The organism is Micromonospora sp. WMMA1947 (genome assembly GCF_027497355.1).
Lineage (GTDB): Bacteria > Actinomycetota > Actinomycetes > Mycobacteriales > Micromonosporaceae > Micromonospora.
In genome coordinates, this window is record NZ_CP114909.1 from 399,117 (window position 1) to 456,079 (window position 56,963).

Sequence of the window (56,963 nt, forward strand, 5' to 3'; positions counted from 1 at the left end):
TGGCGTGCCGCAGCCAGCCGTCCACGGTGGCCACCCAGTCCCGCTGGTCGGCCCCGGCGTGCCACACGCGGAACCGGCTGATGCTCTGGTGGGTGATCCCGGCCAGGGAGAGCCGCCGGTCCACCCAGAGCAGCACCTCCATGCCGGCCGAGTCGGTCAGCATGATCACTTCGAGTTCGGTCATCGGGCCGGCGTAGAGCGGCGCGGCCCAGAACCCGTACCACTGCTGGAACGGCAACGTCTGCTCCACCCCCGGCAGCCGTCCCTCGCGCAGCCCGGCCTGCCGGATCGCGAAGCCGAGCGTGTCCAGCGCGGCGAGCACGTGCTCCTGGGTGGGCAGCGGGTGAATCAGCACCGGCACCATCGCGCCCTGGTCCACCTCCGGGTCCACCGACACCTCGGTGCGCAGCCCGGTACGCAGGCTCAGCAGCGGCACCCCGCCGTACGTGGTCACCGGTGACTCCCAGGGCAGCGGCACGGCGAAGTCGACGGCCCGCCGCCGTCCGGCCGGCACCACGAACCGTCCCGCGATCGTCCACGTCCGGAACTGCACCAGGCGGCGCGGCGCCTCCGGGTCCTCCGGCTCGACCTGGGTGACCAGCCCGAGCCGGATGTGCCGGACCGGGACGTCCGAGCCGCCGGCGGCGAGCGTCACCCGGCCCGGCAGACGCAGCCCCGGCCGGGTGCTCGGGTTGGGCACCGTGGTGCTCACCGACAGCCCGGTCCAGGCCGAGTCCCTGGACACGCCGGTCAACCGCATGCCGGGGCTTTCCCGCTGCCGGACCGGCCATGCCCGCCCGCACCGGTGGCCGGCCCACCGGACCGGACACCGGCACCGGCCCGCCGGAACGACGCCGGCCCGGCGAGGTGGGGACTCCACCTCGCCGGGCCGGCCGGGATCACGACGGTCAGCGCATCCGGCGGCCTCGCGGCACCGGGTCGGTCTCGTCGTCGAACTCGCCGATGACCTCCTCCAGGAGGTCCTCCAGCGCGACGAACCCGATCGGCCGGGTCGGCCCGCCACCGTTGCTCACCAGCGCCAGCTGCGCCTGCTGCGCCCGCATGGCGGCCACCGCCTCGGTCACCGACGCCTCGGCCGGCAGCGTGAAGGCGTTGGTCATCAGCTCCTCCGCGGTCGCCGGGCGGCCGGTGGTGACGGCACGCACCGCCTCGCGTACGTGCACCAGGCCGCACACCTCGCCGCCGGTGTCGACGACGGCGAGCCGGGACCGGCCGCTGTCGCGGGAGACGTACTCGATCCGCTCGGCGGTCTCGCCCCGGCCCACCGTGACGATCCGGTCGAACGGCTCCATCACCTGCGCGACGGTGGTGCCCTGCAGCTCCAGCATGCTGGTCAGCAGCTGGTGCTGCTCGGCACCGAGCAGCCCGTGTTCCCGGGACTGCTCCAGCAGGATGCGCAGCTCGTCCGGGCCGTGCACCTGGGCGAGCTGGTCCTGCTGCTGCACCCCGAACAGGCGCAGCATCGCGTTCGCCAGCCCGTTGAGCAGGGACAGCACCGGCCGGGCGATCCGGGCGAACGCCCGGAACGGCAGCGCCAGCAGCACCGCCGAACGCTCCGCGTCGGTGATCGCCCACGACTTCGGGGCCATCTCGCCGACCACCAGGTGCAGGAACGTCACCAGCGACAGCGCGAACACCAGCGCGATCACGTGACTGACCGCCGCCGGCAGGCCGACCGCGTGCAGCAGCGGGCTGAGCAGGTGCTCGATGGCCGGTTCGGCCAGCGCGCCCAGACCCAGGGTGCACAGCGTGATGCCGAGCTGTGCGCCGGCCAGCATCAGGCTCAGCTCGCGGACGCCGTCCAGCGCCGCGCGGGCCGCCCGGCCGCCACCGGCAGCCGCCTGTTCGAGGCGGTACCGCTTGGACGCGACGAGCGCGAACTCGGCGGCCACGAAGAACCCGTTGAGCGCCAGCAGCACCACGGAGAAGAACAACGCGAACCCGGGGCTCATGCGGAACCCTCCCCGGTCACGTCGGCGGTGGGCCGCAGCCGCACCGAGTCGGCCACGTGCCGGTCCACCGCCAGCACCTCGACCAGCACCCGCGGGCCGCCGGCCGGCTCGTCGCCGTCCGTGGCGACCGGGATCTCCAGCCGGTCACCGACCTCGGGCACCCGGCCCAGCTCCCGCATCACCAGACCGGAGAGCGTGTCGTACTCGGGCGCCTCGGGCAGCTCGATGCCGGTGCTGTCGGCGACCTCGTCGATGCGCCAGCGCGCCGGGACCACCCAGGAGCCGTCCTCCTGCCGGGCCGCGGCCCGGTCCGGTGGGTCGTCCTCGTCGCGGATCGGCCCGACCAGCTCCTCGGCGAGGTCCTCCAGCGTGATCACGCCGGCGAAGCCGCCGTACTCGTCGACCACGCAGGCGAGCTGCCGGTGCCCGGACCGCAGGCGGTCCAGCACCGTCGGCAGCGGCAACGTCTCGGGCACCAGCAACGGGGGTACGGCCACCGCGCCGACACGGGTCGTCGCGCGCTCCGCCGGGGGCACCCCGAGCACGTCGGCGATGCCGACCACACCGACCAGGTCGTCGACGCCCTCGGCGCCGCTCACCGGGAACCGGGAGTGGCCGGTGTCGAGCAGCTCGACGATCCGGCTGACCGGCTCGTCGGCCCGGATGGTGTGCACGTCGACGCGCGGCACCATCGCCTCCCCGGCGGTCAGCTCCCGGAAGTCCAGACCCCGGTCCAGCAGGTCGGACATCTCGGCGTCGAGGTGCCCCTCCTCCCTGGACTCGGCGATGATCTGTTCCAGGTCCTGCGGGGTGGCGCCGCTGGGCAGCTCCTCGATCGGCTCGATGCCGATGCGGCGGAGCAGCCGTACGGCAGCCCGGTCGAAGAGCGTGATCAGCGGACCGGCGATCTTCAGGTACATCAGGGTGGACCGGGCCAGCGCCCGGGCGAGCGGTTCGGCCCGCGCGATGGCCAGGTTCTTCGGGGCCAGCTCACCCAGGACCATCTGCACGACGGTGGCGATGACCAGGGCGAGCGCCACCGACAGCGGCAGCGTGACCCCGCTGGACAGCCCGGCCAGGCCGAGCAGGTCGGCCAGCCCGGCGCCGAGGAACGGCTCGGCGACGTAACCGACGAGCAGGGCGGTCACGGTGATGCCGAGCTGGGCGCCGGACAGCATGAAGGAGAGCCGCCCGGTCACCTCCAGGGCCCGGGCCGCGGCACGGTCGCCACCGTCGGCGAGCTGCTTGAGCTTGCCACGGTCCACGGCGACGTAGCCGAACTCCTGGGCCACGAAGTAACCGGTGGCGGCGGTGAGGACGGTGATGAGAAGGAGACCGACGAGGATCAACACGGGAGGTTCAGTGCTCCCGGGGTCGTCGGGGAGGGAATTCGCCGGGTATTACCCGGCCGGCTACTGCTGCCCTCCGGGGCAGGAGAGTCGATCATGCGACCCATTTTATCGGTACCCGCTGGACGTTCGCTGAGGGTGCCGGGAAGCCTCCCGCACGTCCGGTTCAGCGTCCGGCCAGCTCGTCGACGTCCAGCAGCGTCCGGTCGACCCGCCCGGAACGGTACGCGGCCCGGCCGATCATCTGCGCGGCCACCGGCGCGGTGGAGAGCTGGAAGATCGCCACCAGAACCAGCATGCCCAGATCCGAGGGGGTACGCAGACGCAGCGCCAGCCCGGCCAGCAGCAGCAGGACGCCCAGCACCTGCGGCTTGGTGGCCGCGTGCATCCGGTCCAGCACGTCCGGGAAGCGCACCAGCCCGATGCCGGCCACCAGGGCCAGCACCGCACCGGCCAGCAGAAGAAATCCGCCCACCCAGTCCGCCAGGGTGGCCGCACTCATGACTCGGCCCGGACCGCGAAGCGCACCAGCGACACCGAACCGATGAAGCCGAGCAGGGAGAGCACCACCAGGACGGGCAGCGTGGTGGCGTGCCGGTTGACGGCGGCCTCCGCCCCCACCGCGGCGAGCATCGCCGACAGCAGCAGGTCGGCGCCGACGACCCGGTCGAGCAGGGACGGGCCGCGGTAGATCCGGGCCAGGGCGAGCAGCGCGGTGGCCGAGAGCAGCACGGTCAACGCGACGGCGAGCAGGACTGTCACGGGTGGTTCCTCCGTTCCACGGGGTCGAGGTCGAGCCGGCGTACCTCGTCGGGAGATCCGATGGCGCGCACGATGCGCCGTTCGACGGCGAGCACGCGCTCGCGGCTGTCGCTGATGTCCTCGGGACCGCGCACGTCGAGCAGGTGCACGTAAAGCACGCCCTCGGCCCGGTCGACGTCGAGGATCAGCGTGCCCGGCACCAGCGAGATCACCTCGGCGGTGAGCGCCAGGTTGAGGTCGGTACGCACGCGCAGCGGCACCGCGATGATCGCGCCGCGCGGGCGATAGCCGAAGCGCAGCGCCACCGCTGCCACGTGCACGCTGGCGCTGACCAGCTCCGCGACGAACGTGGCAGCGAAGACCAGCAGCGCGCGGGGGCGGACCCGGCCACCGAACGTGACCGGCGGCAGCGGGAAGAACAGCAGCACCGCCACGCCGACCAGCAGGCCGGCGAGCAGGTTGCCCCAGGACACGTCGCCCCACAGCAGCATCCAGGCCACGACGAGCCAGCCGAGCGCGACCGCCTGGTCCCGCCGCCGCCCACCACGGCCGACGCTCGGCGCGGGCGCATCGGGGGCGGGCGCCGCCCGGGGTACGCCCACGGGCTCCCCGGTCGCGCCCCCGCCCGGGGGCAGGTCGTCGGTCACGGCACGTCCCGGGGCAGGACCGCCCGCACGTACGGGGTGCGCTCCCGCAGGTCGGTCGCCGCGTCCGCGGTGACCTGGAACAGCGGCCCGGCCAGCAGCGTGAACAGCACGCCCAGCGCCACCAGGGCGGTGGTCGCGCCGACCATCATCCCCGGCAGCCGGGCCGGCGGGGTGGCGGTGGCCAGCCGGGGCTCCCGCCAGAATGCGATGTTCCACACCCGGGAGGCCGCGTAGAGGGTGAGCAGGCTGGTGAGCGTGCCGGCCGCGACCAGCACGGCGGGCAGCGTGCCACCGGCCGCCACGCCGGCCTGGAGCAGGCCGAGCTTGCCGAGGAAGCCGGAGAACGGCGGGATGCCGGCGAGGTTCATCGCCGGGACGAAGAACAGCACGCCCAGCATCGGGGCGATCCGCGCCAGCCCGCCGATGCGGCGCAGGTCGGTGCTGCCCGCGCGTTCCTCGACCAGGCCGGCGACCAGGAACAGCGTGGTCTGGATGGTGATGTGGTGCACCACGTAGAAGATCGCCCCGGACAGGCCGGCGACGCTGCTCAGCGCCACCCCGAAGATCATGTAGCCGATGTGGCTGACCAGCGTGAACGACAGCAGCCGCTTCAGGTCCGACTGGGCGACCGCGCCGAGGATGCCGACCAGCATGGTCAGCCCGGCCACCACCATGAGCAGCGTGGCGACCTGACCGCCGGGGAACAGCAGCGTCTCGGTGCGGATGATCGCGTACACGCCGACCTTGGTGAGCAGGCCGGCGAAGACCGCCGTCACCGGTGCGGGCGCGGTCGGGTAGCTGTCCGGCAGCCACGCCGACAGCGGGAACACCGCCGCCTTGATCCCGAACGCGAGCAGCAGCGTCAGTTGCAGGGTCAGGCGTACGCCCGACGGCAGCGCGTCCAGCCGGCCGGCGAGCTGCGCCATGTTCAGCGTGCCGGTGGCCGCGTACACCAGCCCGACGGCGGACAGGAACAGCAGCGACGACAGGATGCTGACCACCACGTACGTCGAGCCGGTGCGCAACCGCACCTCGGTCCCGCCCAGCGTGATCAGCACGAAGCTCGCGGCCAGCAGGATCTCGAAGCCGACGAAGAGGTTGAACAGGTCCCCGGCCAGGAAGGCGTTCGTGACGCCGGCGGTCAGCACCAGGTACGTGGGGTGGAAGATGCTCACCGGCGCGGTCTCCCCGGTCTCCCCCCGGCCCTGGCCGATCGAGTAGAGCAGCACGCACAGCGTCACCGCCGAGGAGACGAGCACCATCAGCGCCGCCAGCTGGTCCGCCACCAGCACGATGCCCACCGGCGCCGGCCAGCCGCCCACCTGCACCACCACCGGCCCGGTCCGGTACGCCTCGATCAGCAGCACCGCCGCCACCACCAGGACGCTGGACAGGCACAGCACGCTCGTCGACCGCTGCAGACGGGGGCGGCCGGACAGGAGAAGGGTGAGCGCCGCGCCGAGCAGCGGCACCACCACCGGCAGCGGCACGAGCGCGCTCATTGGGCCCCACCGTCCCGGTGCAGCCGCCGACGAGCCGGCCCCGGATCCACCTGCTCCGGGTCGTCGTCCGGGCCCTCGCCGCCGAGGTCCGCCGTGGACACCTCGTTGCTCTCGGCGAGCCGGACGATCTGCCGGTCCTCCAGGTCGTCCTGCACCTCGTCGTCGCCGCTGGTGTACCAGCTGCGGTAGGCGACGGCGAGCAGGAACGCGGTCAGCCCGAACGTGATCACCACGGCGGTGAGCACCATGGCCTGCGGCAACGCGTCGCTCATCTCGCCCTGCGACGTGGAGCCCACGAGCGGGGCGGCGCCGGACCGCCCGCCCAGCAGGATGAGCAGGTTCACGCCGTTGCCGAGCAGGATGACGCCGAGCAGGATCCGGGTCAGGCTGCGTTCCAGCAGCAGCGTGACACCGGCGGCGACGAGCACCCCGACCGCCAGCACCAGCACCATCGTCGGCGCCGCCGCGCCCCTTGTCATGAAGGACTCTCCCGCTGGACCACCAGACCACGTCCCGCCTCGCCCGCGGCCTCCACGTGCCGGTCCACCTCGGCGCCCAGGCTGCGCAGGATGTCCAGCACCAGCCCGACCACCACCAGGTAGACGCCGATGTCGAAGAACAGCGACGTGACCAGGTAGAAGTCGCCGACCGCCGGCAGCCACAGGTTGACCTTCATGCTCTGGAGCACCTCGCCGGTGAACGCCAGGCCGACCACGCCGCTGCCCACCGAGATGCCCAGACCCGCGCCGAGCACCGTGCCGGCCCCGACCGGCGCCGCCTCGGCCAGCTCGTACCGGCCGCCGGCCAGGTACCGCAGGGCCAGCGCGAGGCCGGCGACCAGCCCGCCGGCGAAGCCGCCGCCGGGGGCGTTGTGCCCGGAGAAGAGGAGGAACAGCGAGAAGATCAGGACGGTGTGGAAGATCAGCCGGGTGACCACCTCGAACACGATCGAGCGCCGCCGCTCCGGCAGCGTCTGCCCGCCGCGCAGCCACACCGTGCGCCGGTCGCCGGCGCGCAGCGCGGCCGGTGGGGGACGGCGGGGACGCGGCCCGGTGCGGGAACGCTCGTAGATCAGGCTGGCCACGCCGGTCGCGGTGACCACGAGCACCGAGAGCTCCCCCATCGTGTCCCAGGCCCGGATGTCGACGAGCGTCACGTTCACGACGTTGCGGCCGTACCCCTCGATCACGGCCAGGTCCGGGAAGTCGGCGGAGATCGACGGCGCCCGCCGCGCCCCGGCCGCGACCAGTGCCAGACCGGCCATCACCACCCCGGCGGCGATCCCGATGCCGCGCCGCACCCAGCGGCTGCGGCGCAGCGGCCGCGCCGAGAAGCGCTCCGGCAGCCGCCGCAGCACCAGCACGAACACGGCGATCGTCGCGGTCTCCACCAGGAACTGGGTGAGCGCCACGTCCGGCGCGCCGTAGAGGACGAACATCATCGCGGTGCCGTAGCCGGTCACGCCGACCAGCAGCATCGCGGTGAGCCGCCGCCGTGCGCCGACCGCGAGCAGCGCGGCGACCGCGATCACCACGCAGACCACGAGCTGGGCCGGGTTGTCCCAGGGCGCCAGGTCGACCCGCCACGGCGCGGTCGCGATCATCGCCCCGCCGGGTACGAACACCAGCGCGAGCAGCACGGTGCCGAGGTACTGCGGCAGCGACCCGCGCTGGGTGGCGCCGGTGACCTCGATGGCGAGCCGGTCGAAGCCGTGCGTCACCCACTCGTACCCCTGGTTGCCGCTCACCGGCGAGCGCAGCCGGGCCAGCGCGGGGGCCAGCGGACCGCGGACCAGGTGCAGCACCACACCGCCGGCCAGCACGAGGGCGGACAGGCCGAGCGCCGCCGTCGGTCCGTGCCAGAGCGCCAGGTGCTCCTCGACCGGCCCGAACAGCTCCGCGTACGGCTCGACCAGACCGCTCAGCCACCCGGCGGCCGGACCGGCGGCGAGCCCGGCCACGGCGAGCAGCGCCGGGGGTACGAGCATCGCGGCGGGCGGCCGGGCCATCTCCGTGTCCGGCACTCCGGGCCGGGTGACGAACGCGCCCCAGAGGAACCGGATGCTGTACGCGACGGTGAGCGCGCTGCCGGCCACCAGCACGACGAGGACCAGCGGATCGCCGGTGAACGCGGCGAGCGCCGCCTCCTTCCCGACGAATCCGAGCAGCGGCGGCACCCCGGCCATCGAGGCGGCGGCCAGCGTGGCGACGGTGGCCAGCACCGGCGCGGCCCGTCCCACCCCGGACAGTTCCCGCAGGTCACGGGTGCCGGCCTCGTGGTCGAGGATGCCGACGACCAGGAACAGCGCCGCCTTGAACAGGGCGTGCGCCGCCAGCATCGCCACACCGGCCAGCGCCGCCTTCGGTGTGCCCGCGCCGAACACCACGGTGAGCAGGCCGAGCTGGCTGACCGTCCCGTACGCCAGCAGCAGCTTCAGGTCGGTCTGGCGCAGCGCCGCCCACCCGCCGATCACCAGCGTGATCAGTCCGGCGACGACGGTGACCGGCCGCCATCCGCCGACCGGGGCGAGCACCGGGCCGAGCAGTCCGATGAGGAAGATGCCGGCCTTCACCATCGCCGCCGCGTGCAGGTACGCGCTCACCGGCGTCGGTGCGGCCATCGCCACCGGCAGCCAGGCGTTGAACGGGAACACCGCCGACTTCGCCAGGGCCCCGGCGAGGATGAGCAGCACCGCCACGGTCAGGTACCCGCCGCCGGGCAGCGGCGCCGCCGCCACCGCCGACCACCGGTAGCCCCCGGCGTGGTGGCCGAGCAGCAGGAACCCGACGAGCATGGCCAGCCCGCCCAGCGTGGTGACCGTCAGCGCCTGCGCGGCGGCCCACCGGCTGGACCGGCGCTCGGTGCTGTGCCCGATGAGCAGGTAGGAGAAGACGGTGGTCAGTTCCCAGAAGACGTAGAGCAGCAGCAGGTCGTCGGAGACGACGAGGCCGAGCATGGCTCCGGCGAAGGCGACCATGACAGCGGCGAACCGGGCCAGCCCGGCCGACCCGGGCGGGAAGTAGCGGGCGGAGTAGACGAGCACCAGCGCGCCGACGCCGCCGACGAGCAGCAGCATCAGCCAGGACAGCGTGGTGAGCCGCAGCGCCACGTCGAACTGGAGCTGCGGGATCCAGGGGTACGTCTCGACCACCGCGCCGCCGTCGCGTACCGCCCCGGTCTGCGCCGCCGCCCAGACCGCCGTGGCGGCCGGGGCGAGCGCGAGCAGCAGGCAGGCACGCGGGCCCCACCGGCGGACCAGCAGCGGGGCGAGCAGCGCCGCCACCAGGTGCACGATCAGCAGGACGAGCACGCGTACTCCCGGTCGAGGTGACAGCGCGCGAACACGCTGGTGTCACAACCGATCACACGCCACAGAGGCACCGAACCGGGCCGTTTTCCCCAAAACCCACCCTTACCTCCCCCCGCCCACCGACCCCGTCCCCGGTGATCAAGGAGTTCGCGTCCGGGAGCGCGCCGGATTCCGCCGCGAACCCCTTGATCACCGGGGTGGCGGGAGAGGGCGGAGCGGGTGGGAGGGGACGGTCAGGGGGCCGGGTTGGGGGTGGCCAGCTGGCGGGCGGCGCGGTCGACGGCACGCTGGGCGGCGGCCAGGGAGCGCAGCGGCAGCCGGGCGTCGCGGCTCTCGCGGCGCTGGACGAAGTAGTGCACAGCGGCCCGGACCCGGGCGCGGTCGGCGGCGCTGGACCGGGCGGTCGCCAGGATCATCTCGCGCAGCCGTGCGGCCAGTTCCTCGGCCAGCTCAAGGTCGGGACCGTGCAGCCCGGCGCGGAGCGCGGCCAGGCGACTGTCGACCTTGCGGATGAGCACGTCGGTTCCGGAGCCCAGACCTCGGTCCTCGACGGTCATCCACGCCTCCACCCCACGCCGCATCGCGAGTGAAGTTACTTTATGTTGCAGCCCACAAGCAAGCAGTTAAGTAAGACTTAACGGAATAATCGCCCATTCCATTCTTGGACTGCTGCGGGCGGGACGGAACGGTCCGGCGACGGGCCCGGATGTCACACCCGCGCGGCAGGATGGGTGCGTGGCGGACGAGGTGACCCCGTCCGTCCGGCCAGACGGGTCGGGCGGGTCGGGCAGGTCAGGCGGTGTCCTGGCGGAGTTCGGCGCGGCGACCCGGGAGTGGTTCACCGCGGCGTTCGCCGCACCCACCCCGGCCCAGGAGGGCGCCTGGCGCACGGTGGCCGCCGCCCGCAACGCGCTCGTCGTCGCGCCGACCGGCTCCGGCAAGACCCTCGCCGCGTTCCTCTGGTCGCTCGACCGGCTCGCCAAGGAGCCGCCGCCGGCCGATCCCCGGCGCCGCTGCCGGGTGCTCTACGTGAGCCCGCTCAAGGCGCTCGCCGTCGACGTGGAACGCAACCTGCGCGCCCCGCTCACCGGCATCCGGCAGGCCGCCGCCCGGCTCGGCCTGGTCCCACCGGACATCACCGTCGGGATGCGGACCGGCGACACCCCGGCCGACGAGCGCCGGGCCTTCGCCCGCACCCCGCCGGACATCCTCATCACCACACCCGAGTCGCTGTTCCTGCTGCTCACCTCCGCCGCCCGCGACTCGTTGCGCGGCGTCGACACGGTGATCGTGGACGAGGTGCACGCGGTTGCCGGCACCAAGCGCGGCGCCCACCTGGCGCTGTCCCTGGAACGGCTGGACGCGCTGCTGGAGCGGCCCGCCCAGAGGATCGGGCTGTCCGCCACCGTCCGGCCGATCGACGTGTGCGCCCGCTTCCTCGGCGGCGCCCGCCCGGTCGACGTGGTGCAGCCACCGTCGAACAAGACCATCGAGGTCAGCGTCCAGGTTCCGGTGGAGGACATGACGCGCCTCGACGAGCAGGAGCCACCCGAGGACGACCTGGGCGGCCTCGCACCCCGTCGCCCCTCGATCTGGCCGGCGGTCGAGGAACGCGTGTTGGCGCTGATCCGGGCGCACCGGTCCACGATCGTGTTCACCAACTCCCGGCGCAGCGCCGAACGGCTCTGCGCCCGCCTCAACGAGCTGGCCGCCGAGGAGAGCGAGGCGGCGTCCACCGCGGAGGGCGGTCGCGTGGCCCGGGGCGGGGAGCCGGTGCGCGTATCCGATCTGCTGCCCGGCGCCGACGGCCTGCCGGCCGGCGACGAGGCCGGGCTCGACGACGCCGACGGGCTCGGCCCGGTGGCCGGCGGCGGGCCGGCCGACGGCAGCCGGGCCCGGCGCGGGGCGGAGGCGTTCGGCGGGCCGGTGGGGCCGGTGCGCGCGCCTCGGCAGCCCGCCGAGGTGATGGCGCAGTCCGGCTCGGCGGCCGGGGCGCCGGCGGTGATCGCGCGGGCGCACCACGGCAGCGTCTCCCGGGAGGAGCGCAAGCAGATCGAGGAGGCGCTCAAGTCCGGCCGGCTGCCCGCCGTGGTCGCCACGTCCAGCCTGGAGCTGGGCATCGACATGGGCGCCGTCGACCTGGTGGTGCAGATCGAGGCGCCGCCGAGCGTGGCGGCCGGGCTGCAGCGGGTGGGTCGCGCCGGGCACCAGGTCGGCGCGGTCTCGCGCGGCGTCGTCTTTCCCAAGCACCGGGGCGACCTGCTCTCCTGCACGGTGGTGGCCGAGCGGATGGGCGCCGGGGCGATCGAGGAGCTGCACTACCCGCGCAACCCGCTCGACGTGCTGGCCCAGCAGATCGTCGCGATGGTGGCGCTGGAGCCGTGGCGGCTCGGCGACCTCGCCGTGCTGGTCCGCCGCGCGGCGCCGTTCGCGGAGCTGCCCGACTCGGCGCTGCACGCGGTGCTCGACATGCTCTCCGGCCGTTACCCGTCCACCGCGTTCGCCGAGCTGCGGCCCCGGCTGGTCTGGGATCGCGCCACCGACGTCCTGACCGGCCGGCCCGGCGCCCAGCGGCTCGCCGTGACCAGCGGCGGCACCATCCCCGACCGGGGCCTGTTCGGTGTGTTCCTGGCCGGTGCCGAGCGGGCCGCGCGGGTCGGTGAGCTGGACGAGGAGATGGTCTACGAGTCCCGGGTGGGTGACGTGTTCCTGCTCGGCTCGTCGTCCTGGCGGATCGAGGAGATCACCCCCGACCGGGTGCTGGTCTCCCCCGCACCCGGGCAGGCGGCCCGGATGCCGTTCTGGAAGGGCGACCAGCTCGGCCGCCCGGTCGAGCTGGGCCGGGCGATCGGCGCTCGGGTCCGGGCGCTGCTGCGGCAGTCCGACACCGACGCGGTGGCGGCGCTGCGAGCCGGCGGACTCGACGACTGGGCTGCCGGCAATCTGATGACCTACCTGCGCGAGCAGAAGGCGGCCACCCGGTCGCTGCCGGACGACCGGACGGTGGTGGTCGAACGCTTCCGCGACGAGCTGGGTGACTGGCGGCTCGCCGTGCACTCGGTGCTCGGCGCCCGGGTCAACGGGCCGTGGGCGCTGGCCATCGGCCGCCGGCTGGCCGAGCGGTACGGCGTGGACGCGCAGGTCATGCCCTCCGACGACGGCATCGTCGTGCGCCTGCCGGACACCGCCGACACGCCGCCCGGCGCCGACGTGGTGGTCTTCGAGCCGGACGAGATCGCCCAGCTCGTCGAGGAGTCGGTGGGCACGTCCGCGCTGTTCGCGTCCCGGTTCCGGGAGTGCGCGGCCCGGTCGCTGCTGCTGCCCCGGCGTGACCCCAGGCGGCGGCAGCCGCTGTGGCAGCAACGCCAGCGCGCCGCGCAGCTGCTCGACGTGGCCCGCGAGTACGCCGACTTCCCGGTCACGCTGGAGGCCGCCCGCGAGTGCCTCCAGGACGTCTTCGACCAGCCCGCGCTGGCCGGGTTGATGCGCGACCTGGCCGCCCGCAAGGTACGCCTGGTCGAGGTGGAGTCCGAGCGCCCGTCGCCGTTCGCCAGGTCGCTGCTGTTCGGGTACGTCGGCGCGTTCCTCTACGAGGGCGACGCCCCACTGGCCGAGCGGCGGGCCGCCGCGCTGGCGCTCGACTCCGGCCTGCTCGGCGAACTGCTCGGCCGGGTCGACCTGCGGGAACTGCTCGACCCGGAGGTGCTCGCCGAAACCGCACGCCAACTGCGCTGGCTCACCGATCAGCGGCGGCCCCGCGACCCGGAGGACGTGGTCGAGCTGCTGCGCGTGGTCGGTGACCTGAGCGGCGCCGAGCTGGCCGAGCGGGGCGTGCCGGAATCCTGGGCCGGCGAGCTGGCGGCGGCCCGGCGGGTCCTGCGGGTCCGCATCGCCAGCGAGGACCGCTGGGTGGTCGTCGAGGACGCCGCCCGGCTGCGCGACGCGCTCGGCGTGGCGCTGCCCGTCGGGGTCGCGGAGGCGTACCTCGCGCCGGTGGCCGATCCGCTCACCGACCTGGTCGCCCGGTACGCCCGCACGCACGGCCCGTTCGCGGCGGCCACCTGCGCGGCCCGGTTCGGGCTGGGCGTGTTCGTGGTCGAGCAGGCGCTGCGGCGGCTCGCCGCCACCGGGCGTGTGGTCTCCGGCGAGTTCGCGCCGGACAGCGTGGGCACCCAGTGGTGCGACGCCGAGGTGCTGCGCCTGCTGCGCCGCCGCTCCCTGGCGGCCCTGCGGCGCGAGATCGAGCCGGTGCCGCCGCGCGCGCTCGCCACGTTCCTGCCCCGCTGGCAGCACGTCGGCTCGTCGGCCCGGGGCGTCGAGGCCGTCGCCGCCGCCGTCGAGCAGTTGCAGGGCACCAGCGTGCCGGCGTCCGCGCTGGAACGTCTGGTGCTGCCCGCCCGGGTCGCCGACTACTCCCCCGCCCAGCTCGACGAGCTGTGCGCCAGCGGCGAGGTGGTGTGGGCCGGCGCGGGCGCGATCTCCGGCGGCGACGGGTGGGTGACCCTCGCGTACGCCGACGTCGCGCCGCTGCTGCTTCCGCCGCCGGACGAGGCACTGACGCTGACCCCGCTGCACGAGTCGGTGCTCGACGCGCTCGCGGACGGGCAGGCGCTGTTCTTCCGCTCGCTCTCCGACCGGGTCGGCGCCACCGACGACGCCGCGCTGGGGGGCGCGGTGTGGGATCTGGTGTGGGCCGGTCACCTCACCAACGACACGCTCGCCCCGCTGCGGGCCGCGCTCGGCGCGGGCGGGGCGCACCGGTCCCGGCCGTCGGCGCCGCGCACCCGCTACCGCCGTCCGGGCCGGGTGGCGCTGCCCAGCCGGGGTGGTCCGCCCACCATGGCCGGTCGCTGGTCGCGGTTGCCCGAACGCGACATCGACCCCACCCGCCGGGCCACCACCCTGGCCGACCTGCTGCTGGAACGGCACGGCGTGGTGACCCGGGGCGCGGTCGTGGCCGAGCAGGTCACCGGCGGTTTCGCCGGGGTCTACCCGGTGCTGTCCGCGATGGAGGAACGCGGGGCGGCCCGGCGCGGCTACTTCGTCGAAGGGCTCGGCGCGGCGCAGTTCGCGGTGCCGGGCGCGGTGGACCGCATCCGCGCGCTCGCTGACGAGTCCCAGAGCCGGGGCGGGCCGACGGTGGTGCTCGCGGCCACCGATCCGGCGAACCCGTACGGCGCCGCGCTGCCCTGGCCGGAACGCGTGGTCGACTCGGGCGACGGCGCGGCACCGGCCACCGGGCACCGGGCCGGGCGCAAGGCGGGCGCCCTGGTCGTGCTCGTCGGCGGCGACCTCGTGCTCTACGTCGAGCGGGGCGGCCGGACGATCCTGTCCTTCACCGACGACACCGACACGCTCGGCGCGGCCGGCAAGGCACTCGCCGACGCGGTGCACTCCGGTGCGCTCGGCGCGATCTCGGTGGAACGCGCCGACGGCGAGGCCGTGCACGCGTCCCCGCTGCGTGACGCGCTCACCGCCGCCGGGTTCCGCGCCACCCCGCGTGGCCTGCGCCTGCGCGGCTGACCGCCCGGAGTGCCGGGGAGCGGGAACGTAGGGTGTGCCGGTGGCCTCGATCCGGGTACGGCAGGCGCGCGACGACGACCGCGACGCGCTGACGGCGCTGCACGAACGGGAGTGGGGCGGCCCGATCGTGGTGGTCCACGACACCCGCTACGACCTGCGTGACCTGCCCGCGCTGGTGGCGGTCGACGACAGCGGCGGGTTCGCCGGGGCGCTGGCGTACCGGGTCGACGCCGACGGGCTGGAGGTGGTGAGCCTGGCCGCGTCGGCACCGGGCAACGGCGCCGGCACCGCCCTGCTGGCCGCCGCCGACGAGGCGGCCCGGGCGGCCGGGGCGGACCGGATCTGGCTGGTCACCACCAACGACAACCTGGGCGCGCTGCGCTTCTACCAGCGCCGAGGGCTGCGCATCGTCGCGGTGGACGCGGGCGCCGTGGACCGGGCCCGCGCGGTCAAGCCGACCATCCCGCAGATCGGTGCGGACGGGATCCCGCTGCACGACGAGCTGCGCCTGGCCCGGCACCTGAGGGTGGCGGACCAGCGATGAGCGGCCCGGACGAACGCGCCCCGGCCGCCGCCGACCGGGGCCGCACGACACCGGACGGCACGCGGCCGGCGGCCGGCGGTCCGCCCTGTGTCTCGCTGACCACCGACTACGGGCTCTCCGACGGGTTCGTGGCGGCGTGCCACGGAGTGCTGGCCCGGCTCGCCCCGGCCGTCCGGGTGATCGACGTGACGCACCTGATCCCACCGGCCGACGTCCGCCGGGGCGCGGCGGTGCTCGCGCAGACAGTGCCGTGCCTGCCGTGGGGCGTGCACGTGGCGGTGGTCGACCCGGGTGTCGGCACGACGCGGCGCGGGATCGCGCTCGCCGCGCCCGGCGGACTGCTCGTGGGGCCGGACAACGGGCTGCTGATCCCGGCCGCTGAGGCGCTCGGCGGGGTGACCGACGCGGTGGAGCTGACCAACCCGGACTGGCTCGGCCCGGTCGTCTCCCGCACGTTCCACGGGCGGGACGTGTTCGCGCCGGTGGCCGCCCGGCTGGCACTCGGCGCACCACTGGCCGAGGCGGGACCGGCGGTGGACCCGGGCATGCTGGTCCGGCTGCCGGAGCCGGTGGTACGCGCCGAGCCCGGCGGCCTCACCGCCGAGGTGCTGACCGTCGACCACTTCGGCAACGTCCAGCTCGCCGCGCCGGGCGCGCTGCTCGACGGCCTGCCGTCCCGGGTCCTGGTGAACGGGCACGAAGCGGTCCACGGCCGCACGTTCGGCGACGCCGAACCCGGCACCCTGGTGGTCTACGTCGACTCGGCCGGCCTGGTCGCCATAGCGGTGAACACCGGCCGAGCCGCCGACACCCTACGCACCACCCCAGGCACCCTCATCACCCTCACCACCCCCTAACCCGCACCCCACCCCCACCCCCGCCCGCCCCGCCCCGCCCCGCCCCGCCCCGCCCCGCCCCGCCCCCGCGATCTTGCAGTTTCTGCCCCGACACAAGGGATAAATGCCTCACGGGAAGGGCCGAAACTGCAAGATCAACGGGGGCAGGGTCGGGGGTCGGCGCGGGAGGGCGAGGGGTCAGCAGCGGGGGACGGTGCCGCCGTAGATCGACGACAGGTACGCGTGGCTGACGTAGTTGCCGCCGACCAGGCGGTACCACCTCGTCGTGGTGCGGTACGTGCCGGCGATCCGCTGCCCGGTCACGTAGCACTGCACCGGCACGTGGGCGTACGTGGCGGCCAGCCCCCGGCTCGCGTACGAGGTGCCCGCCCCGGCGCGCAGGTTCAACGGCCCGGAGCCGACCACGGCCCGCGCCCCGCCACCGGTCCACAACAGTGTCACGTCCACCCACGCGTTGTCGGTGAGCCGCAGCCCGTCCCAGAACGTCCCGTCGGCCAGGTCCAGCCCGGCCGGGTTGCGCACGGTACGGCCGAACTGGTCGCGCCCGCCGTTGTAGCCGTTCTGGTACGCCGCCTGCGCCTCCGGCAAGCCGCGCGGCAGGTCCTTCCAGTTCTCCCTGACCGACGCCGGGTTCCACCAGTCGTCGCGGGTGTTCCACGGGCCGACGTCCCAGACCGGGGCGTACTCGCAGCGGCTGCCGCTCGTCGTGCAGACCTTGACCGTGTAGTCGCCGGTGTTGCGCGGCGACAGGCCGCGCCGGGTGGGCAGCGCCGCGAAGTGGTCCCGGGTGCGCACCGTGTGCCCGTTGGCGGTGGTGCCGCCGACCAGGCCGATCCGTGTCGCGTACACCCGGTACGTGAGGGCGGCGGCCGGCTGGACCGCTGTGGTGGCGACCCGGTCGGCGGCCAGGGTCAGGCCGGTGACGGTGGCCTCCGAGGCGGCGCCGCTGGTGGTCAGCACGACGCGTGCCTGCACCCGGCTGACCGGTGCGTCGAAGACCGCCTCGGTGGCGTCACGCCACTCGGTCCAGCCGCGGCCACGCCAGCCGCGTACCTGGGCCACCGCCGTACCCCCGTCGCCCGTGCGAGCGGCGAACTGTGCGCGTACCCGGGTCGCGGGTCGGTCGAGGGTGCGCGGCGCGGAGAGCAGGATGCCCTCGGCGACGGGTCCGCCGACGGCGGCCGGGCGGGTGCGGGCGGTGGGACGGGGGTCGGCCAGGCGCAGGCGGCCGGACCGCCAGGCGACGTTGACGTCGTCGCCGCCGGCGACGGCGAGGTCGACGGACCAGCGTTCGGGGCCGGGCGCGGTGGCGCGGGACGGTACGGCGGGTGGGGGCGCGGCCGGCGCGGGCGTGCCGGGCAGTCCGGCGGCCACGGTGAGCAGGGCGGTCAGGGCGACGACGGTACGACGTCGTGTATGTGCCATTGGCATCTCCTCAGAACCCCCTGATCGTGGCGTTTCCGCAGATCAAGTGGAACCTCAGTACAAATAGCGACACATGCGAATTCTGCTCGGCCGGGGGACAATGGCCGGGTGCCCGAAGGCGACACCGTCTGGAACACCGCGCGCGTCCTGCAACGCGCGCTGGCCGGGGCCCGGCTCACCGGGTCCGACTTCCGCGTGCCGCAGCTCGCCACCACCGACCTGACCGGCTGGACCGTGCGCGAGTCGGCGAGCCGCGGCAAGCACCTGCTGCTGCGCCTGACCGGCACCGACGCCGGCCGGTGGACGCTGCACTCGCACCTGCGGATGGACGGCGCCTGGCGGGCGTACGCCCCGGGTGAGCGCTGGAGCGGACGGCCGGCGCACCTGATCCGGGTGGTGCTGCGCTCCCCTGCCGCGGTCGCTGTCGGCTACCACCTGCACGAGCTGGCGCTGGTGCCGACCGCCGAGGAGGAGTCGCTCGTCGGCCACCTCGGCCCCGACCTGCTCGGCCCGGACTGGGACGCGGACGAGGCGGTCCGCCGGCTCGCCGCCGACCCGGAGCGCACCATCGGCGAGGCGTTGCTCGACCAGCGCAACCTGGCCGGGGTGGGCAACCTCTACAAGTGCGAGGTGCTGTTCCTGCGCGGCGTGTCGCCGTGGACGCCGGTCGGTGCGGTGCCGGACCTACCAGGCACCGTCGCGCTGGCCCAGCGGCTGCTCGCGGCCAACCGGGGCCGCTGGACGCAGAGCACCACGGGGGTGCTGCACCGGGGCGGGACGACCTACGTCTACGGCCGCCGGGCCCAGCCGTGCCGCCGCTGCGGGACCGCCATCCGCAAGGAGGAACTGGGTGAACGGGTCACCTACTGGTGCCCCGCCTGCCAGCCCGGCGTGGAACTTCCACGAAACGCCCAAGATCGGCCGAGATAGGGACGATTGGGTACTTCCGCCTCACCCCTGTGACGTCGCATGCTGCGGTGGACCGCTCACGGATCGTCAGCAGCGCGTACGCCCGCCACGCCGGGGTGTCGGCCGGCGCGCCCCGACCCCGGGGAGAGCCATGGTGCTGTTCCGCCGCAGCCGGCCCGGACGCCCGGACCGCGCCGCCGTCGTCGCCGTCGAGACCGCGCCCACCGGCGACCCGACGCCGGCCGGTTCCGTCGCGCCCGCCGTTCCGGCCGCCCGGGACGGCGACGACGAGCAAGGTCCGGCGCCTGCGAGCCTGGACCCGACCGCCGTCCCGCGCCTGTTCGGCCCGGTGCCGAACACCGCCGCCAGCCCGCTGCCCACGCTCGACCCGGACGGCCACCCGGTACCCGGCACCGGCATCCGCAAGTTCGTCGACCCGCTGCCGCTGCCCGGGCAGCCGGCCAGCGCCGGGCTCGGCGCCCGCCTGCCGGTCGCAGTCCCGGACACCATCACCTGGCCGGGCTGCGACTACTACGAGATCGGCCTCCAGGAGTACGCGCAGCGCCTGCACCGCGACCTGCCCGCCACCCGGCTACGCGGCTACCGGCAGCTCAACCTGGGCACCGACGCCTCCGGCCACAACACGGTCAGCCCACCCGACCGCCCCTGGCACCTCGGCCCGATGATCGTGGCCCGGCGGGGCCGCCCGGTCCGGATCAAGTTCATCAACCAGCTCCCCACCGGGCGAGCGGGCGAGCTGTTCCTACCTGTCGACGAGACGGTCGACGGCGCGGGTGCCGGGCCGCTCGACGGCCCCGCGCCGTACCCGCAGAACCGGGCCGTGCCGCACCTGTCCGGCGCGCAGACCGGGTGGATCAGCGCCGGCAACCCGTGGCAGTGGATCACCCCGGCCGGGGAGATCACGCCGTACCCGGCGGGTGCCTGTGTGACGCCGGTACCGGACATGCCGCCGCCCGGCGCGGGCGCCACCACGCTGTACTTCCCGAACGACCAGAGCGGCCGCCTCATGTGGCTGCACGACAACACGCTCGGCCTGTCCCGGCTCACCGTCTACTCCGGCCAGATCGCGCTCTACCTGCTCACCGACCCGGCCGAGGAACGGCTCGTCGACGACGGCGTGCTGCCCGCCGACCAGTTCCCGCTGGTGATCGAGGACAAGACGTTCGTGCCCGACGACGCGCAGCTCGCCGCCCAGGACCCCACCTGGGACCGGGACCGCTGGGGCGCCAAGGGCAGCCTCTGGCACCCGCACGTCTACCAGCCCCGGCAGAACCCGTACCGGCTCACCGGCACCAACCCGACCGGCCGCTGGGACTACGGGCCGTGGACCCACGACCCGGACGGCGGCGCCAGCCCGTGGGTCGCCCCGGTGCCGAACCCGCACCACGACCCCGACACCGACCCGGACGAGCCGCCGCTGGTGCCGGGCGTGCCGCACCCGTCGGCGGTCCCCGACGCGTACGGCGACACCCCGCTCGTCAACGGCGTGGCCTACCCGTACCTGGAGGTCGCGCCGCGGGCGTACCGGTTCCGGATCCTCAACGCCTGCGCGGACCGCGCGCTCAACCTCCAGCTCTACCGGGCCGCCTCGGACGCGCCGATGTGGGCCGAGGACGGCAGTCCCGCCGACCCGGACGCCGGTGAGGTGCCGATGGTCGAGGCGGTCCGCGCGCCGGGACGGCCCGCGTACTGGCCGGCGGACGGACGCGACGGAGGCGTACCCGACCCGGCCGCCGCCGGGCCCGAGATGATCCAGATCGGCAACGAGGGCGGCCTGCTCCCCGCCCCCGTGGTGCTGACGAACCGGCCGGTCGACTACCGGTACGACAGGCAGGACCCGACCGTGCTCAACGTGGACGGGCACGCGCTGCTGCTCGCCCCCGGCGAACGGGCCGACGTGGTGGTGGACTTCTCCACGGTGCCGCCGGGCAGCACGCTCATCCTCTACAACGACTGCCCCGCGCCGCTGCCCCGGTTCGATCCGCGCCACGACCACCACACCGGCGCGCCCGACCGGACCGCCGCCGGTGGCCTGCCGCCGACCTGCCCCGGGTACGGCCCGAACACGCGCACGCTGCTCCAGATCCGGGTGACCGGCACCCCGGCCCAGCCGTACGACACGCGACGGCTCGCCGAGCGGCTACCCGGGGCGTACGCCCGCAGCCAGCCGCCGCCGATCGTGCCGCACCCGGCGTACGACGCCGCGATCGGCACCTCCACCCCGCACCCGACGCTCGTTCCCGCGCGGGCCACCTCGGTCACGTTCACCCCGGCGGGCGCGACCGCCCCGGTCACCTTGCCGCTGGCGGTCAAGTCCGTCGGGCAGGTGTTCGAGCCGCGGCACGGCCGCGCGGTGGGACGGCTCGGCGTCGGCCACCCGGTCAGCGCGCCGCTCACCCCGGCCACGCTGCCGCTGGGGCCGGCCGACCCGGCCACCGAGGTGCTGCACGCCACCGATCCGGCCCTGGCGGTCGGCGCCCCCGGCGACGGCACGCAGCTCTGGCGGATCGTCGGCGACGCCCCCCGTACCCACCCGGTGCACATCGAGGGCTGCGACGTGCAGTTGGTCAACCGGGTCGGCTGGGACGGCACGGTCCGCCCGCCGGACCCGGGCGAGTTGGGCTGGAAGGACACCGTCCGGGTCAACCCCCGGGAGGACGTCGTGGTGGCGCTGCGTCCCGTACCGCCCGCCCTGCCGTTCAAGATCGGCGACAGCGTACGGCTGCTCGACCCGACCCGCCCGCCCGGCGCGCGCCTGGACGCCGGCCCGGTCAGCCCCGTCGACGGCCGCCCCGCGATCGTGGTGAACCAGCTGGTCAACCTCGGCTGGGAGTACCGCTGGCAGACCCGCTCGGCCGGACTGCGCGACCAGGGCATGAGCCGCCCGCTGGTGGTGCGCGTGGCACCCAAGGCGCCGACCGGGCTCACCGCCACCCCGGCGCCCGGCAGCGCCACCGCGCTCCCCGCCATCGCGCTGACCTGGACCGGCAACGGCAGCCGGCCCGTACCCACCAGCCACCGGCTGCAACGCGCCACCGACAGCACCTTCACCACCGGGCTGACCGAGATCACGGTGGCCGCCACCGCCACCCGGTACACCGACGCCACCGTCACCCCCGGCGTCACCTACCACTACCGGATCCGCGCCGAGAACGCGGTGAGCTGCTCGTCCTGGTCCAACGCCGTACCGGCGGCGGTGCACCTGGCCGCGCCGACCCGGGTGACAGCGGTGCTGCCGCCGACCGGGCCGCTGCGGGTGGCGCTGCGCTGGGCCAACCACTCCTTCGCCACCGGAGTGGACGTGCAGCGGGCCACCAACCCGACGTTCACCAGCGGGCCGGGCACCACGGCCATCGCCGTGGGCGAGTCCCACGTGGACCCGGCGGTCGCGCCGGACACCACGTACTACTACCGGGTACGCACGACGTACCTGGGCGCCGCCTCACCCTGGTCGACTGTGGCCACCGTGACCACCCCGGCCCGCCCGGTCGCACCGACCGGATTGAGCGTCACCGCCGGCGTGTCCGGGCCGGACACCGCCACCGTGACGGTGAGCTGGTCGGCGCCGACCCCGGCCGGGCCGGGTGCCGGGTTCGTCGTGCAGCGCGCCACCGACGCCGCCTTCACGCGCGAGCCGGCGACGTTCCACGTGACCGGCCGCGGCTTCACCAACACGGGTCTGGCCCGCGGTGTGACCTACCACTACCGGGTCAGAGCCACAAACGTCGTAGGCACCTCCCCCTGGACTCCCCCAGCCCAGAAAACCACCCCCACCTGACCGCCCTCGTCCGGGTCGATCATGAAGTTGACGGCAGATTCGAAGATCAACACCCCCGCCAACTTCATGATCACCGGGGCGAGGGCCGCTCGCCCTCGCCCTGGCCCGACCCTCGCCCTGGCCCCGGCCCCGGTGATCAAGGAGTTTGTGTCCAGATCGGGCTCACCGGAGGACACAAACCCCTTGATCACCGCGCGGCAGAGAGCGCACAGGGCGCAGATAGCGGAGAGACCGCGCGGGTGCGGGGCCCAGGGGCGCGCGAGGGCAGGACGCCGGGCGCCAGCGCCACCGCCCCGTGCGGGGAACCCCGTTGATCATGAGGTTGGCGGCAGAAATGGGGATCCAAAATGCCGTCAACCTCATGATCGTGCGTGTCAGGGGCCGGTCCGGGGCGCCCGGGGCGGTGATCAAGGGGTTCGTGTCCGGATTTGGTCGGCGGGAGGACACTAACTCCTTGATCAACGGGGAAGGCGCAGCCGCAGCCGGGCGGGGAGCCGCCGAGGGGACTGTCAGGGGGCTCGGAGGGGGGTGCGGAGTTCGGCCAGGGCGGAGGCCACGCCGTGCAGCAGGTCGGTGGCCTCGGTCAGGCGCGCGGCGGACGGGTGCTCGGTGTTGGGGCGCGCGTCCTCGGCCACGTAGCCGGCGGCGGCCACCACCAACCGCTCGTACGCGGCCACCCCGTCCTCCAACTGCGCCACCAGCGTCGCGTGCACCTCGTTCAGGGTGCTCTGCGGGGTCAGCTTCGCCGCACGTTCCACGCTCGCCACCCGGGTCGCCAGCTCCCGCAGGGACCGGTCGGCCTCGGCCGCCTCCCGGACCGCCGGCTCGGCCAGCCCGGTCAGCCGTCCGGCCAACCCGGCCAGGGTGAGCGCGGCCCGGTCCAGCCGGGCCCACGGCTCGGCCGCGGCGGTGCCGCGCAGCGCGAGGCGGGAACGGACCCGGCGTACCTCGGCCACGACGCCCGGCCCGACGGGCAGCCGCTCGACGGCGGCGACCAGCCGGGCGCGGGAGCGGGCGGCGGCTTCGGCCGGGTCCAGCGCGGGCGGTGGCGGCACGGCGGCCAGCGCCCGGTGGTCGACCCAGCGCCAGGCGGCCACCGCGATCGCGCTGCCCGCGGCGCCGGCCCAGGCCGCGTCCGCCAGACCCAGTCCGGCGTACGGGGTGAGCACCGCGGCGGCGCCGCCGAGCCCTCCGGCCAGGACGCTCCAGCGCCGCGCCGAGTTACGCAGCCTGCGCAGCCTCCGGAAGTGCCGGGCCCGTTCGTCCGCCATCGTGTCCGCCCCTCCGTCAGCCGGTAGTGGTCTCCCCGGTGCCGCGCTCCCGGCTCATGCTGGCCCGGATCTCGTCGAGCCGGGCGGCGGCGGCCGGGTCGGCCGGCTGCCCCACGGCGGGGGTCTCGGACCGGCTGCCGAGCTGCTCGCCGGCCATGCTCGACCGGATCTGTTCCAGTCTCGCCGATCCGGCCGAGTCGAGCGTGGCCTTCTGGATCTCCAGCATCCGGCCCTCGACCGAGTTGCCGGCCAGCTCGGCCCGGCCCATGGCGGTGGCGTAGCGGCGTTCGATCCGGTCGCGTACCTCGTCCAGCGAGGGGGTGTTGGCGGGCGCGGTGAGCGACGACATCGACTCCAGCGAGCGGGCCACGCTCTCCTGCATCTTGGCCTGCTCCAGCTGGCTGAGCAGCTTGGTGCGCTCGGCCAGCTTCTGCTGGAGGATCATCGAGTTGTTCTCGACCGCCTTGCGGGCCTGTGCGGCCGCGCCGAGCGCCTGGTCGTGCAGTGTCTTGAGGTCTTCCAGCGCCTGCTCGGCGGAGACCAGCTGGGTGGCCAGCATCTGGGCGGTCTGCTCGTAGCGCCCGGCCTCGGCCTCGTCGCCCTTGCCCCGGGCCTGGTCGGCCACCGCGAGCGCCTGCCGCGCGTTGCCCTGGAGCTGTTCCACCTCGGTCATCTGCCGGGACAGCTTCATCTCCAGCTGGCGCTGATTGCCGATCACCGCGGCCGCCTGCTGCACCAACGCCTGGTGCTGGCGCTGTGCCTCCTCGACGGCCTGCTGGATCTGCACCTTCGGATCGGCGTGCTCGTCGATCTTCGCCCCGAAGAGCGCCATCAGGTACTTCCAACCCTTGACGAACGGGTTCGCCATCTCCGCCTCGTCCCCTCAGTAGCGTCGCGTCTACATCGTCCCAGCCGGACGCCACTCCGGCACCCGTACGCTCCTGATCAACAGTACGACGCGAACGCCAGCACCGCCCACGCCGCGACGGGCCGGGTCAGGCGGCGCAGACCACGTCCCGCTCGGCGGGGCGTACCCGGGTGCTGCGCAGCGTGGCCTTGAGCGGCGAGTCCTGCCGGACCTGGACGGCGACACCGCCGTCGGAGGTGACCTGCCGGACACCGCGGTTGGTGGCCTTGCGCACGGCGGCGGGGGCCACCGCGGCCGGCTCGACCCGCTCGTCGGCCACCGGAACCAGCACGCCGGGCATCTGCTCGGCCAGGGCGACGGTGTCGCTCACCTCGCGGAGCAGCTCGGACAGGCGGGCGCCGAGCGCGTCGCAGATCGCTGCCAGCAGTTCGCTCGAGGGTTCCTTCTGGCCGCGTTCGATCTCGGAGAGGTAGCCCAGGCTGACGTTGGCGGCGGAGGAGACCTCGCGGAGGGTGCGGTGCTGCCCTTGCCTGCGTGCTCGCAGCGCGTCACCGATCACCCGGCGTAGCAGGACCATCGCACCTCCCCCTGAACGGGAACACCATCCCCGGCCGATATCGCGTCGCGCCGGACGCGGCGGACCGCTCCCGGCGCCGACGGCGACCGCCGGAGCCTTCCCGCAACCGTACCCGTTGGCCGCCACGACGACATCCCACCCCGCCTTTCGAAAATCCGGACGGAGCGACCGTCCGCCGGGCGCGTCGACGCCGGACCGGCTCACCGGCGGCCGGTCCCGGCCGCCTCGGCGGCGTCGGCGTCCTCGGGGAGCTGGATGCGGTCGGCGAGCAGGCGCAGCGCCTCGATCACCGCGGCCGCGCGGATGTGGTCGCGTCCGCCGCCGAGGTCGAGCCGGCGTACCTGTGTGCCGTCCGGTCCGGCGACCGCCACGTAGACCAGGCCGACAGGCTTGTCGTCCTGCGGCTCCGGCCCGGCCACGCCGGTGGTGGCGAGGCCCCAGTCGGCGCCGCAGCGCTCCCGTCCGCCCTCGGCCAGCGCGGCCGCCACGTCCGGATCGACCGGGCCGCGGTCGGCCAGCAGATCCTCCGGTACGCCGGCGAGCGTCGCCTTGAGTTCGGTGGCGTAGACCACCATGCCGCCCCGGTAGATGGAGCTGACCCCGGCGATCTCCACGATCGCGGCGGCGAGCAGTCCGCCGGTCAGCGACTCGACGGTGGCCAGCGTCTCGCCGCATTCGTGCAGCCGGTGCACCACGGCGGCCGCCGGGCTGCCGGCGGGCCGCTGGTTTCTCGCGTCGGTGTCCATGCCCGCCCCCATTTCCCGCACCACGCCGGCTTACTCGTCGGCCGCCCGGATCGCCGGATCCGCCGACCGGCTCAACGGGCCGGGCGCCGCAGCCGCAACGCCTGGGCGATGTAGTCGAACCCGGTGACCACGGTGACCACCACGGCCGCCCCCATGATCCACGGCCCGACCGCGGCGAGCGCCGCCGGCATCGGCCAGAGGTACCAGGTGATCGCCAGGATCTGCAGCGCCGTCTTGACCTTGCCGCCCCGGCTGGCCGCGATCACGCCGTGCCGGATCACCCAGAAGCGCAGCGCGGTGATGCCCAGCTCACGGGCCAGGATGACCACCGTCACCCACCAGGGCAGCCGGTCGTAGACGGAGAGCAGCACCAGGGCGGCGCCGGTGAGCGCCTTGTCGGCGATCGGGTCGGCGACCTTGCCCAGCGAGGTGACCAGTTCGTACCGGCGGGCGATCCAGCCGTCGACCAGGTCGGTCGCGGAGGCCACCGCGAAGATCAGGCAGGCCGCCATCTGCCAGCCCGCGTGGCTCATGCCGGAGGCGATCACGGTGGCCGCGAAGACCGGCACCAGCATCAGGCGCGCGCCGGTGAGCACGTTCGCCGCGTTGAGCAGGGGTACGGGGGCAGCGGCCGTCGACTCCGCTCCCGTCATGTCCCGCATCGCCCCACGTGGCTTCCCCGCTCCATCAGGGCCCGCCGTCACCGTACCGCGCCGGGCGCCGCCGAGATCATCTCATCCGGTACGGCGACCAGGTCCACGCCCTCGGTCGCCGTCACCGTGGCCCGGACCAGGTCACCGGGGCGCAGCGCGGCCAGATCGACCCCGCCGCCGACGGGCGCGACGAGGGTGGTCGAGCCGTCGACCTCGGGCGCCTGGTGGGCGGCCCGCCCCTCCACCACGCCGTCGGCGGTCGAGTCCACGAGCACCTCCACCGTCGCGCCGAGGCGCTCCTCGGCGCGTTGCGAGCAGAGTTCGTCGGCCAGCGCGCTGAGCTTGTCGTACCGCCGCTTGATCGTGGCGGCGGAGACCTTGCCGGTCAGGCCGGCGGCCTCGGTGCCGTCCTCGTCGCTGTAGTCGAACATGCCGATCGCGTCCAGCCGCGCCTCGGTCAGGAACCGGACCAGCTCGGCCACGTCCTGCTTCGTCTCGCCGGGGAATCCGACGATGAAGTTGCTGCGCGCGCCCGCCTCCGGCGCCAGCGCGCGGGCGGAGGCGAGCAGCTCCAGGAACCGGTCGGTGGAGCCGAAGCGGCGCATCCGGCGCAGCACCGGCTCGCTGGAGTGCTGGAACGACAGGTCGAAGTACGCGGCCACGCCCGGCGTGGTGGCGATCACCTCAACCAGGCCGGGCCGGGTCTCGGCGGGCTGGAGGTAGCTGGCGCGGACCCGCACGATCCCGTCGATCGCGGCGAGCTGCGGCAGCAGCTTCTCCAGCGCGCGCGGGTCGCCCAGGTCCTTGCCGTACGAGGTGGAGTTCTCGCTGACCAGCACCAGCTCCCGGACGCCGGTCTTGGCCAGCCACTCGGCCTCGGCGAGCAGCTCGTCGGGGGTACGCGAGACGAACGCGCCGCGGAAGGCCGGGATGGCGCAGAACGCGCACCGCCGGTCGCAGCCGCTGGCGAGCTTCAGCGAGGCCACCGGGCCGGTGTCGAGCCGGTGCCGCAGCACCTGCCGCAGGTGGGCCGGAGTGTGCGCGTCGGTCTCCGGTGTGACCCGGGCCGGGGTGCCGTGCCCGGGTAGCGACACCGCCGCGTCGCGGCGTTTCACCGGGGTCAGCGGCAGCAGCTCCCGCCGGTCGCGCGGGGTGTGCGCGCCGATCGCCTCGCCGGCCAGCACCGAGTCGAGGCGGGCGGCGATGTCCGGGTAGTCGTCGAAGCTCAGCACCGCCTGCGCCTCGGGGAGACTGTCGGCCAGCTCACGGCCGTACCGCTCGGCCATGCACCCGGCGGCGACGACCTTCGCGCCGGTGTCGGCGGCGGCGAGCAGCGTCTGGATCGAGTCCTGCTTGGCCTTCTCGACGAACCCGCAGGTGTTCACCACCACCACGTCGGCGCCCTCGCCGTCGGTGGTGACCTGCCATCCGTCGGCGTGCAGCCGGGCGGCCAGTTCCTCCGAGTCGACCTCGTTACGGGCGCAGCCGAGGGTCAGCAGGGCGACGCGGCGCCCGTCGGTTCGCGGGGTGGAGGAGGAGGCAGACACCATCCGAGGGTACCGGGCCGGTTCCGGAGTGCCGCGCACCCGTCCGGCCGGTTCAGCGGGCGGGAACGGCCACCCGGGCCAGCCGGTCGAGGAGGAACACCTCCGTGCCGGCCAGGCCGGTGGAGCAGAAGACCGAGATCTGGTCCGCGGTGGTCCGGCCGGGAACCGCGCCGGCCAGCACCGCGCCCAGGTCGCGCAACCGCCCGGCGTACGGCTCGACGGCGGCCAGCATCGGCGGGACGTACGCGGTGGCCTGCCCGGGTGAGTCGGTGACCATCAGATCGGCGGCGTCGAGCAGGTCGGGGCCGAACTCGTGCCGGTCGACCTGCTTGAAGCCGACCGTGTTGACGTGGGTGCCGGGGGCAAGATCGGCGGCGTCGAGCACCGGGGTGGTGCTGGTGGTGGCGAGCACCACGACGTCGCGGTCGCGTACCGCGGCGGCGGCCGAGCCGACGGCGCGGGCCGGCACGTCCAGCTCGGCGCGGACCCGCGCGGCGAACGCCTCCCGCCGGGCCGGCGAGCGGCTGTACACGGTCACCTCGCGCAGCGGGCGGACCGCCGCGGCGGCCCAGACCTGGGTCCACGCCTGCCGGCCGGACCCCACCACGCCGACCGTGGCGGCGTCCGCGCGGGCCAGCGCGTCGACCGCCACGCCACCGAGTCCTCCGGTACGCCGGGAGCCGAGTTCCTCGCCCACGGCGATGGCGCGTACCGCGCCGGTGTTCGCGTCGTGCAGCACGACCAGTTGACCGCTCTCCGGGTGGCCGAACGTGTCGTACGAGCGGAAGCCGTACCACTGCCCGGTGAGGTGCCCGGCGGTGAGCACCATCCGGCCCCCGTCCAGCGGCGCGGAAGCCCGGGGCGGGGCGATGAGCCGCCCCGCGTACGCGGCCAGCAGCGCGTCGCGCATGGCAGCGACGGTGAGCGGGGCGTCCACGGCGGCCGCGACGTCGTCGTCGGAGAAGAGCAGGGTCATGCCTTCCATCGTGCAACCTGAAGTTGACGTCAACTCCACCCGAGGTGGGCTTTCTCACCTCGCCGACGGTCCGCCCCGCCCGGTGCTACCGTCGGCCACGACGGCCCGCGGGCCGTCCCGGACGAGTGGTGGGCGTACCCGGTCAGGCCAAGACGCCCCGCGTGACCCAACCGCCGCCCGGCCCGCTCCGCGCCGGGCCCGCCCGTCAGAGGTGATGTCCCATGGCCTGGATCGTGCTGGTGATCTCCGGACTCCTGGAGACCGCGTGGGCGATCGCGCTGGACCGCAGCGCCGGCTTCACCCGTCCGCTCCCCTCCGCCGTCTTCGCCGTCACCCTGGTGGCGAGCATGGCCGGCCTGGCGTACGCGCTGCGCGACATCCCGGTCGGCACCGGTTACGCGGTGTGGGTCGGCATCGGCGCGGTGGGCACCGCGCTGGTCGGGATGCTCGCGCTGGGCGAACCGGTCAATCTGCCGCGCGTGGCCTGCCTGCTGCTGGTGGTGGCCGGTGTGATCGGACTGAAGCTGTTCGCCTGATCGCCCGCATCCGGTTTGGACGATGCGCCGCCCGGGGTACCCGGTCTCCCGTTGACCGACAGAGCGATCATCACGGAGGACCCCATGGCCGACATGCACGCCAGCGCCCGTCCGCGCAGCAACGCCGCCCGGATCTGCACGATCGTCGCGTTCGTCTTCGCGGCTCTCGCGATCTTCCTGTCCCCGCTGATCTTCGGCGTCCTCGGCCTGATCCTCGGCATCGTCGGCGCCGTCCTCGGTGACAAGCCGCTGGGCTGGTACGCCGCCGCCGCGAGCGTGGTCGGCGCGATCATCGGCGCCGTGCTCGTCGCCGCCCTGCTCAACTGACCCGGACCGCCGACGGCGGCTCCCACCTGACGGTGGGGGCCGCCGTCGTCCGTTGCGGGGCCGTCAGTCCTCGCCGCCGCGCAGGCCGGCCAGGACCTCCTCCAGCTCGTCCGGCTTGACCAGCACGTCGCGGGCCTTCGAGCCCTCGGACGGGCCGACCACGCCCCGGGTCTCCATCAGGTCCATCAGGCGGCCCGCCTTGGCGAAGCCGACCCGCAGCTTGCGCTGCAGCATCGAGGTCGACCCGAACTGCGAGGTGACCACCAGCTCGACCGCCTGCACGAGCAGGTCCAGGTCGTCGCCGATGTCCTCGTCGATCTTCTTCTTGCTGTCCTGCGCCGGGGCGAGCACGTCCGGACGGAACTCCGGCTCGCGCTGGTCCTTGCAGAACTTCACCACGTCGGCGATCTCGCGCTCGGTGACCCAGGCGCCCTGGATGCGCTGCGGCTTCGACGCGCCCATCGGCAGGAACAGGCCGTCGCCGCGGCCGAGCAGCTTCTCCGCGCCGGGCTGGTCCAGGATGACCCGGGAGTCGGCGAGCGAGGAGGTGGCGAACGCGAGCCGGGACGGCACGTTCGCCTTGATCAGGCCGGTGACCACGTCCACCGAGGGCCGCTGGGTGGCGAGCACCAGGTGGATGCCGGCGGCCCGGGCGAGCTGGGTGATCCGGACGATGGAGTCCTCCACGTCGCGCGGCGCGACCATCATGAGGTCGGCCAGCTCGTCCACGATCACCAGCAGGTACGGGTACGGCCGCATCTCCCGCTCGCTGCCCGGCGGCGCCTTGATCTCGCCGTTGCGGACCTTGCGGTTGAAGTCGTCGATGTGCCGGACCCCGTTGGCGGCGAGGTCGTCGTAGCGCATGTCCATCTCGCGGACGACCCACTCCAGCGAGTCGGCCGCCTTCTTCGGGTTGGTCACGATCGGCGTGACCAGGTGCGGGATGCCCTCGTAGCCGGTCATCTCGACGCGCTTCGGGTCGATCAGCAGCAGCCGCACCTCGTCCGGCGTGGCCCGGGTCAGGATGGACACCAGCAGCGAGTTGAGGCAGGACGACTTGCCCGCGCCGGTGGCGCCCGCGATCAGGATGTGCGGCATCTTCGCGAGGTTCGCGACCACGTAGCCGCCCTCGATGTCCTTGCCGAGCGCCACCACCATCGGGTGGTGGTCGCTGGTCGCCTCGCGTGAGCGCAGCACGTCGCCGAGCGACACGTTCTCCGGGTCGGTGTTCGGGATCTCCACGCCCACAGCGCTCTTGCCCGGGATCGGGCTGAGGATGCGGACGTCCGGCGACTTCACCGCGTACGCGATGTTGCGGGACAGCTGGGTGATCCGCTCGACCTTGACGCCCGGGCCCAGCTCCACCTCGTACCGGGTGACTGTCGGGCCGCGGGTGAAGCCGGTGACGGCGGCGTCCACGTCGAACTGCTCGAAGACGCCGGTGAGCGCGGCGATCACCTCGTCGTTGGCCTTGCTGCGGCTCTTCGGCTTGGCGCCGCTGCCGAGCAGGTTCGCCGGCGGCAGCGTGTAGTCGCCGGCCAGCCCGGTCAGCGCGAGCTGCTCGGCGCGGGTGGGCAGCGGCGAGTGCTCCGGCGGCTCGACCGGCTTGCGGTTCGCCGGCACCTTCGGCGGCTTGCGCGGCAGCACCAGGGTTTCCTGCAGATCGACGCCGGCCAGCTCGTCGTCCGGGTCCAGCGGCTCCAGCGGCGGCGGCATCCGCTTCGCCGGCCGCTTGCGGGCGGGCTTCGCCGGCGCCTCGTCCTCGGCGAACTCCTCGTCGGCGTCCGGCCCGGCCGGGTCGGCGCGCAGGCCGAGCCGCTCCGGGATCTTGTTGATCGGCGTCGCGGTGACCACGAGCAGGCCGAACACCAGCAGCAGGAGCAGCAGCGGCATGGCCACCCAGGCGGTCACCGCCGACTTCAGCAGGTCACCCACGCCCGCGCCGATCAGGCCACCGGCGAAGTCACGCTGGACCTCGTCGACCGGGTTCTGCCCGATGTGCAGCATCGCGGCGGTGGCCAGCATCATCGAGCCCCAGCCGACCAGGCCGCGACCGCGGTGCTCGGGATCGGCCGGGGTCCGCATCAGCCGCCACGCGCCGACCATGAACAGCACCGGAAGGATTATCGAGATGGCACCGATGAACAGCCGTACGGTGTCGGCCAGGTGCCGGCCCACCGGCCCGGCGCCGCCGCCCCAGATGCCCACCGCACTGAGGATGGCCAGGCCGAACAGCAGCAGCCCGGCGCCGTCGCGGCGGTGCTCCGGATCCAGCTCCCGGGTGGACGCGGCCTGCCGCCCGGCCGCCCGGAACGTCCAGCCGACCGTGTGCGCCAGTCCCATCCAGACGGCGCCGACCGCCCGGCCGACGAACGCGGCCGGGCTCGGCCCGGGAGCCGGTCGCCGCCGCGCCGGCTTTCGCGCCGCCGCCTTCTTCGCCGGTTGCCGGGCGCGGTTGTTCGTGGTGCCACGCGGCGACGCGCCGCGCCGCCGGCTCGCCTGAGAGGTACGGCCCGCCATAGAGTCACGGTAACGGCGGCACCCGGTGGATCGCCGCTTTTCCGGGTCGTGTCCGCGCGTCGCAGCACGGGTCGGACCGTCGTATGTGTTATTCGCCTCAGAAGGGATGCCCGATGGCGTCGCCGGAGATCGAGGACGGTCCGGACGGTCCGCTGGCCGGACACCCGCAGGAACTGCGCCCGCTGACCGGCGAGCTGATCGCCGCCGTGCTCGGCCACCGGGGGTACGCGGTGGTCGAGGAACCCGACGGCGCGCTGGTCGGCCGCTGGGAGCGGAACCTGATCTGGTTCCACCGCCGGGGCGCGGCCGGTGAGCTGCTCCAGGTGCGCACCGTCGTGGCGCACCACTTCGGCATCGAGCGCGTGCCCGAGCTGCACGCCTTCTGCAACACGTGGAACCACGACCGGCTCTGGCCGAAGGCGTACGTGCACGTCGCCGACGACGGGTCGGCCCAGGTGTGCGGCGAGGTCACCACCGACCTGGAACGCGGGGTGACGCCGCACCAGCTCGACCGGCTCGTCGACTGTGGCGTGACCACCGGGTGCCAACTCGCCGCCGCCGCCGACGAGCTGGCCGGCGGGACGCTCCGGTGACCACGGCACGCGACAGGGGGCTGGCCGCCGCGCTCGCCGACGCCCGGGACCGGCCCGACGGCGCGGAGCGCTGCGCCGAGCTGGAGCGGATCGCGTCGCGGGCGGACGCCACCGGCGACCCGCGTACCGCCCTGTCGGCGCGGTTCGCGCTGGTCGAGGCGTACCTGCACCGGGGCGAGCGGTGGCGTGCGGTGGAGCCGGTCCGGCGGATGCGGGCCACGCTGGACGGGAACGCCGGGCTGCTGGACGCCCGCCCCGACGAGTTGACCCAGTTGCGCCGGCACCAGCGGCAGGCGGTGGAGGCGTCGTTCGGCACGCCCCGGGTGGGCCTTGATCAGGCGCGGTCCCTGTTGGACACGCTCGCCGGTGAGCTGGGCGAGGACGCGGCACCGGTGGCGGAGCTGCGCTGCCGGCTCGCCGACCACCTCGGCGACGAACCGGCGGCCCGGCGCGCGTACGAGCGCTGGTCGGCGGCGGACGCGAACGACCCGGTCGGCGGGTGTGCCGGGTGCGCACCGGCACGGCGGGCCGACCTGCTGGCCGGCTGGGGCGAGCCGGACGCGGCACTGGCGGCGCTCGCGCCCGCGCTGGCCGGCTGGGTCGAGCCGCAGGCGCCACCGACCCGGCGGGGCGAACGGCAGGCGGCGGCCGGGACGACGGCCTGCACCGACCAGCCGGAACGGGCGCTCGCCGTGGGGCTGCTGCCGTGGCTGCGTACCGGCGCGGTGACGCGGGCGGCCCGGGCGCACGTGCGGGCGTACCGCAGGCACCGCGGTGAACGGACGGCGTTCCCGCTGCTCGCCGCGCACCTGCGCTTCTGCGCGCTGGGCGGCTACCTGCATCGTGGGCTGGAGATCCTCACCGAGCAACTGCCCGAACTGGACCGCCCGGCCGACGACCTGTCCGCGATGGAGTTCGCCGCGGCGGGCGCGCTGCTGTGCGGGCTGGCCACCGAGGCCGGGCTGGGCGGGCGGCGGATCCACCGTCCCGGGCACGGCGCCCGGCCGGCGGCCGAGGTGGACGTGGCGACGCTCGGTACGCAGTTGCAGGCGCTGGCGACGGCGCTCGCCGGCAGCTTCGACGCCCGCAACGGCACCGGGCACCAGTCCGGCCGGATCGCCTCCTGGCTGGCCGAGCGGCCGCTCGCCGCGCCGGTGTCGCTCGCTGCCGAGAGCGAGTTCGACGAGGAGCCGGACACCGACCCGGCCGAGCCCGGGCCGCCCGGACCGGAGGAACCGGCCCCGCTGGACGCGGCGCTGCTCGCCGCCGCGCTCGACGCCCGGGGCGAGCCGTACACGGCGGAGCCGGACGGCACGCTCGCCGGGCGGTGGGGCGACGCCACGATCCAGTTCCGCATCCTCGGCCGGCAGGGCGACGTGCTGCACGCCCGGGTGGTGGCGGAACGGCGGCTGCCGGCCGGGCGGCGCGCCGAGGCGTACGCGTTCTGCAACGCCTGGAACCACGACCGGCTGCTGCCCGCCGCGTACGTGCACGAGCCCGGCGACGGGACGCTGGTGCTGGCCGCGGGCGTCTCCACCGACCTGTCCTGCGGGGTGGCACCGGCGCAGCTCGCGGTGCTGGTGGCCGCCGCGGTCCGCACCGGCACCGCGTACGCCGAGGCGGTCGCCGCGCTGCCCTGAGCCGCCGCCCCGGCGCGCCGACGGACCGTGCCGCCGACGCGGCGCGGCCCCCGGCCACCGGGCGGTGGTGGTCGAGGGCCGCGGTCTGGGTGCGGCGATCAGCGGGCGGAAAACGCCAGCGTGTACTCGCCGGAGCCGGACAACCCGACGACGCGGTACCGGTAGGCACCGGCCGGCGTCTCGGCGGTCAGGCGGGCCGTGCCGTCGGCGGAGGTCGCGCGGGCCACGGTGCGGAACGCGCCTCCGGTGAAGCGTTGCAGCTCCAGCGCCACCCGGGCGCCGTCCGGCGCGGACAGGCACGCCTCCTGGGTGCCGTCGGGCACCCGGTAGAAGCGCCCGTCCGGCTGGATCTGGGTCCGTCCGGCGGCGATCCGGCCGGTCCGGCTCACCTGCCCGCTGCACTCGGTGTCGCCGGCCGGCGGGGTGGGCTCGGCGGTCGCGGGCGGGGTGGTCTCGCCGCCGCCCGCCGGCGGCTGCGTGGGCGCGGGCTGGTCGCCGGCGGTGACGAGGGTCAGGTTGTTGCGCTCGAGGATCTCGTTCACCGGCTGGAAGAACGTGGTGCCGCCCCGGGTGCAGTCGCCGGAGCCGCCCGAGGTGACGCCCTGCGCCTGGTCGCCGGAGAGCCACGCGCCGCCGGAGTCGCCCGGCTCGGCGCAGACGTTCGTCCGGGTCAGCCCGGTGACCGTGCCCTCCGGGTAGTTGACTGTGGCGTTCTTCGCCTGGATCAGGCCGCACCGGGTGCCGGTGGTGGAGCCGGACCGGCAGATCGACGCGCCCACCGGCGCCTCGGTGGAGCCGTTCACCGCCACCGTGCCGCCGTCGTTGAAGTCGGTCACCACGCCCTGCGGCGTCCAGTCGGCGTTCACCCGCACGAACGCCCAGTCGTCACCCGGGAACGAGGACGCGGCGAACGTGCCCTGGGCGACCCGGTTCGATCCGGTGGTGCGGTCCCCCGGCCGGCCGCAGTGCCCGGCGGTGACGAACCCGCCGACCACGGAGAAGCCCACCGAGCAGCGGCCGGCGTTGTTGATCAGGTAGGCGTCGCCGCCCCGAACGTCGAACAGCGGACGCGGGGCCTCGTCGGCGGTACGCACGCGGACCGTCGCGGCCTTCGAACCGGCGGCGGCGGCGAACCGGCGGCCGTCGGCCTCCGCGCCCGGCCGCGCGATCACGACCACCGCGTTGTCTGCCACGTCGACGTACCAGCCGGCCACGTCCGGGCTGGCGTCGGCGCCCGCCGCGTCCAGCCGGGACTTCACCGCGTCCAGCTCGGCGACGCCCCGCGCGACCCGCTTCGGGACCGCGCCCGCCGCGCGTACCCGGGCCTCACCGGCCGGGTCGGCCACCGCCACGGTGAGCGTGGCGCCGTCCGCGCTGAGCCAGCTGCCCCCGTAGCCGGCGCCGAGTTCGCCGCGCAGCCGAGTGACGGTGCCGGCCGCCCACCGCTCCGTCCGCAACCGCTTCACCGCCTGGTCGCGGGTCAGCGAGAGGTCGCGGCCCATCGCATCCAGGACCTCCGGCGCGACGCCGTCGGCCGCCGGCGCGGCCCGCCGGGGTTCCTCACCGGCGAACGACGGTACGGTCACCGCCGCCGTCAACCCGGCCGCCGCCACCAGTACGCCGATGGCTGTCATCCGTCTGCGGTCCATCCGCCACGCTCCTCCCGACCGGCGCAGGGGCAGCCGGCCGTCGGGAGGTACGGAGACGGACGCCGATCGGATGAGGGTGAGCGAAAGGTTTCGACGCGCCGTGTCGGGGCGTACCCGGAAAGCGACGGCGCCGGCCCACCGCGGACGGTGGACCGGCGCGCGGCGCGGTCGGGTCAGACCTCGACGACGGTCGGGACGATCATGGGCCGACGGCGGTACGCGTCGTTGACCCAGCGGCCCACCGTGCGGCGGACGATCTGCTGGAGCTGGTGCGGGTCGGTGATGCCGTCCGCGGCAGCCCGGTTCAGCGCCTCGGTGACCAGCGGGACCACCGGGTTGAACGCCTCCGGGTCCTCGGAGAAGCCCTTGGCCGAGACGGTCGGCCCGGCGACCACCTTGCCGGTGACCGAGTCGACCACCACTGTCGCGGCGATGAACCCGCCGTCGCCGAGGATCCGGCGCTCGGTGAGCAGCGACTCGCTCACGTCACCGACGGCGAGACCGTCGACGTAGACGTACCGGCTCTTGACCCGCCCGACCAGGCTGGCGCGGCCCTCGACCAGGTCGACCACGTCGCCGTCCTCGCAGAGCACGACCCGGTCCGGCGCGACGCCGGACTCGATGCCGAGCCGGGCGTGCGCCCGCAGGTGCCGCCACTCGCCGTGCACCGGCATCAGGTTGCTCGGGCGGACGACGTTGAGCAGGTAGAGCAGTTCGCCGGCCGGGGCGTGGCCGGAGACGTGCACCTTGGCGACGTCCTTGTGGACCACCACGGCGCCGGCCCGGGCCAGCCGGTTGATCACCCGGTAGACCGAGGTTTCGTTGCCGGGCACCAGCGAGGACGCCAGCACCACCGTGTCGCCGGGCGCGATGGTGATGTGCCGGTGGTCGCCGCTGGCCATCCGGCCCAGCGCGCTCATCGGCTCGCCCTGCGAACCGGTGGACATCAGCACGATCTGCTCGGGCGGCAGGTTCGTGGCCTCCTCGATCCCGACCACCAGGCCGGGCGGGATGTTCAGCAGGCCCAGGTCACGGGCGATGCCCATGTTGCGGACCATGGACCGGCCGATCAGCGCCACCTTGCGGCCGTGCTCGGACGCCGAGTCGAAGACCTGCTGCACCCGGTGCACGTGCGAGGCGAACGAGGCGACGATGATCCGCCCCTTGGCCTTTCCGAAGATCGAGTCGAGGACCGGGCCAATCTCCCGCTCCGGCGTGACGAAGCCGGGGATCTCCGCGTTCGTCGAGTCGGACAGCAGCAGGTCGACGCCCTCGGCGCCGAGCCGGGCGAACCCGGCCAGGTCGGTGATCCGCCCGTCCAGGGGAAGCTGGTCCATCTTGAAGTCGCCGGTGTGCAGCACCAGGCCGGCCGGGGTACGGATGGCCACCGCGAGCGCGTCCGGGATCGAGTGGTTCACCGCGAAGAACTCGCACTCGAACGGGCCCAGCCGTTCCCGGCCGCCTTCCCGCACGGTCAGCGTGTACGGCTGGATCCGCCGCTCGGCCAGCTTCGCCTCGACGAGCGCGAGCGTGAACTGGGAACCGACGAGCGGAATGTCCGGCTTGTGCGCGAGCAGGTACGGCACCGCGCCGATGTGGTCCTCGTGGCCGTGCGTGAGCACGATCGCCTGCACGTCGGCCAGCCGGTCCAGGATCGGAGCGAAGTCGGGCAGGATCAGGTCCACGCCCGGCTGCTCGACGTCGGGGAACAGCACCCCGCAGTCGACGATGAGCAGCTTGCCGTCGTACTCGAAGACGGTCATGTTCCGGCCGATGGCGCCGAGTCCGCCGAGCGGGATGATCCGCAGGCCGCCCTCGGGCAGCGGCGGGGGCAGTTCACCCTCGATGTGCGCCTCGGTCACGCGTCACCTCATTCTGCGACGCCGTCGCGCGGCGTCCGTCGTGTCGTTGATTCATTCGGGCAGGGGCAGGCCCGCCGCGGCGCAGTCGGCGCGCAGCTGGGCCAGTTCGTCACCGGTGGCGTCGACGAGCGGCGGCCGCACCGGACCGGCCGGGCGACCCTGCACCCCGAGGCCGGCCTTGACCAGGATCGTGCCCTGGGTGCGGAAGATGCCGGTGTAGAGCGGCAGCAACTGCCGGTGCAGGGCGAGCGCCCGGGCGTTGTCGCCCGCCTCGAACGCCTCGATCATCTGCTGGGTCAGCGCGCCGGTGAAGTGGGTGGAGGTGCCGACCACGCCGACCGCGCCGATCGACAGCATCGGCAGGGTCAGCGCGTCCTCGCCGCTGTAGTAGGCCAGGTCGGTGCGGCTGAGCACCTCCGCGGTGGCGAGCAGGTCGCTCTTGGCGTCCTTCACCGCGACGATCCGGCCGTGCTCGGCCAGCTTCACGAGCGTCTCGGTGGCGATCGCCACGCCCGTGCGGTGCGGGATGTCGTAGAGCATGACCGGCAGGCCGGTGGCGTCCGCGACGGTGGTGAAGTGACGCAGCAGACCGGCCTGCGGCGGCTTGTTGTAGTACGGCGTGACCACCAGCAGGCCGTGCGCGCCGGCCTTCTCGGCCTGCGTGGCCAGCTCGACGGTGTGCCGGGTGTCGTTGGTGCCCACCCCGGCGACGATGCGGGCCCGGTCGCCGACCGCCTCGACCACGGCACGGATCAGCGACTCCTTCTCCGCCTCCGTGGTGGTCGGGGACTCGCCGGTGGTGCCGTTGAGCACCAGCGCGTCGTTGCCCTGCTGGTCGACGAGGTATTCGGCGAGCCGGGCGGCGCCGTCGAGGTCCAGGCCGCCGTCCGGCGTGAACGGGGTCACCATGGCCGTCATCACTCGCCCGAACGGGCGCGACGCGCCCCGGCTGGGGGCGGCGGAGTGGTCGTGCGTCATGCTCACAACCTAGCGGACGGCCGCCGGTGACCCGGCGGCGAAGGGCGACGAGTCACTCGGCGTGCGGCGACGCTGCCACCTCGGTGCCGTCGGGCAGGGTGGAGATCTCGAAGTCGGCGAAGACGTTCGGCGCGACACCCTTGAGCTGGCGCAGGCACTCCACGGCCAGCTCGCGGATCTCCACGTCGGCGTGCTCGGTGGCGCGCATCTTCACGAAGTGGCGCCAGGCCCGGTAGTTGCCGGTCACCACGATCCGCGTCTCGGTGGCGTTGGGCAGCACCGCCCGGGCCGCCTGGCGGGCCTGCTTGCGGCGCAGCGTCGGGTTGGGCTCGTCGGTGAAGCGGGCCTCCAGCCCCTCCAGCAACTCGGTGTACGCCCGTACCGCCGCGTCGGTGGCCTCGACGAACTTCTTGTGCAGCTCCGGGTCGTCGGCGATCACCGACGGCTCGACCATCGCCGCGTCCCGCTCGGGCACGTAGCGCTGGGACAGCTGCGAGTAGGAGAAGTGCCGGTGCCGGATCAGCTCGTGCGTGAACGAGCGCGAGACGCCGCTGAAGTAGAAGCTCACCGAGCCGTGCTCCAGCACGCTCAGGTGGCCGACCTCCAGGATGTGCGCCAGGTAGCCGGCGTTGGTGGCGGTGGCCGGGTTCGGCTTCTTCCAGCTCTGGTAGCAGGCCCGGCCGGCGAACTCGGCGAGCGCCTGCCCACCGTCGGCGTCGGTGGACCACGGCACCTCTTCGGGTGCCTGGAACTGGGTCCACGCGATCAACTTGACCTGGGGCTGCACCATCTCCGGCATTCCTGCGACTGTAGTGGCCGCGCCGTCGCCGTGGAAATCGGGCACGCGGCCGTCCGGAACCGGTCAGACGTAGAGCGAGGTGAAGGGAGCCCAGGGCAGGTTGCGGACCACCGAGAAGACGCCCCAGGCGGCCAGGAACATGCCGATGACCTTGGGGCTGAACTGGATCTCGGGGAGCTTCCAGCCGAACGCCCGGTTACCCGCCCAGGCCACGAAGAGCCAGGCCAGGAACGGCAGCGCGAACACGAAGAGGAAGTGGTGGCGGGCCGCGGCGGGCAGGTCGGCGTGCAGCACGTACCAGAGCGCGCGGGTGCCGCCACAGCCCGGACAGTCGAGCCCGGTGGTCAGCTTGAGCAGGCAGGTCGGTGCGGCGTCCGGGTCGCTCCGGGTCGGGTCGCTGACCAGCGCGTACGCGATGCCGACGCCGACGCAGCCGAGCGCCGCGAGCGGCACCGCCCAGCGCGGGGCGCGGGCGTGCAGGCGCATCACCATCCGGGTGAACCGGTCGGCCTCGACCGGCTGGTACGCCGCCGGGTAACCCCCCGGCCACGGTGCTCCGGGCGCTCCGGGCGCTCCGGGCGCTCCGGGCGCTCCGGGCGCTCCGGGCGCTCCGGCGGGAGCGTGCGGACCGGCGTGCGAGTGCGTCTCGGCGTGCGAAGGCTGCCCGGCGTACGCGTAGGCGTGCGCCTCGCCCTGCGGCCCGGACTCCGGCTGCGCGTGCCCGTGCGGGTGCGACTCGGGGTGCGGGTCGGGCGCGGTGGCAGGCCGGTCAACGCTCGTCACGCGCTCACCGTACACCGGCCACGCCCACCAGCGCGGCGGCCAGCGGCCCCGCCAGGTCGCCCGCGGCGGGCGGGGCGACCGCGTCCAGACCGAGCCAGCCGGCCAGCCGGTACAGCTCGGCGGCGAGCGCCACGGCGGTCTCCCCCGGATCGGCGCCCGGCTCGACCCAGGCGGCGGGCACCAGCAGCGCCCCGGCCTTCCGGTCGGCCTTCAGGTCGACCCGGGCGGTGAAGCGCTCGCCCTGGCGGAACGGCAGCACGTAGTAGCCGTAGACCCGCTGCGGCGCCGGCACGTAGATCTCGATCCGGTAGGTGAAGCCGAACAGCCGCTCGGTGCGCCCTCGCTCCCAGACCAGCGGGTCGAACGGGCTGACCAGTGTGTTGCCGCGCACCCAGCGGGGCAGCCGGGCGTCGGCGTGCAGGTAGGCGGGGTGCCGCCAGCCCTGCACGGTGACCGGGGTCAGCTCGCCCGCCTCGACCAGCTCGGCCACCGCCTGCCGCGCCCCGGCGACCGGGAGCCGGAAGTAGTCGCGCAGCTCCGGCTCGGCGGCCACACCCAGCGAGCGGGCGGCGATCGAGACGAGCGACCGGTACGCCTCGGCGTCGCTCGGGGTGGGCGCGTCCAGCACGGCGGCCGGAAGCACCCGCTCGGGCAGGTCGTAGCGGCGGGCAAACGAGTTGGTGCGGTCGGCGGCGGTGACCTCGCCGGCCCAGAACAGGAACTCCAGGGCCCGCTTCACGACGGACCAGTTCCAGCCCCAGTTGCCGGTCTCGCGAGGCGCGTCGTGCTCGATCTCGGCCGCGGTCAGCGGGCCCCGGGCGGCCACCTCGTCGCGGACCCAGGCGATCAGCCCGGGCTGCTCCTCGGCGATCCGGCGCATGCCGCCCCACGCCTCGTCGCGGGCCTTCGCCATCCGCCAGCGCAACGCCGGATGCAGGCCCACCGGCACCAGCGACGCCTCGTGCGCCCAGTATTCGAACAGCTCACGCGGGCGGCGGTAGGCGGCGGTGTCGAGCAGGGCGGTCGGGTAGGGCCCGAGCCGGCTGTAGAGCGGCAGGTAGTGCGCCCGCTGGAGCACGTTCACCGAATCCATCTGGATCAGCCCGACCCGGTCGAGCACCCGGCGCAGATGCCGCCGGGTGGGCACGCCGGTGGGCGCCGGGTCGGCGAAGCCCTGGGCGGCCAGGGTGATCCGGCGGGCCTGGGCGAGGGAGAGCGATTCGGCCATCGTCGGCGACCCTAATCCAGCGGTACGACACCGGGAGCGGCGGCTGGACCGATCGCCCGCCGGGGCATAGAACGGACAGGTGCTCACCATTCGCCGGGAGGAACCGGACGACGCCGAAGCGATCGCCCGGGTGCACGTCCACGGCTGGCAGGCCGGTTACGCGGGGATCATGCCCGCGGAGGTGCTGACCCGGCTGAACCCGCGCGCCTGGGCGCAGCGCCGCCGCGACCTCGGCACCGCCGACCCGGAGCACCCGTTCACCACGCTCGTCGCCGAGGACGACGGCACGATCGTCGGGTTCACCACGTTCGGGCCGTACCGGAACAACCAGGACCGCGGCGACCTCGACCCGGCGCACGGCGAGCTGGTGGCGATCTACGTGGAGCCGGCGCACTGGGGCTCGGGCACCGCGCGGACGCTGCTCGCGGCGGCCCGCGACGGCCTGGCCGAGCGGGGCTGGACGGAATACCGGCTCTGGGTGCTCGCCGACAACGCCCGCGCCCGCCGCTTCTACGAGCGGGCCGGGCACTCACCGGACGGCGAGGAGTCCACCTACGCGGTGCCGCTGTCCGGCGGCCTCGCCCCGATCCTGCTCCGCGAGCTGCGGTACACCACCGGAGGCTGACCCGGCCGGGAGATCGTCGCCGCGCCGCTCGCCGTCGATGGGTGTGAGCCAGCGGCGGATCGGTAGCCCGAGCAGCAACGCCAGGCTGATCCACACGTACGTGTTGCTGCCGAGGAAGCCGTCCACGCCGGTGAAGTCCTTCTCCCAGGACCAGACGATCCGGCTGCACAGCAGCGCGTACCCGATCACCGCGGCGGCCAGCAACAGACGGCGCCGGCGGCTGCGCGCGGGCGCCGCCATGCCGTTGTCGACGAGCAGGATCAGCCCGGGCAGCAGCCAGACCAGGTGGTGCACCCAGGTCACCGGGCTGACCAGGCACATCACCGCGCCGGTCAGGGCCAGGCCGGTGGCCTCGTCGCCGGCGGCCACCGCCGCCCGCGACCGCCACCCCCAGATCACGAGCGTCACGAGTACGAGCAGCAGCCACGCGATCGTGCTGGGGTGCTGCGGGTCGAGCCGGGCCACCACCCCGCGCAGCGACTGGTTGGAGACGAACGCCAGCTCGCCGACCCGGTCGGTGTTCCACAGCGCCTCGGTCCAGAACTCCCGGGAGGCGTCAGGGAAGAGGCCGGCGGCCACCAGCGTGGCGACCGCGGCGGTGCCGACAGTGGTCAGGGCGGCCCGCCAGCGGCCGGTGACCAGCAGGTAGACGATGAAGATGCCGGGCGTCAGCTTGATCGCGGTGGCCAGGCCGATGCCCACGCCCGCCCAGCGGCTGCGCGCCGGCAGCAGCCACAGCAGGTCCACCGCCACCAGGAACAGCAGCAGCATGTTGACCTGGCCGAAGTTGACCGTCTCCCGCATCGGCTCGTACGCGGCGGCCAGGCAGAGCGCGACCGCGAGCGCGAACCAGCGGGTCCAGCCGGAGCGGCGGGCCACCGGGTCCAGCAGCCGCCAGATCACCACGGCGCTCGTCACCACCGTCAGGGTCACGCTCACCACGATCGCCGCGTTCCACGGCAGGTACGCCATCGGCAGCATCACCAGCGCGGCGAACGGCGGGTAGGTGAAGCCGTACTGCGTGCCGGAGCGCAGGAAGTCGTAGATCTCCCCGCCGTCACGCGCCCAGTAGGTCAGCGCGCCGTAGTAGACCTGCAGGTCGAAGAAGCCGTGCCGGACCGCCGCCACGGAGAGGAACACGGTGACTGCCGCGGCGAGCGCCACCACGGCGACGACCTGCGCGACCGTGCGCGCGGCACCCTGCGCCACCGTCACCCTCCTCGCCCTGCGTAGGCTCACGTGCCATGGCTGCAGGCTACGTCCGGCCCGCGCGTCCTGAGGACGCCGGCGAGATCGCACGCATCCAGCTCGCGACCTGGCGGGTCGCGTACCGCCGGATCCTGCCACGGCACGTGCTCGACAACCTCGACGAGGCGTACCTCGCGCGGCGGTGGAGTGCGGCGGTGCAGGAGCCGCCCTCGGGCGCGCACCGGGTGCTGGTCGCCGTCGAACAGGCGGCGCAATCCTATCTGGTGGGGTTCGTCGCCTCCGGTCCGGCCGACGCGGACGCGCTCGCTCCCGGCGAGCCGGCCGAGGCGCTCGGCTCGGACGTCGCGGCGGTGACGGACCTGCTGGTCGAGCCCCGGTGGGGGCGGCGCGGGCACGGCAGCCGGCTGCTCGCCGCGGCTGTCGAGCACTGGCGCGGCGACGGGCTGACCCGGGCGGTCGCGTGGGCGTTCGACGCCGACGCGGCGACCCGGAAGTTCCTCGGCTCGACCGGCTGGGAGCCGGACGGGGCGACCCGCGCGCTGGACGTGGACGACATGCTGGTCCCCCAGCTCCGCTTCCACGTGGCGACCCCGGAGTCCGCTGACGAAAACCTCTCAGCCGACCGATGAGTTCCCGTCCGGCCGCCGGTCCACCCTCACGTGGGTGGGCCGGCGGTCCCGGCACGGGGCAGGACCGCCACCCCACCCCACCGTGATCGCGTCGATCATGAAGTTGGCGGCCTTGTCGATCTCCCCATCTGCCGCCAACCTCATGATCGACCGGGAACAGGGTCCCGGGGGTCAGGCGGGGCGGAGTTCGGCGACCAGTTCGTCGTCCTCCATGGCGCCGGTGGGGTGGAAACCCAGCGCGGTGTAGAGGGCGGCGGCGGGCTTGTTGTCGGGGTGGTAGCTCAGGCGGATCGGCTCGCCCGCCTCGGCGAGCCGGTCCGCGAGCGTCCGCACCGTGGCGCGGCCCAGGCCCCGGCCCTGCTCGGCGGCGTCGATCACCATGCCGCCGATCCAGCGCGACCCGTCGTCGTCCACGCCCCACATGACGTGGCCGACGACCGTCTCGTCGGCGTACACCGCGAGCGAGTTCCAGACCTCCGAGCGCTCGGTGAGGAGCAGGTAGCGGGCGGCCAGCGCGGCCACGAAGGCACGCTGGTCGTCGTGCGGCGCGACGTCCGCGACGGCCCGCCAGTTGTCGTCGTCCACCGGCCGCAGCGTCACCCGGCGGCCGGCGCGGTCGGAATGCCCGGAATCGATCATGAGCAGAGGGTACGCCCAGGTCAGTCGAGCAGGGCGTCCAGACCGACTGTGAGACCGGGCCGGCGACCCACCTCCCGGACCGCGAGCAGCACGCCGGGCATGAACGACACCCGGTCGTACGAGTCGTGCCGGATGGTCAGCGTCTCGCCAGTGGTGCCGAACAGCACCTCCTGGTGGGCGACCAGGCCGGTGGCGCGTACCGCGTGCACGCGTACCCCGTCGATGTCGGCACCGCGGGCGCCGGCCACCTCGTCGCGGGTGGCGTCCGGCGCGGGCCCCAGGCCGGCGTCGGCGCGGGCCGCGGCGATCAGCCGGGCGGTGTGGGTGGCGGTCCCGCTCGGCGCGTCCAGCTTGCGCGGGTGGTGCTGCTCGACGATCTCGACCGACTCGAAGTAGCGGGCGGCGCGCGCCGCGAACTGCATCATCAGCACCGCGCCGATGCCGAAGTTGGGGGCGATCACCACGCCCAGCCCGGGCCGGTCGTCGAGCCAGCCCCGCACCTGCGCGAGCCGCTGCTCGGTGAATCCGGTGGTGCCGACCACCGCGTGCACGCCGTTCTCGACGCACCAGCGCAGGTTGTCCATGACCGCGTCGGGGGTGGTGAAGTCGACGACCACCCCGGCGCCCGCCTGCGCCACCGCGTCCAGGTCGTCGCCCTGGTCGACGGCCGCTACCAGCTCCAGGTCGGCGGCGGAGTCGACCGCCTTGCAGACCTCCATGCCCATCCGGCCCCGCGCGCCCAGCACACCGACCCGGGCCGCCGTCCTCTGCTGCTCAGTCACGGGCCACAACCTATCCCAGCGCCCGGCGTGCGGTCCGGCGGACCGGCAGGCCGCTCAGCCCGTGACCGTGAAGCTGCCGGAGTCGAACGGGCCGACCACCGCCAGGGACATCGGCCGTCCGAGCAGGTCGGCGGCGAGCGCGTTCACGTCGTCGAGCGTCACGGCGTCCACCCGGGACAGCAGGTCGTCCACCGGCATCAGGTTGCCGTAGAGCAGCTCGCCCTTGGCGAGCCGGCTCATCCGCGAGCCGGTGTCCTCCAGCCCGAGCACGAACGAGCCCTTGCTCATCCCCTTGCCGCGGGTCAGTTCCGCCTCGGTGATCCCCTCGGCGGCCACCCGCGCCAGCCCCGCACGGGTCAGGTCCAGCACCTCGTCCACCTTGCCCGGCGCACAACCGGCGTAGACGGCGAACACGCCGCTGTCGGCGTACTGGCTGGCGTAGGAGTAGACCGAGTACGCCAGGCCCCGCTGTTCCCGGATCTCCTGAAACAGCCGGCTGGACATGCCGCCGCCGAGCACGTTGTTCAGTACGCCGAGGGCGAACCGCCGGTCGTCGGTGCGGTCGATCCCCGGGCAGCCGAGGATGACGTGCGCCTGCTCGGTCTCCTTCGGCTCGACGAGCGTGGTGGCCGGCTTCGTGCGTACCGCCGGGGTGGCCGACCGGTGCGGCGCGGGCGACGCCGGGTCGGTGTCCAGCGGGGTGCCGCGCAGCGCCTGCCGGACCAGCTTGACCACGGCGGCGTGGTCGAGGTTGCCGGCGGCGGCGATCACGATCTGCGGCGCGGTGTAGCGGCGGCGGTAGAAGCTCTGGATCTGCCGCCGGGTCATCGGCGTGACCGTCTCCTCCGTGCCGGAGATGAGCCGGCCCAGCGGGTGGTCGCCGTAGACGGCGCGGGCGAACAGGTCGTGCACCTCGTCGCCGGGCTCGTCGTCGTGCATGGCGATCTCTTCGAGGATGACGCCGCGTTCGGTCTCCACGTCCGCGGGGGCCAGCACCGAGTCGGCGACCAGGTCGCACATGACGTCGATGGCCAGCGGCAGGTCCTCGTCCAGCACCCGCGCGTAGTAGCAGGTGTATTCCTTCGTGGTGAAGGCGTTCGTCTCGCCGCCCACGGCCTCGATCTGCGCCGAGATCTCCAGCGCGCTGCGCTTGTTGGTGCCCTTGAACAGCAGGTGCTCCAGGAAGTGCGCGGCACCGGCCTGCGTGCCGGTCTCGTCGCGCGAGCCGACCGCCACCCAGATGCCGAACGACACGCTGCGCATCGCCGGGATCGCCTCGGTGAGCACCCGCAGCCCGCTGGGCAGCACGGTACGGCGGACGGTGCCGCCGAGCGGGTCGTCGCTGAGCGTACGGGTGACCGCGCGGGCCGCCGAGCCGATCGGCGCCACCCCCCGTCCCGTCGAGGCGCCTGACGAACTCACGAGAACCTGCTCTCCGGATGACGAGGAACGGCGGGACGTACGACGGCTCCAGCTCGCGCGGGCGACCTGGAGCCGTGGGCCGGCCCGGGTGACGCGGACGTCACCCGGGCCGGTCGGTGAATCAGCTGTGCCGGGTCCGGCGGCGCGGACGGGACTCGCCGCCGCCCTCGCCACCCTCGGAGCGGCGCTCGCCACCCTCGGAGCGGCGCTCGCCACGGTCACCACGGTCGCCCCGGTCACGCGGGCCACGGTCGCCGCCGCGGTCCCGGCCCGACGGACGGTCGCCGCCACCGGCCGCGCCCTCGGCCGGCGCCTCGGCGCCCTCCGGGCGGATCTTGTCCAGGTAGATCTTGCCGCGGGCGTCGATGTCCGCGATCTCCACCTCGACCTTGTCGCCGACGTTGAGGTAGTCCTCGACCTTCTCGACCCGCTTGCCGTCGCCCACCTTGGAGATGTGCAGCAGGCCGTCGCGGCCCGGCAGCAGCGAGATGAAGGCGCCGAACGCGGCGGTCTTCACCACGGTGCCGAGGAACCGCTCGCCGACCTTGGGCAGCGTCGGGTTGGCGATCCCGTTGATCCGGTCCACAGCGGCCTGGGCCGCCGGCCCGTTGGTCGCGCCGACGTAGATCGTGCCGTCGTCCTCGATGGAGATCTCGGCGCCGGTCTCGTCCTGGATCGCGTTGATGGTCTGGCCCTTCGGGCCGATCACCATGCCGATCTTGTCGACCGGGATCTTCACGGTGGTGACCCGCGGCGCGTAGTCCGACATCTCGGCCGGCGCCTCGATGGCCCGCTGCATCACGTCGAGGATGGTCTGCCGGGCCTCGTGCGCCTGCTGCAGCGCGGCGGCCAGGACGTCCGACGGGATGCCGTCCAGCTTGGTGTCGAGCTGCAGCGCGGTGACGAAGTCACGGGTGCCGGCGACCTTGAAGTCCATGTCGCCGAACGCGTCCTCGGCGCCGAGGATGTCGGTCAGCGTCACGTACTGGGTCTTGCCGTCGACCTCGTCGGAGATGAGGCCCATGGCGATGCCGGCGACCGGCGCCTTCAGCGGCACACCGGCCGAGAGCAGGCCCAGCGTCGAGGCGCAGACCGAACCCATCGAGGTGGAGCCGTTGGAGCCGAGCGCCTCGGAGACCTGCCGGATGGCGTACGGGAACTCCTCGCGCGAGGGCAGCACCGGGAGCAGCGCCCGCTCGGCGAGCGCGCCGTGGCCGATCTCGCGCCGCTTCGGCGAGCCGACCCGGCCGGTCTCACCGGTCGAGTACGGCGGGAAGTTGTAGTTGTGCATGTAGCGCTTGCGGTTCTCCGGGGACAGCGTGTCCACCATCTGCTCCATGCGCAGCATGTTCAGCGTGGTGACGCCCAGGATCTGGGTCTCGCCGCGCTCGAACAGCGCCGAGCCGTGCACCCGCGGCAGCACGCCGACCTCGGCGGACAGCGGACGGATGTCACGCGGGCCGCGGCCGTCGATGCGGACCTGCTCGCGCAGCACCCGGTTGCGGACCTCGGACTTGGTCAGCGACCGGAACGCGGCGGACAGCTCCTTCTCGCGGCCCTCGAACCGGCCGGTCAGCTCCTCGGCGACCTTGGCCTTGATCCGGTCCAGGGCCTCCTCGCGGTCGGCCTTGCCGGCGATCTTCAGCGCCTCGGCGACCTCGGCGCGGGCCACCTCGGCCACCGCGTCGTACGCGTCGTCGGAGTAGTCAAGAAAGACCGGGAACTCGGCGACCGGCTTGGCGGCCACCTCGGCCAGCTCGCTCTGCGCACGGCACAGCTCGCGGATGGCCGGCTTGGCGGCCTCCAGGCCGCTGGCCACGATCTCCTCGGTCGGCGCGGTCGCGCCACCCGAGATCAGGGTCACGGCGTTCGGGGTGGCCTCGGCCTCGACCATCATGATCGCGACCTCGCCGTCCGGCAGGGTGCGGCCGGCCACGACCATGTCGAAGGTGGCCCGCTCGAGCTCCTCCAGCGTCGGGAAGGCGACCCACTGGCCGTCGACGTGCGCGACCCGGGTCGCGCCGATCGGGCCGGAGAACGGCAGGCCGGAGAGCTTGGTCGACATCGAGGCGGCATTGATCGCCACCACGTCGTACGGGTGCTGCGGGTCGAGCGCCAGCACCGTCTCGACGACCTGGACCTCGTTGCGCAGGCCCTTGACGAACGACGGGCGCAGCGGCCGGTCGATCAGCCGGCAGGTGAGGATGGCGTCCTCGCTGGGCCGGCCCTCGCGGCGGAAGAACGAGCCGGGGATGCGGCCCGCGGCGTACATCCGCTCCTCGACGTCCACGGTCAGCGGGAAGAAGTCGAACGACTCGCGCGGCTGCTTGCCGGCCGTGGTGGCGGAGAGGACGACCGTCTCGCCGAGCTGGGCGACGACGGAGCCGGCGGCCTGGCGGGCCAGACGGCCGGTGGAGAAGGTGATCTCACGGGTGCCGAAGGACCCGTTGTCGATCACCGCGGTGCGGGATTCGGTGCCGAGGTTGGTCTCGGTCATGTGCTGTGGTGCTCCTTCGCGTCGTCGGCCGACGACACGGGAACTGCTCAGGCGGCCGGTCTTCGATCGAAGCGCCCGGGGAGGCCGGCGTCGTGCCGGGGTTCCCGGGGGCCACTACCGGAGACCGGTGCTGACCGGCTCCCTCTTCGGGTGTCGCGCGGCCGGGTTCTTCGGTGGTACTGCAACGGGGGAGCAGCCAGGCGGCCACTCCCCCGTCAGGTCATCGGCGCAGGCCGAGCCGCTCGATGAGCGACCGGTAGCGGTTGATGTCCTTCTTCTGGACGTAGTTGAGCAGCCGGCGGCGCCGGCCGACCAGCAGCAGCAGCCCACGGCGGCTGTGGTGGTCGTGCTTGTGCACCTTCAGGTGCTCGGTGAGCTCCGCGATCCGCTTGGTCAGGACCGCGACCTGCACCTCGGGCGAGCCGGTGTCGCCCTCGGCGGTCGCGTACTCCTGGCGGATCTTGGCCTTGGCTTCCTGGTCGAGCGCCATGTTCTCCCTGTTTCGTGGGTCATTCGATGAGGTCCGGAGCGGTCGTGGTGACCGGTGCAACGGACCGGTTCCTCGCACCCGCGGCGTCGTGCAGGCACGCGAGGCCCCCGTCGGTCAGCCGACGTCTCCGTCAGCCTACCAGCCCTCGGGACGGACGGCCGGTCAAGGTCGCTCCGCGCGGGTCAGAGCACCGCCCGGCGGGTGCGCTCCACGTCCTCGGCGATCTGGGCCACCAGCGGTTCGACCGCGTCGTATGTCCGCTGCTCACGCAGGTGCGCCACGAAGTCCAGGGCCAGCCGCTCACCGTACAGGTCGCCGGTGAAGTCCAGCGCGTACGCCTCCACCCGCCGCTCCCGGCCGGAGAACGTCGGGTTGGTGCCGATCGACACCGCCGCCGCCAGCGGTTCCCCGTCACGGCGGACCAGACGGGCCGCGTACACGCCGTCGGCGGGCACCGCCGCGTACCTGTGGGTCAGCAGGTTGGCGGTGGGGTAACCCAGCTCACGTCCGCGCTGGTCGCCGCGGACCACCACGCCCTCCACCCGGTGCGGGCGGCCGAGCGCCGCCGCCGCCGCGCCCACGTCGCCCGCGTCGACGCAGGACCTGATGTACGTGGAGGAGAAGACCGTCCCCGCCTCGGCGACCAGCGGGGCCCCCTCGACGGCGAACCCGAAGGTGCGGCCCAGACGTTCCAGCAGCGGCACGTCCCCGGCCGCCCGGTGCCCGAACCGGAAGTTGTCCCCGACCACCACGAGCGCGGCGTGCAGGTGCTCGACCAGGACGTCGTGCACGAACGCCTCGGGTGGCAGCCGGGAGAACTCGACGGTGAACGGCACCACGCAGAGCACGTCCACGCCGAGCGCCTCGATCAGCTCGGCCTTGCGCGCCGGCTCGGTGAGCACCGCCGGGTGCGAGCCCGGGCGCACCACCTCGGCCGGGTGCGGGTCGAACGTCACCACCACCGACTTGACGCCCAGTTCCCGGGCCCGCGCCACGGCGTGACCGATGGTGGCCTGGTGCCCCCGGTGCACGCCGTCGAAGACGCCGATGGTGACCACCGAGCGTCCCCAGCCGCCGGGCGCCGCCTCGTACCCCCGCCACCGCTGCATGCCGTCTCCTCCCCTGTCCGCCCGCGCGCCGTTCAGGCCGGGGCCAGCACGATCTCCGCGCGGGCCCGACCGTCCCGCTCGCTGACGATAGCGATCAGCCCGCCCGCCGGGCCGAAGACGGCGTACGGCCCGGTGATCCCGGCCGGCGCCAGCGGCCCGCCGTGGGACAGCACCCGGGCCTCGTCGGCGGTGGCGTCCCGGCGCGGGAAGAACCGCTCGGCGGCGGCGTCCAGCGGCAGGTTCACCACGTCCGGCGCGCGCTCCTCGAGCTGGTCGAGCGTGGCCGCCTCGGCGAGCGTGAACCCGCCCACAGCGGTCCGGCGCAGCGCGGTGAGGTGACCGCCGACACCGAGGGCCGCGCCCGCGTCGCGGGCCAGCGCCCTGATGTACGTCCCGGACGAGCAGGTCACGTCCACGTCCACGTCCACCACGTCCGGGACGTCCCGGCGGATCTCCACCACGTCCAGCCGCGACACGGTGACCCGGCGGGCGGGCAGCTCGACCGCCTCACCGTCGCGGACCCGCTTGTACGCCCGCTGTCCATTGATCTTGATGGCGCTGACCGCGCTCGGCACCTGGTCGATCTCGCCGGTGAGCGCGGTGAGCGCGGCGCGTACCCCGTCGTCGGTGACCGCGCCGGCCGGGGTGGTGGCGACCACCTCGCCCTCGGCGTCGTCGGTGACAGTGGCCTGCCCCAGCCGGATCGTCGCGGCGTAGCTCTTGCCGGCGCCGATCACGTACGTGAGCAGCCGGGTCGCCCGGCCCACCCCGATCACCAGCACGCCGGTGGCCATCGGGTCCAGCGTGCCGCCGTGACCGACGCGGCGGGTACGGGCCAGCCGCCGGATGCGGGCCACGACGTCGTGCGACGTCATGCCGCCGGGTTTGTCGACCACGATCAGACCGTCTGTGCTCACGACCGCCAAGCCTGCCAGACGGCGCCGCTCCTCCCTGCGGGGGATACCGCCCTGCTTCGGCCGGGTGTCAAGATCGTGCGCCAGCGCCCCGTCTGCCCGGGAAGTCCGATGACCGATCACCGTTCCGCCTCCGATCCGTACGCCACCGATCGTCCGACGGAGGACGACCTGGGACGGGTGCCCGAGTGGCTGCGCCGGCCCGCGCCGGAGGTCGAGCCGGGCCGCGGCGACCGCCTGCGGATCGCGCTCGGCGGGCACTCCGGCAAGCTGCTCGGCGGCGTGGTCGTGCTGGCGCTGCTCGCCTTCTTCGGGCTCGTCGGGGGCGTCGGCTACCAGGGCTTCCAGCGCTGGCGCGAGCCGGCCGCCGAACACCCCACGGTCAGCCTGCCGGTCGGTGAGCAGGCCTCCTCGTCGGCCTCGCCGCCACCGGCCGCCGGTCCGTTCGACGGCACCCCGGCGTCCGCCTTCCCGGAGGGTACGGCGGGGATCGCGCTGCCCCGGGCCAAGCGGACCGGCGCGTTCAGCGAGAAGCAGGTGGCCGACGCGCTGACCAAGGTTCGCAAGGCCCTGGTGACCGCCCGGCTGGACCGCACGTTCTTCACCGCGAAGAACCCGGAGCGGCTGGTCCGCCAGTTCGCCCCGGACGCGCGGGCCGGCGTGCGCGACGACTTCCCCACCGGCGAGGCGAGCACCTACGCGACCCGGCTCGCCCCCGGCGCCCGGCTCACCGCCGACCAGCCCCGGGTCAAGGGCCGGATCAGCTACCGGGCGACGAAGGACCGGGACGGCATCCGCATCCTCGAGGTGACCACGAACTTCGTCTGGGCGTACGCCTTCTCCACCGCCCGCCCCGCCCCGGGCGCCGGCGTGGTGGTGGTCCACGACACGGTGAGGTGGAGCACCCCGCACCCGGCCGACGTGACCACCGGCTCCGTCGGTCTGTGGATCGAGCGGGCCGACTCGTACGCCTCCAACATCGACTGCGTCGCGCTGGACAAGGGGCTGCTCGCGCTCGGCAAGCCCTCGCTCGGCGGGCCGGCCGACCCGGACCCGGACGCTGTCTTCGACCCGGACAAGACAGTCGACCTGCCGGACACCTGCTGACCCGCCCGTCTCACCACACCGCCCTCGATGGGAGCCTTTCGATGAGCGACGCCCCGCCACCGCACCGTGCCCGGGTCGACCTGCCGGACTGGATGCGCAATCCGGAGCCGCCCCGCCGTACCCTCGGCCGCCGCCTGTCCGACCTGGTCGACGGCGTACCGGCGCTGGCGGCGGCGCGCCGCCGGATCTGGGCCTGGCAGGGCCGGACCCGATTCGGCGAGCGGCATCCCACGATGGCCGCGATCGGGTCGTTCGTGTTCGTCCTGGTGACCGCGACGCTGCTGGTCGTCGGCATGCTCTACCTCGCGTGGGCGATCCGGCAGGGCCGGATCTGACCGGCACGGAACGGGACAGCGGGATCGGCGGCCGGGTGCAATGATCATGCGCCCCCTGCCCCTGCGCCCCCTCTGGAACGCCGCATGAGCACCGAAGACGGGACCACCCCACCCGAGCCGGATCCCTACGCCGTCGCCTCCCGGGGCGAGGAGATCCGGCTGCCGAGCTGGATGACCGGCGCGGACACGCACGTCCCGCTGACCCGCGCCGAGCGCTTCCGCATGGTCTGGTCCCGGCAGCGCGGCAAGCGCCACGTCGCCTTCGTGGTGGTGCTCGCCCTGGTGCTGATCGGCGGCACGGCCGTGATCGGCCGGGTCACCGTCGATCGCGTACGGTCCGGCACCGCCGCCGCGGCCTCGGCCTCGGCCAGCCCGTCTCCGGTTCCGCTCAGCCGGGTGGGCGAGCCGCGCGACCTCTTCGCCGGCACACTCGGCGCGGACTTCGCGATCGGCGCGGCCGGGATCGTCCTGCCGCAGGCCACGGCGCGACCGCCGTTCACCGCCGGCCAGGTGGCCACGGCACTCGGCCAGGTCCGGGCCGCGCTGATCCAGGCCCGGCTCGACCTGTCCATGATCCTCGGCGACACGGAGCCGTTCCTGGCGCTGCTGGCGCCTGCCTCGCGCGCGCAGACGCGTACCGACTTCGAGGACTCGTCGTTCCTCAACTACGCCACCCGGATCGGCTCGCAGGACCGCGCCGACGAGATCCGGGTCCGGGGTGAGATGCGCTACCGGGCCGTCACCGGCGACGACGGCCGGCCGATCCTGCGGATCACCACCGAGTACGTCTGGATGTACGCGTTCGACGTGCCGCGGACGACGCCGGGCCGGGCCGGAATCGCCACCATCCGCGACCGGGTCGTCTGGGAGGTCCCCCACCCCGACGGGCTGCCGGCGGCGAAGCGCGGCCTCTGGCTCGTCTCGGCTCAGGCGAGCACGAGCAACGTCGACTGCGCGCGGCTGAGCGCGGGCTTCTTCGTGGTCGAGCCGTGGATGGGCGGCCCCGGTTCGTTCCAGCCCTGCTGACCGGCGTCAGCGCACCGCGCCGGTCACCGCCCACGCGCCCGAACGCACCCGCAGCAGCAGGCCGGCCAGCCGCAGCACCACGAACAGCATCAGCCCGGCCCAGATCCCGCCCAGCCCGAGCTCGAACGCGTAGGCCAGCCAGATCGCCGGCAGGAACCCGCCGAACGCGCACACGATGGTGAGGTTCCGCAGGTAGCGCACGTCGCCCGCGCCGATCAGCACCCCGTCGAGCGCGAACACCACGCCACCGATCGGCTGGAGCGCGACGAACCAGGGCCAGGCCGTCATGGCCTGCTCGCGTACCTGCGGATCGGAGCTGAACCACGACGGCACCACGCCGGCGCCAGCGGCGATGAGCACCGCGAAGGCCACGCCGCACAGCCCGCCGAGCAGCGCGACGCGGCGGGCCAGGAACCGCGCGCCGGCCGCGTCGCCGGCGCCGAGCGCGGCGCCGACGAGCGACTGCGCGGCGATGGCCAGGGCGTCGAGCACCAGCACCGTGAAGAACCACAGTTGCAGGGCGATCTGGTGCGCGCCGACCGCGGCGGCGCCGAACCGGGCCGCTACCGCTGTCGCGGACAGGAAGCTGGCCTGGAACGCGACACCACGCACGAGCAGGTCCCGGCTCAGCACGAGCTGCTGGCCGATCACCCGGGGCCGGGGCCGCAGCGAGACCCGCTCGCGCACCAGCGCGCCCGCGAACAGGACGCCGGAGAGCGTCTGCGCGATCGCGTTCGCCACCGCCGAGCCGACCAGGCCGAGCCCGGCCGGATAGACCAGCAGCGGGCAGAGCACCGCGGAGAGCAGGTTGGGGCCGAGCACGAACAGCAGCGGGCGGCGGGTGTCCTGGATGCCGCGCAGCCAGCCGTTGCCGGCGGCGGCGAGCAGCAGTCCGGGCGCGCCGAGCGCCGCGACCCGCAGCCATCCGGCGGCGGCGTCGGCCACCTCGCCGTGGCCGCCGACGAGGGTACGCGCCAGCGCGCCCCCGCCGATGCCGATGGCGACCGCCACCAGCACTCCGGTGGCCAGCGCGAGCCAGGACGCCTGCACGCCCTCGGCAACCGCGGCGGCCCGGTCCCCCGCTCCGAAGCGGCGGGCCGAGCGGCCCGTGGTGCCGTACGCGACCACGGTGCCGACCCAGGCGGTGAGCGTCATGACCGTGCCGCCGACCGCGAGCGCGGCCAGCGGCACCCGGCCCAGGTGACCGACCACGGCGGTGTCGACGAGGACGTACAGCGGCTCGGCGGCCAGCACCACGAGGGCGGGCAGCGCGAGTGCGGCGATCCGCCGCGGCGAGGCGGTGACGGGGGTGGCGGTGGTGCTCATCGCCGCCGATCCTGGCATGCGCCCAGTAAGGTCCGCAAGGCAGGGGGCTACTTACCCACACCGGCCAGGAAGCGGGCCGTGTCACGCCGCCCGCGCAGGCGGCGCACCGGCAGTGCCGGGGCGTGCTCGGCGAGCGCGGCGAAGACCCGGGGCCGGGAGTCACGGGGGTAGCGCCAGACGGAGGGCAGGAAGTCGAGATCGAGCCGCTCCGGGCAGCCCTCGGGCCGGTCGGGGCGGGGCGCCGCGCGATGTGCCCACCGGCGGCGGACGATCCGGACCAGGCAACGCGGCCGGGAGGTGTCGCAGAGCACCAGCAGGTCGGCGCGGGGCAACCGCAGGTCGAGGGTGCTCGCGTAGTTGCCGTCCATCACCCAGGCCGGGCGGGCGGCGAGCGCTGCCACCTCGGCGCGGAAGTCAGCCGGGGCCGACGCGGTCCAGCCGGGGCGCCAGTAGTGCCGGTCGAGGTGGATCAGGGGGAGGTCGAGTCGCCGGGCCAGTTCACCGGCGAGCGTGCTCTTGCCGGCGCCGGAGCTGCCGACCACGAGGATGCGTCGCACCGGGCGACGGTAGCGCGGAAGCGGGTTCCCGCGCGGCGGTGACGCCGGCGCCGGGCTGCGGGTGCGGCCCGGCCGGCGTCACCGCCGGACGGCGTACGTCACTGACGGGTGTCCATCGAGGTCTGCAGCGCGCGGCGCATCTG

At 74.3% G+C, this 56,963-nt stretch carries 49 protein-coding genes and 1 riboswitch (1 of these 50 only partly in view); of the genes, 14 read left to right on the forward strand and 35 right to left on the reverse strand.

All coding sequences use genetic code 11. The annotated features are described in order from the left end of the window. The 10 genes from O7604_RS01900 to O7604_RS01945 form a co-directional block, all read right to left on the reverse strand. A protein-coding gene (locus O7604_RS01900; RefSeq protein ID WP_269701288.1) for a sporulation protein crosses the window boundary here: on the reverse strand, positions 1-760 show its 5' portion. Its footprint begins 170 nt before the window's first position; 760 of the gene's 930 nt are visible here — the first part of the coding sequence; the start codon lies at positions 758-760; its stop codon lies off the left edge, out of view. Positions 761-908: 148 nt separating this feature from the next. Further along, positions 909-1,973, reverse strand: coding sequence for a hemolysin family protein (locus O7604_RS01905; RefSeq protein WP_269701291.1), 1,065 nt, complete (start codon positions 1,971-1,973; stop codon positions 909-911). Further along, positions 1,970-3,325 carry a hemolysin family protein gene (locus tag O7604_RS01910; protein ID WP_269701292.1) on the reverse strand — a complete coding sequence of 452 codons (1,356 nt, stop codon included), beginning with the start codon at positions 3,323-3,325 and terminating at the stop codon, positions 1,970-1,972. The genes O7604_RS01905 and O7604_RS01910 overlap by 4 nt, the downstream gene beginning before the upstream one ends. Positions 3,326-3,488: 163 nt before the next feature. Further along, on the reverse strand, positions 3,489-3,824 hold the full coding sequence (gene mnhG, locus O7604_RS01915) for a monovalent cation/H(+) antiporter subunit G (RefSeq protein ID WP_281578690.1): 336 nt from the start codon (positions 3,822-3,824) through the stop codon (positions 3,489-3,491). Further along, a complete protein-coding gene (locus O7604_RS01920; RefSeq protein WP_120571077.1) occupies positions 3,821-4,084 on the reverse strand; it encodes a monovalent cation/H+ antiporter complex subunit F in 264 nt (87 codons plus the stop codon). Before O7604_RS01920 ends, mnhG begins: the two co-directional genes overlap by 4 nt. Further along, entirely contained in the window at positions 4,081-4,731 is a 651-nt protein-coding gene (locus O7604_RS01925) for a Na+/H+ antiporter subunit E (protein ID WP_281578691.1), read from the reverse strand. Before O7604_RS01925 ends, O7604_RS01920 begins: the two co-directional genes overlap by 4 nt. Further along, the gene (locus O7604_RS01930; protein WP_281578692.1) at positions 4,728-6,233 is read right to left on the reverse strand and encodes a Na+/H+ antiporter subunit D; all 1,506 of its coding nucleotides are present in this window, start codon (positions 6,231-6,233) and stop codon (positions 4,728-4,730) included. Before O7604_RS01930 ends, O7604_RS01925 begins: the two co-directional genes overlap by 4 nt. After that, positions 6,230-6,712, reverse strand: a complete 483-nt coding sequence (locus tag O7604_RS01935; RefSeq protein WP_269701299.1) for a Na(+)/H(+) antiporter subunit C — start codon at positions 6,710-6,712, stop codon at positions 6,230-6,232. The genes O7604_RS01930 and O7604_RS01935 overlap by 4 nt, the downstream gene beginning before the upstream one ends. Beyond that, positions 6,709-9,543: a Na+/H+ antiporter subunit A gene (locus O7604_RS01940; protein ID WP_281578693.1), complete on the reverse strand. Its 2,835-nt coding sequence runs from the start codon at positions 9,541-9,543 to the stop codon at positions 6,709-6,711. Before O7604_RS01940 ends, O7604_RS01935 begins: the two co-directional genes overlap by 4 nt. 233 nt (positions 9,544-9,776) lie before the next feature. Further along, positions 9,777-10,100, reverse strand: coding sequence for a hypothetical protein (locus tag O7604_RS01945; RefSeq protein ID WP_269701301.1), 324 nt, complete (start codon positions 10,098-10,100; stop codon positions 9,777-9,779). 247 nt (positions 10,101-10,347) lie between these two features. On the opposite strand from O7604_RS01945, the gene O7604_RS01950 reads away from it, so the two are divergent. Genes O7604_RS01950 through O7604_RS01960 form a run of 3 tightly spaced genes read left to right on the forward strand, consistent with a single transcriptional unit; the run spans position 10,348 to position 16,467 of the window. After that, complete coding sequence (locus O7604_RS01950; protein WP_281580025.1) at positions 10,348-15,066, forward strand: DEAD/DEAH box helicase; 4,719 nt, start codon at positions 10,348-10,350, stop codon at positions 15,064-15,066. A 40-nt stretch (positions 15,067-15,106) separates the two neighbouring features. Next, on the forward strand, positions 15,107-15,610 hold the full coding sequence (locus tag O7604_RS01955; protein WP_281578694.1) for a GNAT family N-acetyltransferase: 504 nt from the start codon (positions 15,107-15,109) through the stop codon (positions 15,608-15,610). Continuing rightward, positions 15,607-16,467 (forward strand): SAM-dependent chlorinase/fluorinase, encoded by an 861-nt coding sequence (locus tag O7604_RS01960; RefSeq protein ID WP_281578695.1) that lies wholly within the window; start codon positions 15,607-15,609, stop codon positions 16,465-16,467. The genes O7604_RS01955 and O7604_RS01960 overlap by 4 nt, the downstream gene beginning before the upstream one ends. Before the next feature lie 177 nt (positions 16,468-16,644). On the opposite strand, the gene O7604_RS01965 is transcribed toward O7604_RS01960, so the two are convergent. Continuing rightward, a complete protein-coding gene (locus tag O7604_RS01965; RefSeq protein ID WP_281578696.1) occupies positions 16,645-17,892 on the reverse strand; it encodes a hypothetical protein in 1,248 nt (415 codons plus the stop codon). Between the two features lie 108 nt (positions 17,893-18,000). Between O7604_RS01965 and O7604_RS01970 the strand changes: the two genes are divergently transcribed. Next, complete coding sequence (locus tag O7604_RS01970; RefSeq protein WP_281578697.1) at positions 18,001-18,822, forward strand: DNA-formamidopyrimidine glycosylase family protein; 822 nt, start codon at positions 18,001-18,003, stop codon at positions 18,820-18,822. A 130-nt stretch (positions 18,823-18,952) separates the two neighbouring features. Further along, the gene (locus tag O7604_RS01975) at positions 18,953-22,600 is read left to right on the forward strand and encodes a fibronectin type III domain-containing protein (RefSeq protein WP_281578698.1); all 3,648 of its coding nucleotides are present in this window, start codon (positions 18,953-18,955) and stop codon (positions 22,598-22,600) included. 509 nt (positions 22,601-23,109) lie between these two features. On the opposite strand, the gene O7604_RS01980 is transcribed toward O7604_RS01975, so the two are convergent. From O7604_RS01980 to O7604_RS02010, 7 genes are all read right to left on the reverse strand, one after another. Next, on the reverse strand, positions 23,110-23,871 hold the full coding sequence (locus O7604_RS01980) for a hypothetical protein (RefSeq protein WP_269701308.1): 762 nt from the start codon (positions 23,869-23,871) through the stop codon (positions 23,110-23,112). A gap of 16 nt (positions 23,872-23,887) precedes the next feature. Further along, the gene (locus O7604_RS01985; RefSeq protein WP_269701309.1) at positions 23,888-24,739 is read right to left on the reverse strand and encodes a PspA/IM30 family protein; all 852 of its coding nucleotides are present in this window, start codon (positions 24,737-24,739) and stop codon (positions 23,888-23,890) included. 127 nt (positions 24,740-24,866) lie between these two features. Then, positions 24,867-25,316, reverse strand: coding sequence for a helix-turn-helix transcriptional regulator (locus O7604_RS01990; RefSeq protein ID WP_269701311.1), 450 nt, complete (start codon positions 25,314-25,316; stop codon positions 24,867-24,869). Between the two features lie 200 nt (positions 25,317-25,516). Further along, positions 25,517-26,062, reverse strand: coding sequence for a CinA family protein (locus O7604_RS01995; RefSeq protein WP_269701312.1), 546 nt, complete (start codon positions 26,060-26,062; stop codon positions 25,517-25,519). Positions 26,063-26,133: 71 nt separating this feature from the next. Further along, a complete protein-coding gene (gene pgsA, locus O7604_RS02000; RefSeq protein ID WP_281578699.1) occupies positions 26,134-26,715 on the reverse strand; it encodes a CDP-diacylglycerol--glycerol-3-phosphate 3-phosphatidyltransferase in 582 nt (193 codons plus the stop codon). 47 nt (positions 26,716-26,762) lie between these two features. After that, on the reverse strand, positions 26,763-28,265 hold the full coding sequence (gene rimO / locus O7604_RS02005; protein WP_281578700.1) for a 30S ribosomal protein S12 methylthiotransferase RimO: 1,503 nt from the start codon (positions 28,263-28,265) through the stop codon (positions 26,763-26,765). Positions 28,266-28,314: 49 nt separating this feature from the next. After that, complete coding sequence (locus O7604_RS02010) at positions 28,315-29,238, reverse strand: ornithine cyclodeaminase family protein (protein WP_281578701.1); 924 nt, start codon at positions 29,236-29,238, stop codon at positions 28,315-28,317. 96 nt (positions 29,239-29,334) lie between these two features. Beyond that, a riboswitch (guanidine-III (ykkC-III) riboswitch) is annotated at positions 29,335-29,400 on the forward strand. 59 nt (positions 29,401-29,459) lie between these two features. Here O7604_RS02010 and O7604_RS02015 point away from each other — a divergent pair. Continuing rightward, complete coding sequence (locus O7604_RS02015) at positions 29,460-29,774, forward strand: SMR family transporter (RefSeq protein WP_091419776.1); 315 nt, start codon at positions 29,460-29,462, stop codon at positions 29,772-29,774. Between the two features lie 84 nt (positions 29,775-29,858). Then, complete coding sequence (locus O7604_RS02020) at positions 29,859-30,101, forward strand: hypothetical protein (RefSeq protein WP_013474454.1); 243 nt, start codon at positions 29,859-29,861, stop codon at positions 30,099-30,101. Positions 30,102-30,164: 63 nt separating this feature from the next. On the opposite strand, the gene O7604_RS02025 is transcribed toward O7604_RS02020, so the two are convergent. Next, positions 30,165-32,621, reverse strand: a complete 2,457-nt coding sequence (locus tag O7604_RS02025) for a DNA translocase FtsK (protein WP_269701320.1) — start codon at positions 32,619-32,621, stop codon at positions 30,165-30,167. Between the two features lie 113 nt (positions 32,622-32,734). Here O7604_RS02025 and O7604_RS02030 point away from each other — a divergent pair, with 113 nt between their 5' ends. Further along, a complete protein-coding gene (locus O7604_RS02030) occupies positions 32,735-33,214 on the forward strand; it encodes a YbjN domain-containing protein (protein ID WP_281578702.1) in 480 nt (159 codons plus the stop codon). Then, complete coding sequence (locus tag O7604_RS02035; RefSeq protein WP_281578703.1) at positions 33,211-34,854, forward strand: YbjN domain-containing protein; 1,644 nt, start codon at positions 33,211-33,213, stop codon at positions 34,852-34,854. The genes O7604_RS02030 and O7604_RS02035 overlap by 4 nt, the downstream gene beginning before the upstream one ends. A 98-nt stretch (positions 34,855-34,952) precedes the next feature. Here the strand turns inward: O7604_RS02035 and O7604_RS02040 are convergent, their stop codons facing one another. From O7604_RS02040 to O7604_RS02065, 6 genes are all read right to left on the reverse strand, one after another. Next, positions 34,953-36,503 carry a S1 family peptidase gene (locus O7604_RS02040; protein WP_281578704.1) on the reverse strand — a complete coding sequence of 517 codons (1,551 nt, stop codon included), beginning with the start codon at positions 36,501-36,503 and terminating at the stop codon, positions 34,953-34,955. Between the two features lie 173 nt (positions 36,504-36,676). After that, on the reverse strand, positions 36,677-38,365 hold the full coding sequence (locus tag O7604_RS02045) for a ribonuclease J (RefSeq protein WP_269701327.1): 1,689 nt from the start codon (positions 38,363-38,365) through the stop codon (positions 36,677-36,679). Positions 38,366-38,416: 51 nt separating this feature from the next. Further along, positions 38,417-39,343: a 4-hydroxy-tetrahydrodipicolinate synthase gene (gene dapA, locus O7604_RS02050; protein ID WP_281578705.1), complete on the reverse strand. Its 927-nt coding sequence runs from the start codon at positions 39,341-39,343 to the stop codon at positions 38,417-38,419. 52 nt (positions 39,344-39,395) lie between these two features. Beyond that, complete coding sequence (thyX, locus tag O7604_RS02055) at positions 39,396-40,133, reverse strand: FAD-dependent thymidylate synthase (RefSeq protein ID WP_026268015.1); 738 nt, start codon at positions 40,131-40,133, stop codon at positions 39,396-39,398. Between the two features lie 72 nt (positions 40,134-40,205). Then, positions 40,206-40,925 carry a DUF2752 domain-containing protein gene (locus O7604_RS02060; protein ID WP_348651001.1) on the reverse strand — a complete coding sequence of 240 codons (720 nt, stop codon included), beginning with the start codon at positions 40,923-40,925 and terminating at the stop codon, positions 40,206-40,208. 4 nt (positions 40,926-40,929) lie between these two features. Then, a complete protein-coding gene (locus O7604_RS02065; protein WP_281578707.1) occupies positions 40,930-42,153 on the reverse strand; it encodes a crosslink repair DNA glycosylase YcaQ family protein in 1,224 nt (407 codons plus the stop codon). A 79-nt stretch (positions 42,154-42,232) separates the two neighbouring features. On the opposite strand from O7604_RS02065, the gene O7604_RS02070 reads away from it, so the two are divergent. After that, positions 42,233-42,778 (forward strand): GNAT family N-acetyltransferase, encoded by a 546-nt coding sequence (locus O7604_RS02070; RefSeq protein ID WP_269701334.1) that lies wholly within the window; start codon positions 42,233-42,235, stop codon positions 42,776-42,778. Here O7604_RS02070 and O7604_RS02075 read toward each other — a convergent pair. Next, positions 42,683-43,987: a glycosyltransferase family 87 protein gene (locus O7604_RS02075; RefSeq protein ID WP_281578708.1), complete on the reverse strand. Its 1,305-nt coding sequence runs from the start codon at positions 43,985-43,987 to the stop codon at positions 42,683-42,685. The two genes, O7604_RS02070 and O7604_RS02075, sit on opposite strands and share 96 nt — an antisense overlap. Before the next feature lie 35 nt (positions 43,988-44,022). Between O7604_RS02075 and O7604_RS02080 the strand changes: the two genes are divergently transcribed. Beyond that, entirely contained in the window at positions 44,023-44,616 is a 594-nt protein-coding gene (locus O7604_RS02080) for a GNAT family N-acetyltransferase (protein WP_269701337.1), read from the forward strand. Positions 44,617-44,787: 171 nt separating this feature from the next. On the opposite strand, the gene O7604_RS02085 is transcribed toward O7604_RS02080, so the two are convergent. The 7 genes from O7604_RS02085 to truB form a co-directional block, all read right to left on the reverse strand. Continuing rightward, positions 44,788-45,255 (reverse strand): GNAT family N-acetyltransferase, encoded by a 468-nt coding sequence (locus tag O7604_RS02085; RefSeq protein WP_269701340.1) that lies wholly within the window; start codon positions 45,253-45,255, stop codon positions 44,788-44,790. A 20-nt stretch (positions 45,256-45,275) separates the two neighbouring features. Then, on the reverse strand, positions 45,276-46,037 hold the full coding sequence (gene dapB / locus O7604_RS02090; protein ID WP_281578709.1) for a 4-hydroxy-tetrahydrodipicolinate reductase: 762 nt from the start codon (positions 46,035-46,037) through the stop codon (positions 45,276-45,278). A 54-nt stretch (positions 46,038-46,091) separates the two neighbouring features. Beyond that, a complete protein-coding gene (locus tag O7604_RS02095; protein WP_281578710.1) occupies positions 46,092-47,459 on the reverse strand; it encodes a pitrilysin family protein in 1,368 nt (455 codons plus the stop codon). Positions 47,460-47,580: 121 nt separating this feature from the next. After that, positions 47,581-49,956 carry a polyribonucleotide nucleotidyltransferase gene (locus O7604_RS02100; protein WP_281578711.1) on the reverse strand — a complete coding sequence of 792 codons (2,376 nt, stop codon included), beginning with the start codon at positions 49,954-49,956 and terminating at the stop codon, positions 47,581-47,583. A gap of 220 nt (positions 49,957-50,176) precedes the next feature. After that, the gene (rpsO, locus tag O7604_RS02105; protein WP_013284678.1) at positions 50,177-50,446 is read right to left on the reverse strand and encodes a 30S ribosomal protein S15; all 270 of its coding nucleotides are present in this window, start codon (positions 50,444-50,446) and stop codon (positions 50,177-50,179) included. Positions 50,447-50,628: 182 nt separating this feature from the next. After that, a complete protein-coding gene (locus tag O7604_RS02110) occupies positions 50,629-51,555 on the reverse strand; it encodes a bifunctional riboflavin kinase/FAD synthetase (protein WP_281578712.1) in 927 nt (308 codons plus the stop codon). A 32-nt stretch (positions 51,556-51,587) separates the two neighbouring features. Then, the gene (truB, locus tag O7604_RS02115) at positions 51,588-52,472 is read right to left on the reverse strand and encodes a tRNA pseudouridine(55) synthase TruB (protein WP_281578713.1); all 885 of its coding nucleotides are present in this window, start codon (positions 52,470-52,472) and stop codon (positions 51,588-51,590) included. Positions 52,473-52,580: 108 nt separating this feature from the next. On the opposite strand from truB, the gene O7604_RS02120 reads away from it, so the two are divergent. The 3 genes from O7604_RS02120 to O7604_RS02130 all read left to right on the forward strand — a co-directional run bounded on the left by O7604_RS02120 (position 52,581) and on the right by O7604_RS02130 (position 54,937). Then, positions 52,581-53,576 (forward strand): hypothetical protein, encoded by a 996-nt coding sequence (locus tag O7604_RS02120; RefSeq protein ID WP_281578714.1) that lies wholly within the window; start codon positions 52,581-52,583, stop codon positions 53,574-53,576. Positions 53,577-53,617: 41 nt separating this feature from the next. After that, on the forward strand, positions 53,618-53,911 hold the full coding sequence (locus O7604_RS02125) for a hypothetical protein (protein ID WP_269701357.1): 294 nt from the start codon (positions 53,618-53,620) through the stop codon (positions 53,909-53,911). A gap of 84 nt (positions 53,912-53,995) precedes the next feature. Beyond that, positions 53,996-54,937: a hypothetical protein gene (locus O7604_RS02130; protein WP_281578715.1), complete on the forward strand. Its 942-nt coding sequence runs from the start codon at positions 53,996-53,998 to the stop codon at positions 54,935-54,937. Positions 54,938-54,943: 6 nt separating this feature from the next. Here O7604_RS02130 and O7604_RS02135 read toward each other — a convergent pair whose 3' ends face one another. After that, positions 54,944-56,263, reverse strand: a complete 1,320-nt coding sequence (locus O7604_RS02135) for an MATE family efflux transporter (RefSeq protein WP_281578716.1) — start codon at positions 56,261-56,263, stop codon at positions 54,944-54,946. 47 nt (positions 56,264-56,310) lie between these two features. Then, positions 56,311-56,820 carry an adenylate kinase gene (locus O7604_RS02140; protein WP_281578717.1) on the reverse strand — a complete coding sequence of 170 codons (510 nt, stop codon included), beginning with the start codon at positions 56,818-56,820 and terminating at the stop codon, positions 56,311-56,313. Positions 56,821-56,963 lie beyond the last annotated feature (143 nt).

What these genes read in the sequence shown, in the direction of transcription:
- dapA (WP_281578705.1), bottom strand. Translation starts at nt 39,343, where the DNA reads ATGACGCACGACCACTCCGCCGCCCCCAGCCGGGGCGCGTCGCGCCCG.
- O7604_RS02010 (WP_281578701.1), bottom strand. Translation starts at nt 29,238, where the DNA reads ATGACCCTGCTCTTCTCCGACGACGACGTCGCGGCCGCCGTGGACGCC.
- pgsA (WP_281578699.1), bottom strand. Translation starts at nt 26,715, where the DNA reads ATGACGGGAGCGGAGTCGACGGCCGCTGCCCCCGTACCCCTGCTCAAC.
- O7604_RS02100 (WP_281578711.1), bottom strand. Translation starts at nt 49,956, where the DNA reads ATGACCGAGACCAACCTCGGCACCGAATCCCGCACCGCGGTGATCGAC.
- O7604_RS01935 (WP_269701299.1), bottom strand. Translation starts at nt 6,712, where the DNA reads ATGACAAGGGGCGCGGCGGCGCCGACGATGGTGCTGGTGCTGGCGGTC.
- O7604_RS02130 (WP_281578715.1), top strand. Translation starts at nt 53,996, where the DNA reads ATGAGCACCGAAGACGGGACCACCCCACCCGAGCCGGATCCCTACGCC.
- rpsO (WP_013284678.1), bottom strand. Translation starts at nt 50,446, where the DNA reads ATGGCGCTCGACCAGGAAGCCAAGGCCAAGATCCGCCAGGAGTACGCG.
- O7604_RS02085 (WP_269701340.1), bottom strand. Translation starts at nt 45,255, where the DNA reads ATGATCGATTCCGGGCATTCCGACCGCGCCGGCCGCCGGGTGACGCTG.
- O7604_RS02135 (WP_281578716.1), bottom strand. Translation starts at nt 56,263, where the DNA reads ATGAGCACCACCGCCACCCCCGTCACCGCCTCGCCGCGGCGGATCGCC.
- O7604_RS02125 (WP_269701357.1), top strand. Translation starts at nt 53,618, where the DNA reads ATGAGCGACGCCCCGCCACCGCACCGTGCCCGGGTCGACCTGCCGGAC.
- O7604_RS02015 (WP_091419776.1), top strand. Translation starts at nt 29,460, where the DNA reads ATGGCCTGGATCGTGCTGGTGATCTCCGGACTCCTGGAGACCGCGTGG.
- O7604_RS01965 (WP_281578696.1), bottom strand. Translation starts at nt 17,892, where the DNA reads ATGGCACATACACGACGTCGTACCGTCGTCGCCCTGACCGCCCTGCTC.
- O7604_RS02120 (WP_281578714.1), top strand. Translation starts at nt 52,581, where the DNA reads ATGACCGATCACCGTTCCGCCTCCGATCCGTACGCCACCGATCGTCCG.
- O7604_RS02020 (WP_013474454.1), top strand. Translation starts at nt 29,859, where the DNA reads ATGGCCGACATGCACGCCAGCGCCCGTCCGCGCAGCAACGCCGCCCGG.
- O7604_RS01905 (WP_269701291.1), bottom strand. Translation starts at nt 1,973, where the DNA reads ATGAGCCCCGGGTTCGCGTTGTTCTTCTCCGTGGTGCTGCTGGCGCTC.
- O7604_RS02110 (WP_281578712.1), bottom strand. Translation starts at nt 51,555, where the DNA reads ATGCAGCGGTGGCGGGGGTACGAGGCGGCGCCCGGCGGCTGGGGACGC.
- O7604_RS02030 (WP_281578702.1), top strand. Translation starts at nt 32,735, where the DNA reads ATGGCGTCGCCGGAGATCGAGGACGGTCCGGACGGTCCGCTGGCCGGA.
- O7604_RS02080 (WP_269701337.1), top strand. Translation starts at nt 44,023, where the DNA reads ATGGCTGCAGGCTACGTCCGGCCCGCGCGTCCTGAGGACGCCGGCGAG.
- O7604_RS01990 (WP_269701311.1), bottom strand. Translation starts at nt 25,316, where the DNA reads ATGGTCCTGCTACGCCGGGTGATCGGTGACGCGCTGCGAGCACGCAGG.
- O7604_RS01960 (WP_281578695.1), top strand. Translation starts at nt 15,607, where the DNA reads ATGAGCGGCCCGGACGAACGCGCCCCGGCCGCCGCCGACCGGGGCCGC.
- O7604_RS01985 (WP_269701309.1), bottom strand. Translation starts at nt 24,739, where the DNA reads ATGGCGAACCCGTTCGTCAAGGGTTGGAAGTACCTGATGGCGCTCTTC.
- O7604_RS02065 (WP_281578707.1), bottom strand. Translation starts at nt 42,153, where the DNA reads ATGGCCGAATCGCTCTCCCTCGCCCAGGCCCGCCGGATCACCCTGGCC.
- mnhG (WP_281578690.1), bottom strand. Translation starts at nt 3,824, where the DNA reads ATGAGTGCGGCCACCCTGGCGGACTGGGTGGGCGGATTTCTTCTGCTG.
- O7604_RS02040 (WP_281578704.1), bottom strand. Translation starts at nt 36,503, where the DNA reads ATGGACCGCAGACGGATGACAGCCATCGGCGTACTGGTGGCGGCGGCC.
- O7604_RS01975 (WP_281578698.1), top strand. Translation starts at nt 18,953, where the DNA reads ATGGTGCTGTTCCGCCGCAGCCGGCCCGGACGCCCGGACCGCGCCGCC.
- O7604_RS01930 (WP_281578692.1), bottom strand. Translation starts at nt 6,233, where the DNA reads ATGAGCGCGCTCGTGCCGCTGCCGGTGGTGGTGCCGCTGCTCGGCGCG.
- O7604_RS01945 (WP_269701301.1), bottom strand. Translation starts at nt 10,100, where the DNA reads ATGACCGTCGAGGACCGAGGTCTGGGCTCCGGAACCGACGTGCTCATC.
- O7604_RS01995 (WP_269701312.1), bottom strand. Translation starts at nt 26,062, where the DNA reads ATGGACACCGACGCGAGAAACCAGCGGCCCGCCGGCAGCCCGGCGGCC.
- rimO (WP_281578700.1), bottom strand. Translation starts at nt 28,265, where the DNA reads ATGGTGTCTGCCTCCTCCTCCACCCCGCGAACCGACGGGCGCCGCGTC.
- O7604_RS01980 (WP_269701308.1), bottom strand. Translation starts at nt 23,871, where the DNA reads ATGGCGGACGAACGGGCCCGGCACTTCCGGAGGCTGCGCAGGCTGCGT.
- thyX (WP_026268015.1), bottom strand. Translation starts at nt 40,133, where the DNA reads ATGGTGCAGCCCCAGGTCAAGTTGATCGCGTGGACCCAGTTCCAGGCA.
- O7604_RS02025 (WP_269701320.1), bottom strand. Translation starts at nt 32,621, where the DNA reads ATGGCGGGCCGTACCTCTCAGGCGAGCCGGCGGCGCGGCGCGTCGCCG.